The 57671-nt window shown below is 42.6% G+C and carries 59 protein-coding genes (2 of these 59 cut by a window edge); 15 read left to right on the top strand and 44 right to left on the bottom strand.

The features are described 5' to 3' along the window. The 4 genes from AC1DV1_RS04330 to AC1DV1_RS04315 all read left to right on the top strand — a co-directional run. Nucleotides 1-1263 carry the 3' portion of a bifunctional folylpolyglutamate synthase/dihydrofolate synthase gene (locus tag AC1DV1_RS04330; protein ID WP_477355793.1) on the top strand. It extends 147 nt beyond the left edge of the window, so only the last 1263 of its 1410 coding nucleotides appear in the window; its start codon lies off the left edge, out of view; it ends in the stop codon at nucleotides 1261-1263. 165 nt (nucleotides 1264-1428) lie between these two features. Then, nucleotides 1429-2415, top strand: coding sequence for an L-glyceraldehyde 3-phosphate reductase (gene mgrA / locus AC1DV1_RS04325; RefSeq protein WP_477355790.1), 987 nt, complete (start codon nucleotides 1429-1431; stop codon nucleotides 2413-2415). A gap of 113 nt (nucleotides 2416-2528) precedes the next feature. Next, nucleotides 2529-3500 carry a Gfo/Idh/MocA family protein gene (locus tag AC1DV1_RS04320; RefSeq protein ID WP_477355787.1) on the top strand — a complete coding sequence of 324 codons (972 nt, stop codon included), beginning with the start codon at nucleotides 2529-2531 and terminating at the stop codon, nucleotides 3498-3500. A gap of 70 nt (nucleotides 3501-3570) precedes the next feature. Continuing rightward, nucleotides 3571-4074 (top strand): hypothetical protein, encoded by a 504-nt coding sequence (locus AC1DV1_RS04315; RefSeq protein ID WP_477355784.1) that lies wholly within the window; start codon nucleotides 3571-3573, stop codon nucleotides 4072-4074. 28 nt (nucleotides 4075-4102) lie between these two features. On the opposite strand, the gene AC1DV1_RS04310 is transcribed toward AC1DV1_RS04315, so the two are convergent. Then, complete coding sequence (locus AC1DV1_RS04310) at nucleotides 4103-4279, bottom strand: DUF6496 domain-containing protein (RefSeq protein ID WP_477355781.1); 177 nt, start codon at nucleotides 4277-4279, stop codon at nucleotides 4103-4105. Between the two features lie 151 nt (nucleotides 4280-4430). On the opposite strand from AC1DV1_RS04310, the gene AC1DV1_RS04305 reads away from it, so the two are divergent. Then, nucleotides 4431-4790: a VOC family protein gene (locus tag AC1DV1_RS04305; RefSeq protein ID WP_477355778.1), complete on the top strand. Its 360-nt coding sequence runs from the start codon at nucleotides 4431-4433 to the stop codon at nucleotides 4788-4790. A 4-nt stretch (nucleotides 4791-4794) separates the two neighbouring features. Here AC1DV1_RS04305 and AC1DV1_RS04300 read toward each other — a convergent pair whose 3' ends face one another. The 10 genes from AC1DV1_RS04300 to AC1DV1_RS04255 form a co-directional block, all read right to left on the bottom strand. Next, nucleotides 4795-6312 (bottom strand): TlpA family protein disulfide reductase, encoded by a 1518-nt coding sequence (locus tag AC1DV1_RS04300; protein ID WP_477355775.1) that lies wholly within the window; start codon nucleotides 6310-6312, stop codon nucleotides 4795-4797. Nucleotides 6313-6368: 56 nt separating this feature from the next. Then, nucleotides 6369-6701 (bottom strand): MGMT family protein, encoded by a 333-nt coding sequence (locus AC1DV1_RS04295; protein ID WP_477355772.1) that lies wholly within the window; start codon nucleotides 6699-6701, stop codon nucleotides 6369-6371. 118 nt (nucleotides 6702-6819) lie between these two features. Further along, nucleotides 6820-7470 carry a tRNA (guanosine(46)-N7)-methyltransferase TrmB gene (gene trmB, locus AC1DV1_RS04290; RefSeq protein WP_477355769.1) on the bottom strand — a complete coding sequence of 217 codons (651 nt, stop codon included), beginning with the start codon at nucleotides 7468-7470 and terminating at the stop codon, nucleotides 6820-6822. A gap of 65 nt (nucleotides 7471-7535) precedes the next feature. Then, nucleotides 7536-7982 (bottom strand): hypothetical protein, encoded by a 447-nt coding sequence (locus AC1DV1_RS04285; protein ID WP_477355766.1) that lies wholly within the window; start codon nucleotides 7980-7982, stop codon nucleotides 7536-7538. Nucleotides 7983-7987: 5 nt separating this feature from the next. Continuing rightward, nucleotides 7988-8338 (bottom strand): phage holin family protein, encoded by a 351-nt coding sequence (locus AC1DV1_RS04280; protein WP_477355763.1) that lies wholly within the window; start codon nucleotides 8336-8338, stop codon nucleotides 7988-7990. A gap of 73 nt (nucleotides 8339-8411) precedes the next feature. Beyond that, nucleotides 8412-8678: a YtxH domain-containing protein gene (locus AC1DV1_RS04275; RefSeq protein WP_147052900.1), complete on the bottom strand. Its 267-nt coding sequence runs from the start codon at nucleotides 8676-8678 to the stop codon at nucleotides 8412-8414. Between the two features lie 152 nt (nucleotides 8679-8830). Next, nucleotides 8831-9874, bottom strand: a complete 1044-nt coding sequence (locus AC1DV1_RS04270) for an AI-2E family transporter (RefSeq protein ID WP_477355760.1) — start codon at nucleotides 9872-9874, stop codon at nucleotides 8831-8833. Between the two features lie 163 nt (nucleotides 9875-10037). After that, complete coding sequence (locus AC1DV1_RS04265; protein ID WP_477355757.1) at nucleotides 10038-10247, bottom strand: hypothetical protein; 210 nt, start codon at nucleotides 10245-10247, stop codon at nucleotides 10038-10040. A 4-nt stretch (nucleotides 10248-10251) separates the two neighbouring features. After that, nucleotides 10252-11682, bottom strand: a complete 1431-nt coding sequence (locus tag AC1DV1_RS04260; RefSeq protein WP_477355754.1) for a sigma-54-dependent transcriptional regulator — start codon at nucleotides 11680-11682, stop codon at nucleotides 10252-10254. Between the two features lie 179 nt (nucleotides 11683-11861). Beyond that, complete coding sequence (locus AC1DV1_RS04255; RefSeq protein ID WP_477355751.1) at nucleotides 11862-12464, bottom strand: hypothetical protein; 603 nt, start codon at nucleotides 12462-12464, stop codon at nucleotides 11862-11864. A 526-nt stretch (nucleotides 12465-12990) separates the two neighbouring features. Between AC1DV1_RS04255 and cmk the strand changes: the two genes are divergently transcribed. Continuing rightward, nucleotides 12991-13668 carry a (d)CMP kinase gene (gene cmk / locus AC1DV1_RS04250; RefSeq protein WP_477355748.1) on the top strand — a complete coding sequence of 226 codons (678 nt, stop codon included), beginning with the start codon at nucleotides 12991-12993 and terminating at the stop codon, nucleotides 13666-13668. A 64-nt stretch (nucleotides 13669-13732) separates the two neighbouring features. Here the strand turns inward: cmk and AC1DV1_RS04245 are convergent, their stop codons facing one another. Beyond that, nucleotides 13733-14188, bottom strand: coding sequence for a deoxycytidylate deaminase (locus tag AC1DV1_RS04245; protein ID WP_477355745.1), 456 nt, complete (start codon nucleotides 14186-14188; stop codon nucleotides 13733-13735). 89 nt (nucleotides 14189-14277) lie between these two features. After that, nucleotides 14278-15933 (bottom strand): MFS transporter, encoded by a 1656-nt coding sequence (locus AC1DV1_RS04240; RefSeq protein ID WP_477355742.1) that lies wholly within the window; start codon nucleotides 15931-15933, stop codon nucleotides 14278-14280. A 168-nt stretch (nucleotides 15934-16101) separates the two neighbouring features. Here AC1DV1_RS04240 and AC1DV1_RS04235 point away from each other — a divergent pair, with 168 nt between their 5' ends. Then, complete coding sequence (locus AC1DV1_RS04235; RefSeq protein ID WP_477355739.1) at nucleotides 16102-16755, top strand: LysE family translocator; 654 nt, start codon at nucleotides 16102-16104, stop codon at nucleotides 16753-16755. Nucleotides 16756-17196: 441 nt separating this feature from the next. Here AC1DV1_RS04235 and AC1DV1_RS04230 read toward each other — a convergent pair whose 3' ends face one another. From AC1DV1_RS04230 to ubiE, 29 genes are all read right to left on the bottom strand, one after another. Further along, nucleotides 17197-19104: an amidophosphoribosyltransferase gene (locus tag AC1DV1_RS04230; protein ID WP_477355736.1), complete on the bottom strand. Its 1908-nt coding sequence runs from the start codon at nucleotides 19102-19104 to the stop codon at nucleotides 17197-17199. A 146-nt stretch (nucleotides 19105-19250) separates the two neighbouring features. Next, nucleotides 19251-19616, bottom strand: a complete 366-nt coding sequence (locus AC1DV1_RS04225; RefSeq protein WP_477355733.1) for a hypothetical protein — start codon at nucleotides 19614-19616, stop codon at nucleotides 19251-19253. A gap of 154 nt (nucleotides 19617-19770) precedes the next feature. Next, complete coding sequence (locus AC1DV1_RS04220; RefSeq protein ID WP_477355731.1) at nucleotides 19771-21747, bottom strand: amidohydrolase family protein; 1977 nt, start codon at nucleotides 21745-21747, stop codon at nucleotides 19771-19773. A 207-nt stretch (nucleotides 21748-21954) separates the two neighbouring features. Then, nucleotides 21955-22578, bottom strand: coding sequence for an alpha-ketoglutarate-dependent dioxygenase AlkB family protein (locus tag AC1DV1_RS04215; RefSeq protein WP_477355728.1), 624 nt, complete (start codon nucleotides 22576-22578; stop codon nucleotides 21955-21957). A gap of 225 nt (nucleotides 22579-22803) precedes the next feature. Further along, nucleotides 22804-24111: an ammonium transporter gene (locus AC1DV1_RS04210; RefSeq protein WP_477355725.1), complete on the bottom strand. Its 1308-nt coding sequence runs from the start codon at nucleotides 24109-24111 to the stop codon at nucleotides 22804-22806. 103 nt (nucleotides 24112-24214) lie between these two features. Next, on the bottom strand, nucleotides 24215-25714 hold the full coding sequence (locus tag AC1DV1_RS04205; protein WP_477355722.1) for an NADH-quinone oxidoreductase subunit N: 1500 nt from the start codon (nucleotides 25712-25714) through the stop codon (nucleotides 24215-24217). A gap of 5 nt (nucleotides 25715-25719) precedes the next feature. Further along, entirely contained in the window at nucleotides 25720-27738 is a 2019-nt protein-coding gene (locus tag AC1DV1_RS04200) for a DUF4139 domain-containing protein (RefSeq protein WP_477355719.1), read from the bottom strand. A gap of 6 nt (nucleotides 27739-27744) precedes the next feature. Then, nucleotides 27745-29349 (bottom strand): complex I subunit 4 family protein, encoded by a 1605-nt coding sequence (locus AC1DV1_RS04195; RefSeq protein WP_477355716.1) that lies wholly within the window; start codon nucleotides 29347-29349, stop codon nucleotides 27745-27747. A 5-nt stretch (nucleotides 29350-29354) separates the two neighbouring features. Then, complete coding sequence (locus tag AC1DV1_RS04190; RefSeq protein WP_477355713.1) at nucleotides 29355-31466, bottom strand: NADH-quinone oxidoreductase subunit 5 family protein; 2112 nt, start codon at nucleotides 31464-31466, stop codon at nucleotides 29355-29357. Continuing rightward, nucleotides 31459-32244 carry a hypothetical protein gene (locus tag AC1DV1_RS04185; RefSeq protein WP_477355710.1) on the bottom strand — a complete coding sequence of 262 codons (786 nt, stop codon included), beginning with the start codon at nucleotides 32242-32244 and terminating at the stop codon, nucleotides 31459-31461. Before AC1DV1_RS04185 ends, AC1DV1_RS04190 begins: the two co-directional genes overlap by 8 nt. Beyond that, complete coding sequence (gene nuoK / locus AC1DV1_RS04180; RefSeq protein WP_477355707.1) at nucleotides 32244-32549, bottom strand: NADH-quinone oxidoreductase subunit NuoK; 306 nt, start codon at nucleotides 32547-32549, stop codon at nucleotides 32244-32246. Before nuoK ends, AC1DV1_RS04185 begins: the two co-directional genes overlap by 1 nt. Further along, nucleotides 32546-33094 (bottom strand): NADH-quinone oxidoreductase subunit J family protein, encoded by a 549-nt coding sequence (locus tag AC1DV1_RS04175; RefSeq protein WP_477355704.1) that lies wholly within the window; start codon nucleotides 33092-33094, stop codon nucleotides 32546-32548. Before AC1DV1_RS04175 ends, nuoK begins: the two co-directional genes overlap by 4 nt. After that, nucleotides 33091-33681, bottom strand: coding sequence for a 4Fe-4S binding protein (locus AC1DV1_RS04170; RefSeq protein WP_477355701.1), 591 nt, complete (start codon nucleotides 33679-33681; stop codon nucleotides 33091-33093). Before AC1DV1_RS04170 ends, AC1DV1_RS04175 begins: the two co-directional genes overlap by 4 nt. A gap of 114 nt (nucleotides 33682-33795) precedes the next feature. Next, nucleotides 33796-34866 carry a complex I subunit 1/NuoH family protein gene (locus AC1DV1_RS04165; RefSeq protein WP_477355698.1) on the bottom strand — a complete coding sequence of 357 codons (1071 nt, stop codon included), beginning with the start codon at nucleotides 34864-34866 and terminating at the stop codon, nucleotides 33796-33798. Between the two features lie 270 nt (nucleotides 34867-35136). Continuing rightward, the gene (gene murI / locus AC1DV1_RS04160; protein ID WP_477355695.1) at nucleotides 35137-35982 is read right to left on the bottom strand and encodes a glutamate racemase; all 846 of its coding nucleotides are present in this window, start codon (nucleotides 35980-35982) and stop codon (nucleotides 35137-35139) included. Nucleotides 35983-36047: 65 nt separating this feature from the next. Further along, complete coding sequence (locus AC1DV1_RS04155; RefSeq protein WP_477355692.1) at nucleotides 36048-36560, bottom strand: OmpH/Skp family outer membrane protein; 513 nt, start codon at nucleotides 36558-36560, stop codon at nucleotides 36048-36050. Nucleotides 36561-36615: 55 nt separating this feature from the next. Further along, a complete protein-coding gene (locus tag AC1DV1_RS04150) occupies nucleotides 36616-37146 on the bottom strand; it encodes an OmpH/Skp family outer membrane protein (RefSeq protein ID WP_477355689.1) in 531 nt (176 codons plus the stop codon). Nucleotides 37147-37161: 15 nt separating this feature from the next. Beyond that, nucleotides 37162-39714: an outer membrane protein assembly factor BamA gene (gene bamA, locus AC1DV1_RS04145; protein WP_477355686.1), complete on the bottom strand. Its 2553-nt coding sequence runs from the start codon at nucleotides 39712-39714 to the stop codon at nucleotides 37162-37164. Between the two features lie 63 nt (nucleotides 39715-39777). Next, the gene (locus AC1DV1_RS04140; protein ID WP_477355683.1) at nucleotides 39778-40518 is read right to left on the bottom strand and encodes an isoprenyl transferase; all 741 of its coding nucleotides are present in this window, start codon (nucleotides 40516-40518) and stop codon (nucleotides 39778-39780) included. Between the two features lie 399 nt (nucleotides 40519-40917). Next, nucleotides 40918-41439, bottom strand: a complete 522-nt coding sequence (locus tag AC1DV1_RS04135) for an ExbD/TolR family protein (protein ID WP_477355680.1) — start codon at nucleotides 41437-41439, stop codon at nucleotides 40918-40920. A 128-nt stretch (nucleotides 41440-41567) separates the two neighbouring features. Then, entirely contained in the window at nucleotides 41568-42356 is a 789-nt protein-coding gene (porG, locus tag AC1DV1_RS04130) for a type IX secretion system protein PorG (RefSeq protein WP_477355677.1), read from the bottom strand. Between the two features lie 9 nt (nucleotides 42357-42365). Next, nucleotides 42366-43253 carry an NAD kinase gene (locus AC1DV1_RS04125; protein ID WP_477355674.1) on the bottom strand — a complete coding sequence of 296 codons (888 nt, stop codon included), beginning with the start codon at nucleotides 43251-43253 and terminating at the stop codon, nucleotides 42366-42368. Between the two features lie 157 nt (nucleotides 43254-43410). After that, complete coding sequence (locus AC1DV1_RS04120) at nucleotides 43411-43791, bottom strand: four helix bundle protein (RefSeq protein ID WP_477355671.1); 381 nt, start codon at nucleotides 43789-43791, stop codon at nucleotides 43411-43413. Between the two features lie 84 nt (nucleotides 43792-43875). Then, nucleotides 43876-44538 carry a CBS domain-containing protein gene (locus AC1DV1_RS04115; RefSeq protein ID WP_477355668.1) on the bottom strand — a complete coding sequence of 221 codons (663 nt, stop codon included), beginning with the start codon at nucleotides 44536-44538 and terminating at the stop codon, nucleotides 43876-43878. A 2-nt stretch (nucleotides 44539-44540) separates the two neighbouring features. Beyond that, nucleotides 44541-45302, bottom strand: a complete 762-nt coding sequence (locus AC1DV1_RS04110) for an alpha/beta fold hydrolase (RefSeq protein ID WP_477355665.1) — start codon at nucleotides 45300-45302, stop codon at nucleotides 44541-44543. Nucleotides 45303-45462: 160 nt separating this feature from the next. Further along, the gene (locus AC1DV1_RS04105; RefSeq protein WP_477355662.1) at nucleotides 45463-45912 is read right to left on the bottom strand and encodes a GatB/YqeY domain-containing protein; all 450 of its coding nucleotides are present in this window, start codon (nucleotides 45910-45912) and stop codon (nucleotides 45463-45465) included. A gap of 195 nt (nucleotides 45913-46107) precedes the next feature. Then, the gene (locus AC1DV1_RS04100) at nucleotides 46108-46866 is read right to left on the bottom strand and encodes an SDR family oxidoreductase (RefSeq protein ID WP_477355659.1); all 759 of its coding nucleotides are present in this window, start codon (nucleotides 46864-46866) and stop codon (nucleotides 46108-46110) included. 199 nt (nucleotides 46867-47065) lie between these two features. After that, complete coding sequence (gene porT, locus AC1DV1_RS04095) at nucleotides 47066-47800, bottom strand: type IX secretion/gliding motility protein PorT/SprT (protein ID WP_477355656.1); 735 nt, start codon at nucleotides 47798-47800, stop codon at nucleotides 47066-47068. Continuing rightward, nucleotides 47797-48528, bottom strand: a complete 732-nt coding sequence (ubiE, locus tag AC1DV1_RS04090; RefSeq protein ID WP_477355653.1) for a bifunctional demethylmenaquinone methyltransferase/2-methoxy-6-polyprenyl-1,4-benzoquinol methylase UbiE — start codon at nucleotides 48526-48528, stop codon at nucleotides 47797-47799. Before ubiE ends, porT begins: the two co-directional genes overlap by 4 nt. 215 nt (nucleotides 48529-48743) lie before the next feature. Between ubiE and AC1DV1_RS04085 the strand changes: the two genes are divergently transcribed. Both AC1DV1_RS04085 and AC1DV1_RS04080 read left to right on the top strand, forming a co-directional pair. Beyond that, nucleotides 48744-50117, top strand: coding sequence for a Gfo/Idh/MocA family protein (locus tag AC1DV1_RS04085; protein ID WP_477355650.1), 1374 nt, complete (start codon nucleotides 48744-48746; stop codon nucleotides 50115-50117). A gap of 111 nt (nucleotides 50118-50228) precedes the next feature. Then, the gene (locus AC1DV1_RS04080) at nucleotides 50229-50966 is read left to right on the top strand and encodes a 3-keto-disaccharide hydrolase (protein WP_477355647.1); all 738 of its coding nucleotides are present in this window, start codon (nucleotides 50229-50231) and stop codon (nucleotides 50964-50966) included. 110 nt (nucleotides 50967-51076) lie between these two features. On the opposite strand, the gene AC1DV1_RS04075 is transcribed toward AC1DV1_RS04080, so the two are convergent. Next, nucleotides 51077-51562, bottom strand: a complete 486-nt coding sequence (locus AC1DV1_RS04075) for a VOC family protein (protein ID WP_477355644.1) — start codon at nucleotides 51560-51562, stop codon at nucleotides 51077-51079. 145 nt (nucleotides 51563-51707) lie between these two features. Between AC1DV1_RS04075 and yihA the strand changes: the two genes are divergently transcribed. From yihA to AC1DV1_RS04050, 5 genes are all read left to right on the top strand, one after another. Continuing rightward, entirely contained in the window at nucleotides 51708-52331 is a 624-nt protein-coding gene (gene yihA, locus AC1DV1_RS04070) for a ribosome biogenesis GTP-binding protein YihA/YsxC (RefSeq protein ID WP_477355641.1), read from the top strand. Nucleotides 52332-52430: 99 nt separating this feature from the next. Further along, nucleotides 52431-52844, top strand: a complete 414-nt coding sequence (locus AC1DV1_RS04065) for an endonuclease domain-containing protein (RefSeq protein ID WP_477355637.1) — start codon at nucleotides 52431-52433, stop codon at nucleotides 52842-52844. A 65-nt stretch (nucleotides 52845-52909) separates the two neighbouring features. Beyond that, a complete protein-coding gene (locus tag AC1DV1_RS04060; RefSeq protein WP_477355634.1) occupies nucleotides 52910-53773 on the top strand; it encodes a UbiA-like polyprenyltransferase in 864 nt (287 codons plus the stop codon). Next, on the top strand, nucleotides 53761-54366 hold the full coding sequence (locus AC1DV1_RS04055) for a Crp/Fnr family transcriptional regulator (protein ID WP_477355631.1): 606 nt from the start codon (nucleotides 53761-53763) through the stop codon (nucleotides 54364-54366). Before AC1DV1_RS04060 ends, AC1DV1_RS04055 begins: the two co-directional genes overlap by 13 nt. Before the next feature lie 188 nt (nucleotides 54367-54554). Then, nucleotides 54555-55490, top strand: coding sequence for an NAD-dependent epimerase/dehydratase family protein (locus AC1DV1_RS04050; protein ID WP_477355628.1), 936 nt, complete (start codon nucleotides 54555-54557; stop codon nucleotides 55488-55490). A gap of 80 nt (nucleotides 55491-55570) precedes the next feature. On the opposite strand, the gene AC1DV1_RS04045 is transcribed toward AC1DV1_RS04050, so the two are convergent. Further along, nucleotides 55571-56422, bottom strand: coding sequence for a glycosyltransferase (locus AC1DV1_RS04045; RefSeq protein WP_477355625.1), 852 nt, complete (start codon nucleotides 56420-56422; stop codon nucleotides 55571-55573). A 168-nt stretch (nucleotides 56423-56590) separates the two neighbouring features. Here AC1DV1_RS04045 and AC1DV1_RS04040 point away from each other — a divergent pair, with 168 nt between their 5' ends. Continuing rightward, a protein-coding gene (locus AC1DV1_RS04040; protein WP_477355621.1) for a M3 family oligoendopeptidase crosses the window boundary here: on the top strand, nucleotides 56591-57671 show its 5' portion. Its footprint extends 623 nt past the window's final position; the window shows 1081 of its 1704 coding nt (coding positions 1-1081); it begins with the start codon at nucleotides 56591-56593; its stop codon lies off the right edge, out of view.

The following is a 57671-nucleotide window of genomic DNA, read 5'->3' as shown; positions in this document are numbered from 1 at the left end:
CAGCATAAATTTAAAAGCGTGCATGTTGGCGGTACTAATGGCAAAGGTTCTACATCACATATGCTGGCGGCTGTATTGCAAACGGCAGGTTACAAAACGGGTTTATACACGTCTCCCCATCTTAAAGATTTCAGGGAACGCATCCGCATAAACGGGCAAATGATCAGTGAGCAAACGGTGATTGATTTTGTTGAAGATCACCTTAAAGATTTTGATGAGATTCGTCCCTCATTTTTTGAAATGACTGTTGGCCTTGCTTTTGATGTTTTCGCAAATGAGAAGGTAGACATAGCCATCATTGAAGTTGGCCTGGGTGGGCGGTTGGATTCTACTAATATCATCAACCCGCTGCTTTCCATTATCACCAACATCGGCTGGGACCACATGAATATCCTTGGTGATACTTTACAACTCATAGCCGGCGAAAAAGCGGGCATTATTAAACCCGGCGTCCCGGTTATTATTGGCGAAAACCAGCCGGAAACGGCGCAGGTATTTGTTGAAAAGGCGACAAAAGAACATACCACCCTTTTATTTGCATCAGACACGTGGGAAATTCTAAATTCAAAAGTCAAAAGTCAAAAAGAAGGTTTGCTTGAATTAATAGCGACCAGGCAACCACTCACCGCTCACTGGGGAATTCAAAAGTCAAAAGTCAAAAGTCAAAAAGAAAACCTGCTCGATTTAACGTTCACAAAAAACTCACAACTCACAACTCACAACTCACAACTCATCCAGCTCGATCTCACAGGCTCATATCAGCTCAAAAATGTAAAAACTGTATTAACGGCTATTGATGAGCTGCGTATTCAAGGTTTCAATATTAGTGATGATGACATCCGCACAGCCTTATCGCAGGTAAAAACCCTCACGGGTTTACATGGCCGCTGGGAAACATTAACAGAAAAACCCCTAACCATTTGTGATACCGGCCACAACCCCGATGGTATACAGGAGGTTTTAAAAAACATTACATCAGTTAATTACAAACACCTTCATTTTGTAATTGGCATGGTGAATGATAAGGATATCACCAAGGTTTTAAGTATGCTCCCTAAAGACGCTACCTATTATTTTTGCAAACCAGATATACCGAGAGGGTTGGAGGCTGAAAGTTTAAGGCTGAAGGCTGAAAGCATCGGTTTGCAGGGAACAACATACGCTTCGGTTAAACATGCCTTACAGGCAGCTCAAAACGCAGCTGGTGCCGACGACCTGGTTTTTGTGGGAGGCAGTACTTTCGTGGTGGCGGAGGTTGTCTGAATCAGAATTTGCAGAATTTTACGATTAGCAGAATTATAAGAGCCTATTCTGCTTATATTCTGACAATTCTTAAATCCTGTAAATTCAAATTCAGACAAAATATTCTGATTAAAATTCTATTTTTACTTCCGATACAATCCATCTCAATCCATACCTTTTATAAATATGACATACCTACCATCTGCAAACAGATATCAGAAAATGCAATACCGTCGTTGTGGCAACAGCGGCATTAAATTACCGGCCATTTCGCTGGGTTTGTGGCACAATTTCGGGCACGTTGATGTTACCGAAAACTACCGCAAAATTTTACACCTTGCTTTTGATAGCGGCATTACCCATTTTGATTTGGCCAACAACTATGGCCCGCCTCCGGGTTCGGCCGAAGAAAATTTTGGCCGCATTTTGAAAGAAGATTTCCGCGGCTATCGCGATGAGATGATCATCAGCAGCAAAGCCGGCTACACCATGTGGGATGGCCCTTATGGCGATTGGGGTTCAAAAAAATATTTGGTTGCCAGCCTTGACCAAAGCCTTAAACGTATGGACCTGGATTATGTAGATATATTTTACCACCACCGCCCGGATCCAGAAACACCGTTGGAAGAAACCATGGCGGCGCTTGATCTCATTGTTCGCCAGGGAAAAGCTTTATATGCAGGTATTTCCAACTATCCTGCCGATGTTGCCGCAAAAGCCATTAAAATATTAAAAGAGCTGGGTACGCCGTGCCTTATCCACCAGCCCAAATACTCCATGTTTGAGCGTTGGGTTGAAGGTGGCCTAATGGATGTACTGGGCAACGAAGGTGTGGGCTGTATCCCGTTTTCGCCGCTGGCGCAGGGTATGTTAACCAACAAATATTTACACGGCATCCCCGAAGATTCACGTGCTGCAAAATCAACCGGCTTTTTACAGGCTTCGCAATTAACTGAAGAACGCCTGAGCCAAATAAAAAGGCTTAACGATCTTGCACTGCAACGTGGGCAAACACTGGCACAAATGGCATTGGCATGGTTGCTGAAAGATAACCGCGTTACATCGGTACTAATTGGCGCAAGCCGCGCCGAACAACTGGCCGACTCATTAAAGGCGTTGGACAATATTGTTTTTTCGGCCGATGAACTGGCGCAGATTGAGGTGATATTGTAAGCCCCCTAACCCCCTGAAGGGGGAACAATAGTTAGATTATCAATTAATTAAAAAATACAAGTTTCTTAAAAGTCTCCCCTTTAGGGGAGATTTAGAGGGGCAAAGGGGGCTATATGATCAACTGGGGTATAATTGGTTGCGGTGATGTAACCGAACTTAAAAGCGGACCCGCTTTTAAAAAAGTGGCCGACAGCGATTTATTAGCCGTTATGCGGCGTGATGCAGCAAAGGCAGCCGACTATGCAAGCCGTCACCTGGTGGGCAAATGGTACAGCGATGCTGATAAAATGATGGCCGAAGCCGGTGTCAATGCTATTTATATTGCTACCCCGCCGTCGTCACACCTGGAGTATGCTTTATCTGCCCTGGAAAAAGGTTTTAATGTATATGTGGAGAAACCTGTTACCCGCAATGCCGATGAGGCCAGGGCCATGGCTGCGGCCGTAAAACAAAGCAATGTAAAACTCACTGTAGCGCATTACCGCAGGGCAGTGCCCATGTTTTTAATGGTGAAGGATTTGCTGGACAAACAAAAAATTGGCGAAGTGCGCACGGTGCAAATCAGGATGTGGCAAAGCCGTAAGCCAAAACTGATTGCCGAAAGCGAAACCAACTGGCGGGTATTGCCCGAATTTTCGGGCGGCGGTTATTTTCATGACCTGGCCCCGCACCAGCTGGACCTAATGCTATATTATTTTGGCGAACCTGAAAAATACCATGGCTTCTCGCTCAACCAATCTGCTTCAACACCGGCCGATGATCACGTTTGCGGCGAAATCCTGTTTAAAAACAAAGTGGTTGTTAATGGCTCCTGGTGTTTTAACGTAGCCGAAAGTTTGACGACCGATACCTGCGAAATCATCGGCACAAAAGGGAAAATAACTTTCCCGTTTTTTGGCAATTATGTGAATTGGAAAACAGATACCGAAGATGAAACTGTAACGTTTAAACATCCGCAACACATCCAGCAGCCAATGATTGAAAAAATTGTGGCTTACTTTAAAAACGAAGGCCCCAACCCCTGCTCAATTGACGAGGCTATTGTTTTAATGGACATTATGGATTCATTTACTAAAACTAAATGAGCAATAAATCCTTTATAAGGAAGTTTGAGCAAAAGTACCCTGCTCAATTTATTTAACACTGCTTTAAAATATGAAACAAATTCTGTCGCTAATTATAGTTATTACAGCTTTTACACTTACAGCAACTGCACAAAAATATGATGTGCCTATGCACTACGAACTACAAACCGATGCCGACTTTGATATGTACGAGCAACAGGTAATAAACACTGCCGACTGGCTGCAACAAACCGGCTGGAAAGATAAACGTGAAAAAAGGCAGGCAGCCCGTTTATTTATTTTAGCCTGGGTGCAAGGTAGTCACAGCGTGTCCTTGTCAATCAACAAAACCATAAATGATCTTAGCGATCTTAATCCCGAGCTGTTGTTTACCTACACTTCCCAATATGCCAAATTTGCGTTGCAGCATAAAACAGATTTTGACAAGAACACAGCCAACCTGGTGGCACTAAGGGCAGTATTATCCAAATACAGCATGGAAGAATCGCGCAAAAAGGATGAGGACGTTGAAAAACTGATAGAGATTAATAAAGAAGGCAACCTGGCCAGCTGGATAGCCACCGATTTTAAGTAGCTATTTAAAACAATTATAACAAGAAAGCTCAGCTTTTCTTTTCAGGCACCTTTGCGCCTTCTTTACGGGCTTCTGATAAACCAATAGCTACAGCCTGTTTCTTGCTGGTCACTTTTTTACCGCTGCCGCTTTTAAGTTTCCCCTCTTTCATTTCATGCATGGTTTTCTCAACTTTTTCACCTGCTTTTTCTGAATACTTTGCCATAATATTTACGTTTAGATAGATATTTTAACCAAAGCAAAATAAAGGCCAATTTTTGACGCGCAATTTGCTGTTTACAATTTTTAGCCGACTTTTGATTGTTATTAAAATTGTCGCGCTATGTTGAATAAATATCTTGTTTTCTAAATATCCGATGATCAACTTTAAACGTGCCGACCATTTCCAGATTGTTGTACCACCCGAACGCCTGGAAGAGGCAAGGATTTTTTATAACGATGTAATAGGTCTTGAGCCAATTGAACGGCCTAAGTTCCGATCGAAAGGCTATTGGTTTAACATCGCCAATATTCAGCTGCATTTAAGTACAGAGGAAGCCATGCCCCGCACATCGAGGCATAACGCGTTTGAAATAAGTGACATTGTCGCGGCACGCCGGCATTTGCAAAACCATGGGGTGGAGTTTATGGAAGAACCGGTGATTCCGGGCCGGGAACGTTTTTCATTTATCGACCCTTTTGGTAACAGGATAGAGTTATTGGAAATGTTGCAGTAACATATTACTGCGCCAGCGCATCTTCCAGTTGCTTAATTAAAACATCACGTTTCATTGGATAGCCGGCTTTTGATTGCTCATACGTGCCATCTTTTTTGATGACTACATAAGTTGGATATGCCCTACCTCCTACCTTAGTCATAATATCCTGCGAGAGGGAACTGTTAGCCAAAATGTGTGTTCCTTTCAAATCAAAGTATGCAATAAGGCTTTTCCATTCCTTTTCAAGCTTTGTATCAGAATTTGCTATATACACATAGCTTAGGCCCCTATCTTTAAAATGTTCTTTAATGGCAGCACTGTTTTTGCCAATCTCTTTCCTGCAGGGGCCGCACCATGTTCCCCACATATCCAACAATATGGTTTTGCCTTTATTAAGTGCCAGTACTTCATCAAATGTATTCAGCTTAGTTCCGTTATCCGTAACAAAAATCATTTCGGCTGTTAAACTTTGTTGCAGCCTTTTTACCATTGCATCAACCGAAGGGCCAAACCATTCTATGTACCTGCTATCGGGATATTGCTGTTTAAAGCGGTTAAAAATAGCAGCCACATTTTTAGGGTCGCTTTCATTCATTGCTTCATCAAACAGCACTCCATATAAGTATTCGGCTGCTTTGCCGCTGAACTGCTTATTAATTATTTTTTCTTTTAGCAGGTTTTGCTGATCCTCGTTAAACAACTTCTTTCCCGATGTAGTATCTGTATTATACCACTCCTTATAAAACGTCATCGGATTTTTATTGCTTTCGTTCCAAAGCCTCTCTTTTTCACGCATTAAAAATGTCCTGATCAAATAAGAATAAGTTTTGGAATTTATAGCATCACTATTGTTTAACTCAACCTGCTTAAACAAGCTATCACTTATCACTTTCCATTTTGAAAAATTACGATCATAAGCCTCACGAATCCTAAATTTATTTTCCTCTTTAAACTCGTAATATGCACTTATGGCGTAATATGCCAGGTTAGAGTTTGTGGCTTTTATAAAGGTGGCGGTAGGCTTATACTTTTCATAATATGCTGCAACGGCAGTTTGATAATTTTTTTCCTGTTGTTTGATAACGGCTATAATTCGGTTTGGGATTGTATCGCCATAAAAGCTTTGCATATCTGTGCTTAACATACCACCTAACAACGGCTGATTATTATTTGCTCCCTTACCTGTTACTACAAATTCGTTTCCTTTTTTGGCAAAATCGGCTTTAAACAAAATGTCATCACCTGGCGATACGAAAAAAGTAAACTTCAAAAAGTTACGGCTAACGGTATCCTTGTTGCAATAAAGTGTAATGAACTGGGGTTCAGACAAATCGAAGGTATAAGTCGCGGTGTATTCTTTACTTAAAGTGACCTCATCGCCCCCTTTTTTCAGGTAATCAAAAGTAAAGCCGTTGTGGTTTGCGATATAACAACTATGGCTGGTGGAATTAGCAACTGCGATATGCAAAACCGCATTTTGGGCAACTGAAGTTTTAAAGAATAACTGTGTTATTGCAAATGCGATAAGGAGTTTGTTCATAAGGCCGGATTTTAAATATTGACAACAATGTATATAACTTCAATATTCAAATAAAATTATAATGCCAGTTCAATATTGGGGTCCCAATACACCGTTTTAAAATCCTGCACCTGGTCGTCAGTTACTTTTACGCCTTCGCTTTCCAGCATCTCCTGCATGGTATTACCCCCGAAATGAAACTTGGCGGTAAGCAATCCCTGCCTGTTTACAACCCGGTGCGCCGGTACGGGCGGATTGGCCCTGCCTGCCGCCTGCATAGCATACCCAACCATGCGCGATGATCCCTTGGTACCCAAATAAGATGCTATAGCACCGTATGACGTTACCCTTCCTCTGGGTATCAGCCGGGCCACCTGGTATACTTTGTCAAAAAAATTAATATCGTCCATTTTAAAAGCTTAGAGCCGAATGCTTAAGGCTAAAAGCTTTAAGTCGCCTGGTGTTTTACTGCCACATTTTGAATTTCAAAGCTTTACGCCTTCCGCTTTAAGCTTTTAGCCTTCTGTGTTATTCAAACGAAAACTTAAGATAATTAATGTTCTTGTTATCCTTCAAATATTTTTTTTCGTAATAGGTTTTTATCGACAACACATCATCGGCATATGGCGAATGATAAAGATCCTCGGTACGGATGTGTAGTTTTAATTTCAGCTCTTCAATCTTCTCGGCTGTGTAGCCATGCAGACCATCGTTATCGGTTTTAAGGTTAACGCAGCCCGATGGTTTTAGTATCCTGATATATTTATCTAAAAAGCGTGGAGAGGTTAAGCGTTTTTTTTCGCGGCTTAGTTGCGGCTGCGGGTCGGGAAAGGTAATCCAGATTTCGTCTACTTCGCCATCGGCAAAATAATCCAGCAGATTTTCGATCTGAATGCGTAAGAAAGCAACATTGGGTACGCCATCTTCAATAGCCGTTTTTGCGCCACGCCAAATGCGGTTGCCTTTATAATCAATACCAATAAAATTTTTATCAGGAAAAAGCTGGGCCAGGTTTACTGTGTATTCACCTTTGCCGCAGGCCAACTCTAAAACTACCGGGTTGTCATTATTAAAAAAACCTTTGCTCCACTCCCCTTTAAAAGGTTTGCCTGCATCCAATTGTAATACATTGCTAAAGGTATCAATCTCTGCAAATCGCTTTAACTTATCTTTTCCCACTTTATAAAATAAAGTGCAAAAATAACTTTTTCTGTTAATTGAGCGGGGTGGCGTTTAAAATACCTTTAAACTACCGGGCCGGCAATTGGCTTTTTATAGGGCTCGGGCTTGTATTCGTCCTTGCTTTTCTTCTTGGTGAATTTTTCAAAAAGGCCTTTTACTGTACCCCAAACGCCCGAAACAGAATCTTCGTTAACATAGTTGGATGCCTTTTGCGATACCAACCCTACCAAAGTTTTAACCAAAAAATTGGAATTTTTAAACAGCGTTTTATTTAAGGTAAGCGGAATCACAAATCTGGATATAAGGTTTATAATATCCGGATGAAAAAGGCCTGGGTTGCGGACACCATCGCTATCAACTGAACGCGGAAACAACGACATAACAGATGAAAATATGGCAGAAGGGCTGCTTACCCTTGCCCGTAAAGCGGTGCTTTGCTGGCTCTCGAGCGCTTTAAGCCTGAATATTTCATCCTGTAAATCGTTTATACTTCTTATCTGATAGCTCATGATGTTTACCTTTTAAATATTTTTTGAATAAAAATATTGGCCAATGGTTTTTCTATGCGGCTTTTATTCAACTTAATAATGATAGCGATAATTAAATAAATAAGGGCAACGCATCCAAAGCCCATCCAGTTGGAATGCAGTACATCGGCCAGGTAAAACGCCAAGGTTAGGCTGGCAAATATAAAGAAGAGCACCATCCCTATTACCACAACAACATCGGTAATAACGCTTGCTAAAATGGAGGTGCCATTTTCAATAGCCTCATATTTTAAAAGCTTAAACCGTGTTTCGGCGTATTCCCTTAACTGATCAATAATTGGTGGTAGTGGTGGTGGAGTTTCTTTTTCGGCTTCCATAGGTGTTTGGTTTAATAATTTTATAATCCCGGATAATTCAATACGATGAATTATCCGGGTTGTTTAAATAAAATTATGCGTGTTCCAAATCGTCCTGGTACTCTTCTTCAGCACCACGAATTTTTGATTTAATATTCTCAACCACTTTGTCTTTTAAGCCAACCAGGTTATCAATCTCAGCAGCGGCAGTTTCCTTAATGGAGTCGCCAAGATTTTTTAATGATTCAGTAAGCTTGTCGCGAGTTTCCCCACCTTTATCGGGTGCAAATAAAATGCCTAAAGCCGCCCCTGCTGCCAAGCCCGCAAGCAATGCAACAACTACTTTTGTGTTATCATTCATTGTAATATAAATTTAAAGTTGAACATTTGATTGATTAATACTAATACCTTGCCAAATATCATCAATTGTATTATTTGTATGCTAATTGTGTGTAAATAGTTTTTTTGTCAGTTATTTTTTGGTTATGTGTTTACAAAACTGTTCAATGCCTGTCAGTTTTCTGTTGCTGTGTTAATCCGCTCGAGCCTGTCGGCAGCCATGCGGTTGGTTTCATATATTTCCAACAGTAACAAAAAGTAAGATAGCAAAACCGGACCAAAAACCAGGCCCAAAATCCCAAAAAGAGGCAGCCCAATAAACACGCCGATGATGGATATAATTGGGTGCGTATTGGCCACCCGCTTATTGATAATCATCCTTAAAAAATTGTCAACATTGCCTATAAATAACAAGCCATACGCCAGTAATGCAACACCTTGCCAGTTATGCCCCTGCGCAAACAACAAAATACTTGCAGGTATGCACAATGTAGGCGCCCCTACTACCGGCAAAAACGAAATAAATATGGCTATAACCCCCCAAAAAACCGGATCGGGAATGCCGAATATTAAAAATCCGTTGGCCAGCAAGGCACCCTGGGTAACAGCTATGATTCCTTGTCCTAAAACGTTAGAATAGGTAGAATCGCGTAGGGCAGCTGCAAATTTTAATGCATGTTGCTCTCTGAACGGTGCGTATTTTAACAAACCCGCTTCAAACTCGCGCATTTGCGTAAGCATAAAATACAAAATAAAATACAAAACCAGCAAGGTAAGAATAATGCTTGCCGCACTGCTTAATATAGATGGGAATAGGCTGGTGCCAAATGAGCCTAATTTTTGGAGCGTATCTTCGGCAAAATGGGGCTGATTAAGGTTAGCAGCAGCAAAAGCATCAATTTTTGTAGTCCACTGATCAATGGGCAGGTCTTTAATGTTAATGCTCGATATTTTCCCCACCACCATAATACTCAGGATGAGGAAAGGTATAACAATGATAATTAGCGATGTAAAAATAATGATAAGTGCCACCAGCGACTTTGGCCATTCGCGCTTCTCGGCCAGGTTAACATACAACGGCCTGAAAATAACATACAATACAATAGCGCCAAGTATACTGCTGAATAAGCCGCTGAGCGCGTAAAGCAAGAAACACCCCAGCACTATAATACTGGCCAGGATAATGTTATTGCGTTGTTTGTAGTTAAAAATTGACATGGGTGATAAGAATCAAGATATCAGATCCAAAAATCAAGAAAGAAAATCGTAAACTGTTGCCTTGATTCCTGACTCATGGTTCTTGATCCTATCCTTAAAATTGAGACAAAAAAAACGCTAAAAAGTTTCAGCGTTTTTAAAAAGTATTTTGGCCACAATTTCCTTATTCTGCATCGTTTAACAGCTCGTTTATTTTTTTCGCGCTTGTGTCAATCATTTCTATAAAAAATAATCCCTCGTCGTTTATATCCGGCAATTCGTACTTTAATTGTTCTAATGCCAGGTGCACGTTTGAAAGCTGGTTTCTTATATCATGCTTCAATTTGCGCAGTTGGTCATCTTCGCCGTCCTTTTCCTGTTCCTGCAAATCCATCGTATTACTTCAGGTTGATGGCTTTCATTTTATTATACAAGGTTTTCCTGTCAATCTTCAAAATCTCGGCTGCCCTGGTTTTGTTAAAATTCACTTCCCTTAAAACGCGAATAATTGTTTCATACTCAGCTTCAAGTGCGGCATTTTTTAAATCGTGCCGGTTTTCTTTAACATCGGGCAGCTCAAACGATGACAACGGCGCATAAGCAGATTGGTCAAAGGATGGGGTTTTGAAGTTCGATATCTCCAGCGGCAGGGCTTTCATGGTAATCTCGTTATCTTCGGCCAGCAATGCCGCCCGCCTGATTACGTTTTTAAGCTCTCGGATATTGCCCGGCCAGCGGTAATTCATAAAACAATCAATAACCTCGGGCGCAAACGCATCTACATTACGGCCCAGTTCGTTGTTGGCTATTCTTAAAAAATGTTCGGCCAGCAGCATAATATCACCACCCCGCTCGCGTAGTGGCGGCATATAAATGGTAAACTCATTAAAGCGGTGGTACAGGTCTTCCCTGAATTTGCCTTTGCTAATACCCTCCTGCAGGCTCTCATTGGTGGCTATAATAATACGTACATCAAGGTCAATTTCTTTGGTACTGCCAATCCTTTTAACCTTGCGCTCCTGAACGGTGCGCAGCAGGGCGGCCTGTATTTCGTATGATAGGTTACCAACCTCATCCAAAAACAAAGTACCGCCGTTGGCCATTTCAAAGTGGCCTATCTTGGTGTATAAAGCACCTGTAAAAGAACCTTTCTCGTGTCCAAAAAACTCACTGGCGGCCAGTTCTTTTGTTAACGAACCGCAATCCATGGCAATAAAAGGCTGGTTATGGCGCGGACTGTTCAGATGGATGCTTTTAGCAACCGATTCTTTACCTGTACCGCTCTCGCCTAAAATAATTACGCTATAGTTTGTTGGGGCTACCAGCTCAATCTGCCTCAGTAATTCTTTAGATGCTTTGCTGGTGCCGGCCACAAATTCACCGGCAAATACTTGCTTTTTAGTTTCTTTGCTTTTCGACTTATCGGCAACTACCGTTGCGGCACTTTCCGATTCTTCAACTAATGCGTAGTGGGTTTCAAAAGCTTTATTGATCGTATTTAAAATTTCGTCGGGGTATAATGGCTTGGTGATGTAATCATAAGCGCCCATTTTAATAAGTTCAACAGCCATTTTTATATCCGAGTAGCCGGTTATAATAATTACCCCGGTTTTTGGATACTGCGTCTTAATATTCCGAAGCATTTCGCGCCCATCGGTATCCTCCAGCCTGAAATCGCACAGTACCAGGTTATAATCGCCAACTTTAAGTGCTTCCATCCCGCCGGTACCGCTTGATGCGGTGCTTACATCAAAGCCGTTGCGAATTAAAAATTTAGATAGCAGTAAGGCTACATTAACTTCATCATCAATGATGAGGATTTTTTTCATATCGGTTACTACAGTGGTAAAATGTATTAAAGGCGTTAAATTACAAACAATGTAGCTATTTGTACGATTTTATTGAATTATAGTTGTCTCATTGGTTAAAAAAATATCCACAAAAAGCAAAAAGAGGCAACCATAACTGGCCGCCTCTTTCGTTTTTTCAGGTAAAAAAAGGATCGATATTAAAAACCGTAGGCTACACGTACACCTATAAAATTTACTTTGCTTGCATCAACACCGGTCGCAAATTTGGTAGTTGCTTCGTAACGTACACCGGCATCAATAAAGCTGCTTTTGCTTACCGGGAACTGAACACCAATTTGCGGAGCGTAAACAAACGCGGTTGATTTGTTGGCACCCAAATCAGATTTGTTTAACAAAAATGCGGCACCTGCTTCGCCCTGTACATAAAAGTTTTCGATAGGGAAGAATTTTAAACCGGCCTTAACTGGCAATAATTTAAAATCGGTAACATCGGCATTGGCAACACCACCAATATTCTTTTTGCCAAAAACATTGTTGTATCCTGCGTTAATAGTTACAAATAACTGTTGTTTGTAAACCGGAATATCTGCCTGTAACGATCCGCCTAAGTTCCATTTGTAATTATCTTTAAAGTTGCCTACAGGAATACCCGCATCAACGCCAATGCTGTAACGAATGCCACCCGGGGTGGTTGTTGTAGTAGAAGTTGTTGTGGTAGTAGTTGTTGTTTGAGCTGATGCGCCAAGACCTAAACCGGCAAAAGCTAAAATTAAAGCTGAAATTTTGAATGAATTTTTCATAACAATTGTTGTGTTTTGATTTTGTTTTGTTTTAAACACAAGGCAAATTAAAGCACCAAAACACATATCATTTTTCATCCCAAAGTCATGTGTATTTAACCGTTTGATTGACAATAATTTATTTTTTGACCAATAGGGTACAATAGTCAGACCACTGTAAAATAGCTTTTGAATTGCTTTTTCAATGTCAGAATTAACACTGGCTTAACAAGGGGTTTGGGGTTACAGAATGGTATTTTCTGCGTAAAAAGTACTTTCGAAGAAAAAACTTCGAAACCATGGCATCCATCTTTGCTTATAATGCGAAGGAAAAAAACATCGTTATTGTTTTCTTTTCCTGGTACTACCTCTGTAAGGGCTACGTGCTCCTATAACCCAATGTAATTGTTTGAAACTGGATTCCATCTACCTTACCGGCTTTTGAGGATTTTTAAGCGGGCGACTGGTTAAATTAAAGCCTTCTATAACTAAATCAAGGCATCCAACTACACAACAATCAACAAAAATCATTATTTTAGCAGCTCTTATGAACAACAATATCGTAGTAGCAATTGATGGTTATTCATCATGTGGTAAAAGTACTTTAGCAAAGGCTTTAGCAAAAAAACTTCATTTTATTTATGTAGATAGCGGCGCAATGTACCGGGCCGTGGCGTTGTACTTTCTGCGTAATAACATCGATTTGGCTAACCAGGAACAGATTTCCGATGCGCTGAACAACATCCATCTTAACTTTCACTCCAGGGATTACCAAACACACATTACCCTGAATGATGAAGAAGTATCTGACGAGATACGCCAGATGCATGTGGCCGAAAAAGTAAGTACCATTGCAGCAATACATGCAGTGCGTGTTGCCATGGTAAAACAGCAGCAGCGCATGGGCAAATCAAAAAACATTATTATGGATGGCCGCGATATTGGCACCGTTGTATTCCCGAATGCGCAGGTAAAGCTGTTTATGACTGCCGACCCAAAAATCCGTGCCGAGCGCAGGTATAAAGAGATGTTGCCTACAAACCCCGAAATAACTTTAGAAGAAATTTTTGATAACCTGGCCCACCGCGATTACCAGGATACCACCCGCAAGGAGAGTCCGTTGACGCGTGCTGAAGACGCTATTATTTTGGATAATACCGACCTGAGCCCAGACGAACAACTACTATTCGCGCTTAGCCATATTGAACCTTTCCTGGCCGATTAAAGCCAGGTTACTATTTATCGCAAATATTGTCGTTAACCCCGGCCTAAAAAAGTGGCCGGGCAATCTAATCTTCTATAAATCGTACGGTTGGTACACCAAAACGATTCAAAAAATCAACGCCTTCGTCGCTGCCGATGCCTTTATATTCGGCGTATGATTTATCAAAATAAACTTTGGTAATGCCGGCCGAATAGATAAGACGCGCACAGGCAATACAAGGCGAAAGCGTGGTATATAAGGTTGCTCCCTCCAGCTTTGCGCCGCTTTTTACGGCGTATAAAATCGCGTTTTCTTCGGCATGCAACGCTAATGAGCAGCTTCCTTTTGAATCGCGTGCGCAGCCCTGGGCCGGCCACTCCTCGTCGCAGTTATGCGTACCCGCAGGCGGGCCGTTGTAGCCGATGGATATAATACGCGTGTCCCGTGTTAAAACAGCACCTACGTGGGCTTTAACGCAGTGTGAACGTTTAGCCAGGTCGGTTGCCAGGTTCATGAATATCGAATCGAAACTTGGTTTCATAAATTAAATCATTGGGTCATTAATGCCATTGGGTCATTAAATCAGTGAAAATGACTTAATGACCCAATGGCTTATAACGGCATTAAAAATTAGTGGCCTGCAGCAACTTCAACATGGTCAAGGTCGATACCCTGGCTACGCAATTCGCGGCTTACTTTCCAGGCGAAATACGCAAGGTACGCGAAGCCTATTACAGGCACAATATATGAAAAGTGTATACCGCTCATACCTGGTACAACGTTACCTGCACCATCAGCAACTTTGCCCTGGAGCGGAGGGATGATAGAGCCCCCCAAAATCATCATGATCAGGAACGCGGAGCCCTGGCTTGTGTATTTTCCCAAACCCGTAATAGCCAAAGAGAATATGGAAGGCCACATAATGGAGCAGCACAGTCCACCACTAATGAAAGAAAACGTTGCAACTTTACCTGTGGTAAATAACCCAACCAACATAAATGCTACGCCTAATAAGCCCAATACAGATAGTGTACGTGTAGGTTTTTGTTGACCAATAAAGAACGCAACAATAAGAATTGCTACACATGCTGCATAACCATAAAGGTTACTTACGTTTACGCCGGTGGCAGCGTTAACTAATAATACTATACCAAACGCTATAAAAGGTATCAGAATGGTTAACACATATTTAACCGTTTTGGATAAGTTAAACGCGCCTATAGCACCGGCAAAACGACCGATCATCAAACTACCCCAATACAATGAAATATAAGGCGCTATATCCGATTCTTTGAACGAACCGAACTCAGGCGTTTTTAATAACGATCCCATATTGCTTTGAATAGTAACCTCGGTACCTACATAAGTAAATATAGCCAGCATACCCAGAATTAGTTGCGGGTACTGCATCGCGCCCCAACCTTCTTTGCTTTTTTTAGCGGCAAAAATAGTTCCCACCAGCGTTAATACAATAATAGCTAATGATGCGTATACAAAATACTGGCTTTTTATGTGATCTGAAGACAGCAACTTATTAAGATAGGCGCTCAACGGATCGGCTGCCAATATTAAACAGAACGCCAAAAACATAATTAAAAGCGGAGTATTGGCCTTAGGGCTTGGTTCAATTTTTTCATCGCTGGTAACCTTTGGTAAATTCGAAAACCAAAAGAAGATAGCTACGGCAATAAATAAACCGGCAAGCATGTAGTAAAGGTTATTTACGGAGGAGATTTGAACATCTTTTGCATCAATTTTAGCCGCTGCCGATCCAAATAAAATAATACCAACAACCACCGGGCCTAATAAACCACCAATATTATTAATACTGCCCGCAAAATTTAATCGGTTTGAGCCAGTTTCCGGTGGCCCAAGGGCAACAACGAAAGGGTTTGCAGCAGTTTGTTGTAATGAAAAGCCAACAGCTATAATAAAGAACACCGCTAATATTAAACCGAATGAACCTGATGCTATTGCAGGGACCATTCCCAAAGCGCCAACCGCCGATACAATCAATCCTAAAATAATACCATTTTTATAACCCATTTTATTCATAATATCAACCTTGCTGATAGATGAAGCAAAATAAAGTATTAATGAACCTATAAAATAACCGCCATAAAATGTAAAATCAATCAACTGTGATTCAAACTGGGTTAGATGAAAGTGTTCTTTACAAAAAGGTATGAATACACCGTTGGAGGCGGCTAAAAAGCCCCAAAAGAAAAATACAGTTATTAGCGTGTAAAGTGCCGAACTGTAACTTTTAGCATTGTTTTGTTCCATTTTAAAATTAGGTTATACAGAATAGATTTTGAATCGTTAAACATAATTGATTTTTTGTAAAACTGGTCATACTATTTTAAATTAAAATAAATCACAATTTTAAGTTTCGTTGTTTATGAGATAAAATTGCATATTCGCATTGTTCAAAAATGAACAAAGCCTAACTTAATGATAAAAGCCATTATTTCGGGAATTGGGTTTGGATTAGTGTTGACTGTTATTACTGGCCCGGTCTTTTTTGCGCTCATTAAAACCAGCATCGAAAAAGGTTTCCATGCAGGTGTAGCCCTTGCCCTCGGTGTTGTAACCAGCGATGTAGTATTTGTTGGTGCATTACTCTTCGGTTCGCAATATATAGATGTATCTGATCATGCTAAACTGATTGCAGGCGTTGTTGGCGCTGTAATATTGTTTACCCTTGGGCTGTACTATATGTTCAAAAAAGCCGAGGTAAACTACGATAACAAGGCAACAAATATCAACAAGGCAGGCTACTTTTTCAAAGGCTTTCTGATGTGCATCTTCAACCCCACGCTGTTATTCCACTGGACGGTTGTTATCGGCGCGGCCAGTACCACTTTCCTGGTGGGCACGCCCCATCGGTCATTCCATATAGCTGTTATGTTTTTAACTATCCTTGTTGTACAGTTTGGTATGGATACCATTAAAGCTTTTTATGCCGATAAGCTGCGCGACAAAATTTCGGTTAAACTCATTCACCGCCTTAACGAAGTGGCAGGTATAGCGTTAATAATCGCCTCATTGGTACTGATCGACAAACTGGTTACGCACTTCATCTTCGCGGCACCGGCAGGGTCATGAGGCCCCCCAGCCCCCTGAAGGGGGAGCTTTTTGATTGGTTAAGCGTTCTCGCGATTGCTTCGTGCCTTATAATGACATGATTGTAATGCGTTGACTATCAACGTTGATTTTTTACGTAGAGACGTAATATTTTGTGTCTCCCGCATGCAAATCAAACCTTGCGTCTCCGCCTGCCTGGCGGAGACGCAAAATATTGCTTCTCTACATTAAACCCAATTTACAATTATGTCATTACTGTTTTTTCAGGTTAGCCTGATGTTTACCCGCAATGACATAGCTTAATTTTGTCACTCCTCCTTCAGAATTCATCCCGAAATCCGACAATTCAGAATAACCTCGTTTTAATTTTTATGAAAACACTCAAAAAAGCACAAAAAAGGCGACAAGTATAAACTCATCGCCTCTATATAATTTCACTCCCCCTTCATGGGGCGGGGGGGCTTACATATAAGCCCTTTGGTTTTTACCTTCCATCCAGTTAACAAAGGCGCGGTTAACAACTTTGTTACCGCCTGGGGTTGGGTAATCGCCGCTGAAGTACCAGTCGCCGGTATGATCCGGGCAGGCAATATGCAGGTTATCTAAAGTTTGATAGATAACTTTCACCTCGCATTTGATCTCTTTAGGAGTGATGATCTGCGCTATACGGTCAGATACCTGCTGATCGGTAAATAACTCGTATATGGCTTTTACATGGTTTTGTACCTTCTCTTTAGGCAGCTTAATGCTGTCTTTACATTTCTGGTAAACATCTAAAATCACATCTTCCCTGTCCATTTCCTTTAACAGGCTAATGGCAGCCTCAAAAGCAACAAACTCACCCATACGCGACATATCTATACCATAGCAGTCAGGGTAACGGATTTGCGGCGCCGATGATACAACTACAACCTTGGTAGGGCCAAGCCTGTCCAGTATCTTCAGGATACTTTGTTTAAGCGTGGTACCACGAACGATCGAATCGTCTAATACTACCAGGGTATCGGTATCACGTTTTATTAAACCGTAGGTGGTATCGTAAACGTGGGCAACCATTTCGCTACGGTCAGCATCCTGGGTGATGAAGGTTCGCAGTTTAACATCCTTAATAGCTATTTTTTCAACGCGTGGTGCCAGTGCAAGTAATTCGGTAAGCTCTTCGTCGCTCACTTTATCCTCACGGTTCAGCAACCTGTCGCGCTGGTATTTTTTTACGTATTTGTGTACCCCCTCTACCATGCCATAAAAAGCAACCTCGGCAGTATTAGGGATGTATGAGAATACGGTATTTTTAATATCGTGATTAACGGCATCCAATATTTGCGGGCATAATAACCGGCCTAATTGTTTACGCTCACGGTAGATAGATGCATCGCTGCCGCGTGAAAAGTAGATCCGCTCGAAAGAGCAGGCTTTCTTCTCCTTGGGCTCGCTAAACATCGTCTCGCTTATTTTACCATTCTTTTTAACGATAAGGGCATGACCGGGCATAATTTCCCTGATCTCTTCCATAGGCACGTTAAATGCTGTTTGGATAGCAGGGCGTTCTGATGCAGCTACAACAATCTCGTCGTTATAGTAATAAAACGCCGGGCGTATGCCAACCGGGTCGCGCATTACAAAGGCGTCGCCATGGCCAAGTATGCCGGCAATGGTATAACCACCATCCCAGTTTTTGGCCGATTTTGTTAAAATTTTGGCAACATCCATATCGTTGGCTATCAGCTTGCTAATCTCCACGTTATCGTCTAATCCTTCGCGTTTGTACTGGTCAAACAAGCCTTGGTTTTCGGTATCAATAAAGTGGCCCATTTTCTCGAGCACTGTAATGGTATCGGCTTGTTCCTTCGGGTGTTGGCCCAGGTCGTAAAGTTGCTGCAAAAGCTCATCAACATTGGTCATGTTAAAGTTACCTGCAATAACCAGGTTCCTGGTTTGCCAGTTGTTTTGGCGCAGGAACGGATGGCAGCTTTCTATCGAGTTTTTACCATGGGTACCATAACGCAGGTGCCCTAATAAAACCTCGCCGGTAAAGCTTACATGTTCTTTGAGCCACTCGGCATCCAACATTTTTTCGGGGGTTTCTTTCTGAATCTCCGCGAATTTCTTCTGGATGTATTCAAAAATATCAGCAACGGCATTTGAGGCCATTGACCGGTGACGACTGATGTACCGCTTGCCCGGAGCAATATCTAATTTAATGGTAGCAACACCTGCGCCATCCTGGCCGCGGTTATGTTGTTTCTCCATTAAAAGGTAAAGCTTGTTCAGGCCGTACAGCGCAGTTCCGTACTTTTTCTGATAAAAAGATAGTGGCTTTAATAAGCGGATAAATGCCACACCGCATTCATGTTTAATCTGATCGCTCATGATTCGGAATGAGGCTGCAAAGGTATCATTTATAATGGACTCTTTATAAAATCATTTGTCATTAAATAGTAGTTTAAACATCCTTTTTAATGTGCAGGTTTTAGATTACAGATGTGCAGATGTTTTTGTCTGATTATTTGTCCGAATCACTCTTTTTCAGCAGGGTAAAATGATTGCGTAACCTCAATCAACCCTACAATGCGATCGTTAAATTCTTCCAGCTCTTCGGCAGGCACCCAAAGTTCGTTATGAATAGGGCCGCCAACGTTTTCAACATTATATTTTACAAGGAACGCGGCAGGCAAACTAAACTTAGTTACAAAGCCCGAACCTGATGCAGGCACATTCCAATCCCTTGCTATTTGTATGGCGTAAGCTTCATTCATTACCGGGTAAAAGATCGGTTGTTGCGCCAATCGTTTAGGGAACCGTTTAAAACCCGATTCCTCTATCAGCTTTAATTCCCTCGGCCCAACCGGCCGCCATAAAGTTGTAAGTTCTTCTTGTTGCACGATGTGAATTTAAAGAATTTGTCTGAATCTTTCTGAACCGGAATTCATCGAATTAAAGGATTAACAGAATGTGCCTAAATTCGAGCTATTCTTAAATTCCACAAATTCCGGTTCAGACAACATCTGCACATCTGAAATTTATAATCTGCACTCCCTACCTCGAAAAACCAGCCATCCGATGCAAAGCGACAGGATCATAAACCCTGCCTGCTTTAATTACGGTAGATACTTTACGGATATCGCTGATGTTTTTTAACGGATCTCCATCTACCAGTATAATATCTGCTTGTTTACCCACTTCAATTGTGCCTGTTTGTTTGTCAATGCCCATCGCCTGGGCCGGTGTAATGGTAGCTGTTTTTATAGCCTGGGCCGGTGTTAAACCCGCCGATACGTATAGTTCCAGCTCCCTATCCAGGCTAAAACCAGGGAATCCCATATCGGTACCGGCCACAATAATAACGCCTGCATCATATAGCTTTTTTACAGAAGTTGTCATGCTTTGCATCAGGGGCTTAAATTTCATGGCATTGGCCGGTTCCATCCCCATGTTTTTAAATAGCGTTTGCAATGGGGGTGGCAACGTATTGTATGCCGGCTCCAGGTTCGTGATACTATCTTTTACATTTCGAAAGGCAAGTTCAAAAACACCCAAAGTTGGGTCTATCACCACCTGATGGTCTTTAATGAATTTTATGGCCGCCACGCTTACCGAATCATTAAAATCGACAGACCTGTCTTTATTTCTTTTCAAAATGGCGTAAACATATTGCTCGTGGTTTACCATGTTCATGCCCGAGTCTACGCCCTGTTGCAGGGTCATCCCGTTGGGGATGTGGCCGGTTACCGTTAAGCCTAATTTATGGGCTTCGTCGCAAATAGCTTTTACTATAGCTGGTTTTACCGAGCTGTAAATTTTTATCTGCGCAAATCCATTTTCTTTATAACGATCAACCGCTTTTACGGCTTCTTCTTTGGTATCTGCCTGTATAACACCAAGCGCCATCGGCCCTTTACCATCAATAATACCCGCTTTCAGGATATTTGGGCCAACGCCCCTGCCACCATCTATGGCGCTTTTTATAGCGTTAATATATTCAAATTCGTTGCCACAATCCCTAACCGTTGTTACGCCGGCTGCCAGGTAGGCAGGTCCCCATTCTGCCTGTTCAAAATGCGCGTGCATATCCCACAAGCCGGGTAAAATAGTTTTACCATTTGCATTGATTACTTTGGCGCCGGCAGGTATTTTAACATTGCCCACCTTACCTATCACTTTAATAAGGCCATCTTCTATCAACACTACAGCATTGGACATGCTTGTGCCGGTGTCTACATCAACCAGGTTACCGCCTGTAATGGCTATCACCTTACTAACTGCACCTGTGGGCGCTGCAGCCTTAGCGAAAACCTCCATACCATAAACCGCCGCTTTGCTGATTAATTCGGTCAACAGGCTTTCATATTCTTCGCGCATGGATTCCAACTTATCGCCTTCAGCATCATTGGTGATGAGGCAAATGAGCTTACCACCGGCATCCGTCCATATCAGCTCATTGCCCCAAACAAGGCCGCTTACGGTATACCTGTCAAGCAGTAATGGCTTGCCGTTAAATGTTAATTGATCTGTACCGTCTTTTTTTATTTGTACCGAGCCAAAAGGCAGGGTTTTCATAGTTACCGGCTGCTTATTCTTTTTCCAATACTGAAGCATTGCCTGTTGTACCAATGTTGGCGAGTAACCGGCTACAGGGAAGCTGATTTGACCGCTTAAGTTGTAATTAGTAGTTTTATCATCAACTTTAGCAATTACCTTGTCGCCGGAAATAACCACAGAATCGTTAATCGTAGAAAACCTGGATGTACTGCCCTTGACAACGAGTTCAAGCGGATTGCCCACCGGATTTAATTTTAGTTTGGCCTTTAAAGGCACCGGTGAACCACGGTCGACAAACTTAAAATCGACGGCGTACTCAATATCATCTTTATACTTAGCAACCCGGTAAGTTTCCTTACCAATATGCTGCGCGAATTTGTGTAAAAAGAAGGTGCCGCTATCGGGCAAATCGGTTTGGGCTTTCACATTAAAAACCAGCGCTAAAAGCGGGGCAAACACAGTAATTTTTTTCATATGCAGGTAGATTCAGATAAACTAAGTTATCATTTAATCACGGGTGTTGCAATATTTCAGATGTGCAGATTTTTTTGTCTGAATCAAAATTTACAGAATTTTAGAATTTTCAAAATAACGTGGCATTCTGTTAATTTAATAATTCTGTAAACGGCGTAGCCTTCTTGAAAACCGTTAAAAAATAAATTAAACGTGAAAAATTTTGATTCAGACATACTTAATTTCCCGGAAAGTTATGTTGATCCGAGGTCCAGGCTGTTTGGCCGTTTTGGGTACCTGGTGCAGCCAATTATGTTGTGTTGCACCCTGCATAATAAGCAGGCTGCCATTATTCAAGGCGATAGAAACTTTAGCGCTCTTTTGTTGCTTGTGTTTAAACTGAAAAGTGCGGGTTGCACCAAACGACGCCGAGGCTATAACAGGGTTGCCGGCCAGTTCCTTTTCATCATCACTGTGCCAGCCCATGCTGTCGTCGCCATGACGGTAGTAATTAAGCAGGGCCGAATTAAATTGTTTGCCGCATTGCTGTTCGGCCGCTTCTTTTATCTGTCTTAACAATGGCGTAAAAGGGATAGGTGTATTTACTACGCCCGAGTAGGTGTATTCCTGGTCGCCATCGGCGTACCAGGAAGTAAGCCGTGGAAAGTTGACCATTTTACCATAGATTTTCATTTTATCCTGTTTCCAAAGGATAGAATGCTTTAACTGTTCAAAAATACCGAGCGTGCCCTCCTCTTCAAAAAAATTAGGGTACAGGTAAACCTCCCCATCAAATGGTAATATATTTTGATGAGCAGTTGTAAACATCCCTAATTGATTATCTGAAAACATATTTTTAAAATAGAGTCAAGAACTAAGAATCAAGAGTTAAGACAAAAACACGTATTGACAACACCTTATAGACAAGTGTATTGTCAATACGTTTAATAATATAATATTTTTATGACTACGCGGCAGTCATCGCACCCGTGTCTTGACTCCCTCGCCGCCACCAAAAAAAAAATCCGGCTTCTCAGCCGGACTTTCAGGTTTATTGATTTGGTTTGAAATTCAAGATTAAAGTTTTTCGCCGTGCTGGCTAATGTCCAGCCCCACAACTTCATCCTCGGCAGATACCCGGAGAGGAGAGATCATGTCTGTTATTTTAAGCAATAACAACGACCCGAAAAACGCGAACACCGATACTCCTACCAGTGCTAATAACTGTACCAAAAACAGGTGTGTTTCGCCAAAGAAAAGGCCGTTACCAGTAGTGTTTGCAGCATTTACGTGCTGATTGGCAAAAACACCGGTTAGCAGCATACCCACCATACCACCTACCCCATGGCAAGGGAATACATCAAGTGTATCATCAATGGTAGTGCGCGTACGCCACTCCACAACCAGGTTACTGATTACGGCCGATATAATACCGATAGCCAGCGAATGCGGAACAGTTACATAACCTGCAGCCGGCGTAATGGCCACAAGGCCTACTACCGCGCCTATACAGGTACCCATAGCCGATGGTTTGCGGCCACGCAGCATATCAAAAAATATCCAGGTAATACCACCTGCAGCCGAAGCTGTTGTACTGGTGGCCAAAGCGGTTACCGCCAAAGCATTTGCGCCAAAAGCCGAACCTGCATTAAAGCCAAACCAGCCAAACCATAAAAGCCCGGTGCCTATCATTACATAAGTAATACGGGCAGGCGAATGATTAGCCTCGTTACGGCGTTTTAAATATAAGGCAGAAGCCAGCGCCGCCCATCCGGCCGACATGTGTACCACCGTACCGCCGGCAAAGTCAAGCACACCCAGTTTGGCCAGTATGCCATCCGGGTGCCAGGTGCAATGCGCCAGTGGCGAGAATATGAAGATGGAGAACAGTACCAAAAAAATAATGTAGGAGTTAAAACGAATCCGCTCGGCAAAAGCACCGGTAATCAGTGCCGGGGTAATTATGGCGAATTTTAACTGGTACATGGCAAACAACAACAACGGGATAGTTGGCGCGGCTTTCCAGGTAGCATTACCCAGCATTCCTTTCATCATAAAAAAGGTGGCGGGGTTGCCAATAACGCCATGAAAACTTTCGCCAAAGGCCAGGCTAAAACCAAATATACCCCAAAGTACCGTGATGATAACCATACACACGATGCTTTGCAGCATGGTAGATATCACGTTTTTTTTGTTTACCATACCGCCGTAAAAGAAGGCAAGGCCCGGCGTCATAATCAAAACAAGCGCTGTCGACATCAGCATCCAGGCTATATCACCGGTATTAAAATGAGGATTGCCGGAGTTTTTGAACTCGACAGATGGAAACAAAAAAGTAAGCGTAAGAATTATAAGTATAATTAGAAAAGGAATATACCGCTTCATTTAATTTTTAGACTTGTTAAAAAACAGCCTAAATTAATACTTTTCTGTCGATAAAAAGAAGATTGTGTTAATTTTATATTAAATAGGTAATAAAAAATTACGTTTACAGGTATTTTAAAACGAAATCCGGAAAAACACCCAACAAAATCAGCACAAAACTTATAATTACAACCAAAATGAGCGAATTGTATGATTTTTTATATTCAATATCCTGATTTTCTGGTCTTTTCAGGAATAAATTAAGTGGAATTTTTATATAGTAAAATAAACTTACTACCGTTGTTAAAGCCCCTGTAGCCATCATCAGCAACAGCCAGATACTATGATTTTGCTGATAAAGCCCATATACCGCCGAAAACACAAACACCTTACCCGTAAAGCCGGCACTCACCGGCAAGCCTGTCAGCGATATCAGGATGATGGTAAAACACACCCCGGCAACCGGGTATTTTAAACCAAGGCCTTTATAAGCGTCAAGGTCCTGAGCATCCGCCACATTTGTAAAATAAGTTGCCAGCACCAATGCGCCAATATTGGCCACCGCATAAACTAACAGGTAATAAGTTAAAGCCGATATGCCTTGCTGGTTAAGTACCACCACGGCCATCAGCGCGAAACCAGTATGGCCAATGCTGGAGTAAGCCAGCATCCGTTTAACATTACTTTGCAATACTGCGGCAAAGTTTCCCGCTATCATGCTGATAATACCCGCTACTGATAGCACAATAACCAAATTGAACCCGGTATTGGCGCCAAGCAGTATAAAAGGCGGTAAAAAGTTAACCAATAAAGCAAAGGCCGCAATTTTAGGTAAGGTAGACAGGTATGCAGTAACCGGCGTTGGCGCTCCCTGGTACACATCGGGCACCCAGAAATGAACGGGGACAAATGACAGCTTAAACCCTATGCCCACCAACACCAGCACTATAGCAAAAGCCGAGCTAAGCTGATTGACCTTTAAAAGTTCCATAACGGTATTGTGCTGCAAAATATCCAGCGAACCGCTGAATGCATATATCAACGAAATACCATAAAGCATAATTGCCGACGATGCCGCGCCAAACAATACATATTTTAAGCCCGCCTCGGTACTGAAAGCGTTCTCGCTACGGTAAGCTACCATTAGGTACGATGCGATGGAAACCATCTCGATAGCCAGGTAAATAGATAACAGGTTTATAGCCATCACCATTAAATGCAGCCCGAATATAGAGGCCATGGTAATGGTATATAGATCAGATAATCCTTTCTGATGGCTTTTCAGCTTCTCGTCCCACGTAAAATATAACAGCAGGATAAAGGCCAGCAAATCGATGATGAGTTTAAACCATAGTCCGCTGCGGCTCAGGAGCAGCATTTGGCTAAACAGCAGGTGCGGGCCATCCAATATCAGCCCAAATTGATTTAAATCGGTAAAGGCTACCAATAACATGCCTGTAATGGCTACCATGCGGCAGTAACCAGCAGATGTTTTACCAAAAAGCAGGTCGGTTATCATCACAAACACAAACAGTAAACCCAGGTATGCTTCGGGCAAAAAATAGTGCAGGCTGGCAATTACCTGGGTTAGCTGTTCGGATATGTTGGTGAGCAGTTGGTGCATTTATATTATTGAACTATTACTGATTGATTTTTGGGGTACTTAACCTGGTACTTTAACTGCACCTTTTTATCATCCTGCGAATTTAACACGAAATTCCATGAAAGTTTGCCCGTATGCGCATCCAATTTTGCACCCGATGTTTCCTGCACATCTACCTGTATGTCGGAATTTTGCGAAACGGGCACCTGGTCTTCTACCAATAAGTTAACCGGCTGGCTTTTGCGGTTTTTAGCTTCAACAAGCCAGTTGCGGGTTTCCTTTTTGTTGGAGCCGAAGATCTGCCGCTCGGCCAGTTCCTTTTGCAGGGTGCGGGTAACTACAATATTTTTATCGTTGCCTAACGAAAGGTTAAGCGTATCTGTAGTGGCCTGGGTGTTAATTAATGATTTACCGATAAAAGTTCCTTCAAAAAACAAACTGGCTTCGCCGGATAGGAAATTGTATTTGTTCCAGTTGGTAAGCTGGGCGGTTAAAAACACATCGGTGCTTATTTTGGGGGCAACGTAATACTGATAGCTGGCTTCTAAATCAAACTGCCCAATCTCTACCATATATTGCTTACCATCTGTTGGTACCGTGTAAGGATTGGCAATGGCAAACTCTACGTTGGTTTGGTTTTCAATTTGCTTTACTTCGATTGGGGTAGTTGAATAGCCCAGGCTGGATATCCCTCTGATCTTTATTTTATCGACTGCTCCAGGTGTAATACTCACTCCGGAAACCCGCCCCTCAAGCGACTCTGATGTACTGCCATAACCTACAACAACAACCTCATTTAAAGCCTGGCTTGATGGTTTAAGCGCTACACTTATAACAGCCGCATTGGCCTGCCGCTCCATGGTTTCGTAACCAAGAAAACTATAAGTAAGTGTTGGGTTGCCGGCCGGTACCTGGATATTGTAATTGCCATCTTTATCGCTTACCGTACCTATCGATGTGCCTTTTATCCTAATGGATACGCCGGGCAAGGGCTGCCCATCATCCTGAGCAACAACCTTGCCCGTAACTTTGGTGATGCTGCTGGCAGCGCCTGAATAATACATCCCGAAATTTAAATAGTCCGGGGTAAGCTCGGGTTTACTGCCGCTTACGGTTGGGTTGCCTGTTGACAAGGTGATTTTAATATTTTTCCATTCCTCGCCGCTTTGCTGCGACACATTGGCTTTATAAGTTATGCTGATGGGGCTGTTTACATTTTTAGCCCTGATATCATAAACAGGATACCAGCTGGCGGTATGCACCACGTAGTTGATGGTAAATGTAGACTGCAGATCGGCTTTAGACGATACCGTAACCAGCACATTACTGGTGGTGCTGCGGCGGCCTTTAACAATATCGGCTATTTGCTTATCGTATTTTTGAAGTTCGAGGTTTAGCAAGGCCACCTGGTCGGCTACGGTTTGCTGTTTTTGCTTGATCTCGGTTAGGCGGGCCGTTTGAAAGTCAAGTGCCTGTTTAAGTTTTACAATATCGAGGCCATTTTTTTCGCCGCTACCTACCTGGTTTTTTGATAGCATATCGGCCTCTTCCTGGTAAATAGGGAGCAAGCCGTTTTGTAAGGATATTTTGTCCCTGATGAGTTTTTGCTGAGCCTGCAAATCGATAATTTGCTTTTGCTTCAACTCTTCGTTAAAAAAATCAAGCTCGTGCTTAACCGAAAGAATGGTAAAATTACCACCTGCGCTTACCTGCAAACTCTGCACGTCCATATCTGCCGATAGGTTGTTGAATACCAGGGTTGATGTACCGGCGCTTATATTTACCTGCGCGGTGCGGCTTACCTGTGCCCCGCTTAAAAACACGGTAACTTTTTGAACTTTCGAGGCGATTTTTTGCCCCTCATCTGCTCTGGCGGCAATAGCTATAAATAAAAAAATAGCGGTTGATAGTTTTTTTTTGAACATAACGTCTTCGGTTAAATGGATACTTGCTGTTAGTTTTCCCCCATTAGCCGCAAAGGCTACCGGGTAAACTAAAGATGCAGCGGTATGCATTTTTCCATAAAAGAATTTATGCTGATACACTATCAATTATTTGGTGTGTAAAAATTGTATAAAAGCCAATACCGAATCGTTGATCTTATCAAAAACTAATGATGGCATTATACCCAATGCCAGGGCGATGATGGCCAGTGGTGCAAGGGTAAGTTTCTCACGCAGGTTTAAATCTGTAAGCGCTGTTTTCCAAACGGCACCACCTTTTAATGATTCTTTACCGAAGAACATGCGTTGCAGTGTCCATAAAAAGTAGGCCGCGCCAAACAGTATGCCCAGGGTGCCGCAAATAGCCATCCAATAAGGCAGTAAACCATTTTCTGTATGCGATTTAAATACACCGGCTAATGTAAACGCCTCGGCCACAAATGCCGAAAAGCCCGGCAAGCCCAACGAAGCGAAAAACGCGATCATAACAAAGGCCGTATATTTTGGCATCAAGGTAGCCAGGCCACGGAAATGGTAAATATCCCTGTCATGCACCCGGTTGTAGATAACCCCTACCAGGAAGAATAGCATGGTTGATAAAAAGCCATGGCTCACCATTTGCATTACGGCTCCGCTTACGCCTTCGGCAGTTTGCGACGCGATGCCCAATAACACAAAACCCATGTGCGATACCGATGAATAAGCGATCATCCGTTTCAGATCTCGCTGGGCAAGCGCGTTGAATGCACCGTATAAAATGGAGATAACACCTAACAGGCCAAGCCAGAAGGCATGCGCTGTGGCTACTTCGGGGAAGATGCCGATACATATGCGGATAATGCCATAGCCGCCAATTTTTAACAGGATACCAGCCAGGATGATAGATACCGGCGTTGGTGCCTCTACGTGGGCATCGGGCAGCCAGGTGTGCAAGGGCACTACCGGCACTTTTATAGCGAAGGCGATAAACAATACCACAAAACCTACGGTACGCGCAGGCATGCCCAATATGGTTTGGTGGCCTGCCAGTGAAAATACCGAACCGACATTGAAGTTTGCCGGGTTCATCATCTGCACCATATTAAAAGTATGATTGCCGGTGGCGGGATCGGTAACCGAGAGGTATAAACCTACTATCACCAGTAACATAAATACCGAACCAAACAGGGTGTACAAAAAGAATTTGATGGAAGCATACTCGCGCCGTGCACCGCCCCACATCCCGATCAGGAAATACAACGGCAGTAGCATGAGCTCATAAAACATATAAAACAGGAAGAAATCCAGCGCGCAAAACACGCCGATAACGGCCATATCCAGCAATAAAAACAACAGAAAAAACCCTTTAAGGTTACTCTTGATTTCCCAGCAAGCCAAGGTAGCTATCACCAATACCAGCGATGTCATCACCAGCAGGGTTATCGATATGCCATCTATCCCCACAAAATAATCAATTTGCATTTTGCCCAGGCTACCCAGGTTAAGGCTTATCCAAGGCAGTTTTTGTACAAACTGAAACTGCTCTTCGTGGTTAATGCCGCCAAAGCCGGCGCCTGTTTTAAAGTTAAGGTACATCCATATGCTGATGCCCAATTGGATCAAGGTAGCCCCAAGCGTGATATATTTAAAACTGTTGCGCATGCTTGATGGCAGCAGCATAATGATAATGCCAAACAGTACAGGTATAAATATGAGTAAGGTTAATATATTCATCAGGTTTATATCAGTATTTTTAAAATAAACAGCAGCAGCACAATGGCCAGCATACTAAACAAATAATATTGCACTTTACCGCCCTGGAATTTACGTGCAAAATTGCCAATACTTTGTACAATGGCAGCCACCAGGTGCAAAAATCCGTCTACGATATATTTATCCGCCCAGGCGGCAAAACCGGCAACATATCTGCTCACAGCAGCAAGTAAATGGATAAATCCATCAATAATATTTTTATCAAACCAGTACATGAACTTACCCAGCCCTAATACGGGTTTTACAAATACACGTTTGTAAATTTTATCAAAATACCATTGGTTGTATGATAAGCGGTAAAAGAACCCGGTTTGCGGGAATGCAAAACTGCTTTGTTTTACATAGATGGTATAAGCAGCGTAAATGACCAGTAAGCTGAAAATATTTACCAGCGTCGGGATGGTAACGTGATAAATACTTTCGAACTTAGCCAGGCCGTGCAGTCTTAAACCGCTGGATAACCAGGCCTGCTCGTACCCAAAGGGGTTAAATGAAAACAGCGGGAAGAAGCAGCAAAGGGCCAGTAGAACCAAAGGCAATTTGTATTGCCAGCCGCCGTCGCCCATGTGTATTTTTAAACCGGGATATATTTGGGAAAGCCTGAATTGGCCAAAGAAAACCTTGAAGATCAGTCGCGCTACATAGAAAGCCGTAAGCCAGCTGGTCAGTAATGCCATGATTGGGATTATCTTGAACCACGCAGCTTTACCATCGATCCACTCAAAAGTCTGGATCAGGATACCGTCTTTTGACAGGTAGCCAGATGTAAGCGGCAAGCCGACTAATGCCAGTCCACCAATAAGCGCAACGATGAAGGTAAGCGGCAATTTTTTACGCAGGCCTCCCATTATCGAAATATCCTGCGGATCGATGTCCAGGTTATTATCATCCTTAACATGCTGCATTTCGTGGATCACGATACCGGCCACCAAAAACAGTAAACACTTAAAAAACGCATGGGTAGCCAAATGGAACAGCGACGATGAGTAAGCCCCTACCCCCATACCCAAAACCATAAAACCTAATTGCGATATGGTAGAATATGCCAGCACCCGTTTTAAATCATTTTGCGTAAGCGCGATGGTAGCCGCCATAAAAGCAGTAAAACAGCCGATGCAGGCGAGTACGGTAAGCTCTGTTTGGGTAAACATTGGATATACTCTGCCTAACAGGAAAACACCTGCCGCAACCATGGTAGCAGCGTGTATTAACGCCGAAACGGATGTCGGCCCTTCCATGGCATCCGGCAGCCAGGCATGTAACGGGAACTGTGCCGATTTAGCAGCGACTGCTAAAACGATACCTGCAACGGCAATGTATTGCCAGATGGCGGGCAGTGAGCCAGAAGCCCCTCCGGAGAACCATATTGATCCGTAAGACCTGGGCAGCAAATCAGCTTGGACAGCCCATTGCCCGTCCCTTATGGCAGAAATACTGAGCATCCCCTCATGCCCAAACAATGCATTAATATCAAAAGTGCTATACATGGCGAACAGGATAATAATAGCACTTAACAAACCAATATCACCTATCCTATTCATGATAAAAGCTTTTTTATTAGCCTGTACCGCTTTATCTTTTGTAAACCAGAAACCAATTAACAAGTAGGATGAAAAACCAACCAACTCCCAGAAGGCATAAAACAGCACCAGGTTATCCACAACTACCAATGCCAACATGCTGAAACAGAAGAAGCTGAGGTAGGTGAAGTAACGGCTGTACCTATCATCATGCTTCATGTAAGCGGTAGAGTAAATGTGTACCGGCAAAGCGATAACTGACACCAATAATAGCATCAAAGCCGATAAATTATTAAGTAGAATACCCGCGTAAACTTTACTATGCCCAATGGTAAACCAGACCTGCTTTACGTGGACCTGCGGATTATTCCACACCCCGGCAAATACTTTGGCGGCCAAAACACAGCTCAGCAAAATAGCCACCGTAGATACCCAACCCGCAACTTTACTTTTTACCGGCAGGCAAAAGTTTACCAAAGCAGCAAGCAGCGGCGATGCTACAGCTGCGAGGGTGCAGGCGATGAGGGTGGCGTCGGTATAGGATAGTTGATTAATCAATCTTTTTAGTTGTTATAAATAATACCGCTGGTTTCCAGCCGGCAGCGTTTTCTGTTCTCGGAGAGAAGTCAACTTTTACAATATCATCTGCAGATAATTTATAAAGAAGATTAATACCTTCATTTGTCGATTGCTTATAAAAATCGCCACTGGTTGTATTCATATATCCAACATTGCTATCATCAAAGTGATTAACCTGAAGGAATGCAGCGTATTCTTTTGAAAACTGGCTTAACTTTTTCTGATAGCTATCAATTGCAGCACGTTTAGTTAAAACCACAACTAATCGATTTTTAGGTGCTGCGTTAAATATTTCAGCGACTTTAACTTTACCAATGCTATCCCGACTAAGTATATCCCCGACCTGAACGCCATTTAGGTTCTTGTCAGAAATCGATCCATCCAGAACATACAGAATGCTGTCGCTGACGGGCGATTTCTGCTGAACTGACTTTTTGATCAGACCATGATTATAATGTTTAGTATAAATATTCAAAACACAATTATCTGCCCGGCTGCCATAAAACGCTAAAGCTGCTGTGGCTGTAAATACTTGAATTGACGCAATATCTTTAGGATCGATGTTTTTCATGTCCGCAGTATAAAGTTTGTCGTTTAATACTACCAATGTTTTGTAAAAATTACGTGCTGTGCTTGCACTGATTAATCTATCGACATTTTTTGTAGAATCAAAAGGCACGCTCTGGGCAGACGCTAATCCAGCTAAGAAACTTAATTGAAAAAAAAGCAAAATTATCATCACCAGCCTCTTCATCATCAATCCCTCAAATTATTAATCTTACCAGGATCAATGGTTTTATATTTCCTATACACGTTCAAAATAATAGCCAGTGCTACCGCCGTTGTAGCCGCGGCCAGTACAATGGCAAACAAGGCGAAAATTTGCCCGCTGTTGTTGGCAGCATCGTGTTTACCAAATGCTACCAGGTTTAATATGGCCGCGTTCAGGATCAATTCGATGCCGATCAATATCTGGATGGCGTTGCGTTTGGATACGATCATGTACAGGCCGATGCAAAACAGCATTACACTCACAATCAAAAAGTCGGTTAAGGTAATCATGCCTCGGCCTCCTTACGCGACAGGTGTGCCGCGCCAACTAACGTCATTAGCAATAAAACAGATATAGCCTCAAAGGGCAGCAGGTAGCGCGTCATTAAATTAACGCCTATATTATCAATCATCACCGCGTTTGGGGTAATGGTATTATTATTGGCGATAGAAGCTTTTACCCAGCTTAGGTTATTGGCATCAGCCTTTAACACCACATTGATCATCACGATAAAAAACAACGCAGCGAGTAGTATCGCCGGCAATTTGCCTATGCTGAAGAACTTGCCTTTTTGCTGCTGCAAAACATCCAGCGTTTCTTTGCCCGATAGCATAAAGGCAAACAGGATGAGCACCAGGATGCCGCCTACATAAATTACCACCTGCGTAACGGCCACAAAATCGGCCAGGGCCAAAACGTATAGGCCGGCCAGGGCAAATAGCGTAACAAAAAACACAAATATGCTGCGTACCAAATTGGTGGTCGATGCCGCGTACAAGGCCGAAGCCACCGCGATAAAACTCATAAAATAAAACAGCACGCGGACTAAGCTCATGCCTCGCCCTCCTTTTGTTTCATGGCAGCCAGTTTGGCCGCTTGTTTTTCGGCCTGTTGCTTATCAAACAAAGCACGCTTTTCGGCAGCGACCTCGGGTGACATGTCCGAGAACTCGTAAACCAGGTCACTTAGTTCAAAAACGGTTTTATCATACTGATTGGTCATCACAATGCATTCGGTTGGGCACACAATGGTACACAGGCCGCAGTACATGCATTTGGCCATATCAATATCAAACTTAGCTGCGTAAAGGCGTTTAGTGGTGCCGTCTGATGTTTGGCCTATGGCTTCCGTAGCTTTTATGGCCTCAATATCAATACAATCTACCGGGCATACCTTGGCGCATAAATCGCAAACAATGCAATCGTCCATCTCCACATCCAGTTGGTAGCGCCCAATTTCGGGCACCGGTAATTGCTGCTTCGGATACTGGATGGTATTGGTACCTTTTTCCAGCTGTTTAAAGTAGTTACTGTCACTTACGGTTGTAATCTTCCGCGCAGAATTATTGGCAAACAAGTGCTTCACGGTAAGACTTAAACCTTTCCATGCCGTTTTAAAACCGTTGATTAACTTAGTTAACAAATCCTAATATTGAAATTCTAAACTCTAAACCCTAAATTCTAAACTCTAAATCCTAATTGTTAAAATCCTAAATTCAATTTCTTAAATCCGAAATCGAACATCCGAATTCCGAAATCACATCAGCCACACTCTCCAAACACCCGATATCAGCACACATAAAAATGCCAGCGGGGTGAGTACTTTCCAGCAAAGGTTCATCAGTTGGTCTACCCGGAAACGGGGCAGTGTCCACCTGATCCACATTTGGATGGCTACCAGCCCTAACGTTTTTAGGCTTACCCATAAAATGCCCCACCACATACCGGTTGTCCATGTTGCCAAATGCACCGGGCCCATATTTGGTAACGGTGTATTCCAGGCTCCCAAAAACAGAATAACCCCTATCATGCTCACCAAAAACATCATAGAATACTCGGCCAAAAAAACCAGTGCGAAACGGATGCCCGTAAACTCGGTGTGGAAACCAGCCACCAGTTCTGATTCCGCTTCCGGGATATCAAAGGGGGCTCGGTTACTTTCGGCCAATGAGGCTATAAAATAAATTACAAACGCGATGATGAGATGCGGCGCACGGAATATGTTCCAGCTCAAAAGCCCACCAATTTTAGTAACATCCCAAAAACCGGCAAATTTTATTTTCTCGGCTGCTAACACCCCTTGTTGCATAGACACAGCCTGCAGATCGAGTGTTTGGGCTATCATTACAACAGATATAATGGCAAAGCCTGCGGGAATCTCATAAGAGATAATTTGCGCGGCCGAGCGCATGGCGCCTAATATAGAATACTTGTTATTTGATCCCCAGCCGGCCATCAGGATACCTAATGTTTCGATAGAGATAATGGCGAATATATAGTAGATGCCTAAATTTATTTTTGATGGAATAAGTCCCGGCCCCCAGGGCAGGGCGGCAAAACCCATGTATACCGCTATAAATATTACAGCTGGCGCCAGCATAAACAGCCATTTATCGGCAGCTGCCGGGATGATGAGCTCTTTTTGGATCATCTTCATAATATCGGCCAGGGTTTGCAGCGAGCCGAATTTTCCGGTTTCAGTAGGCCCAAGCCTGTCTTGTATAAATGCAGAGATCTTCCGCTCGGCATAAACACCAAACAACGCAAAAAAGGCCGAAAAACTGAACAACCCTATAGCAACAATAAAATATGTGATATAATAATTCAAGCGCTTTTTTGATGAAGCTGCAAACTTACTAAATGTTGAGTTATTTTAGACGACAAGTTTAGTATATTAAATTGATGAGTGGTTGGCTGGGTTGATTAGGTGAGTGGTTAATTATACCCTTAACCGTGATTGCGAGGCACGAAGCAATCTCTTTAGGACAATTATCAAACTTTGCATGTCGCCATTAGCATGTTGGGGATTGCTTCGTACCTCGCAATGATGTATCTTTTTTAGTATTTCGGCCCACCGACCACTCACTTAATCAACCACTCACTTACATATAACCAAATCATTAGCCGAAATAAAGGTCGATTTCACCGGCTGCGAGAAAAACAGCGAGGCGTGATGATCAAAGTCGGCAGTATCATCTGTGGTGGTATAAAATTGATTGGTGCCGTTTTTGCTGAGCCTGTTCTCCATTTCGGGGTGGCGATGCAGGTAGTCAACCAGGCTTTTAGCTACAATATCACCCTGGCCTATCACTTTAACGTGGGCGGGCAACTGCGCTTCAATTTTATCCTGGATAATAGGATAGTGGGTACAGGCTAATAAGATAGTATCGATAGCCGGCGATTGCGCCATTACTTCATCAAGGTACAACTTCACAAAATAATCGGCGCCGGGCTGGTCATACTCGCCATTCTCTATCAGCGGCACCCAAAGCGGGCAGGCCTGCTGGTAAACTTTCACATCCGGGAAAAAATTTTGTATCTCGATAAGATATGAGCCCGACTGTACCGTTCCCTTGGTGCCCAGCACCCCTATATGTTTACTTTTGGTGTAGTTGCCAACAATTTCGGCAGTAGGCCTTATAACGCCTAATACGCGTTTTGTAGGGTCGGCGTTTTTTAAATCCTGCTGCTGTATGGTACGCAATGCTTTTGCCGATGCGGTATTGCAGGCCAGCACAACCAGCGGGCAACCCTGCGCAAACATCCATTGCACGCACTCCCAGGTATATTCATGAATGGTTTTAAATGAGCGGTTACCATAAGGCGCACGGGCGTTATCGCCCAGGTAAAGATAATCGTAACCCGGCAGCCGGCTGATGATTGATTTAAAAACCGTAAGGCCTCCAAAGCCCGAATCAAAAATACCTATAGGTTGATTGTGCATATACAAACATAAAAAAAGCGCTCCGTACTACGGGGCGCTTTTTTATAAATGACTAAAGGTTGATATTATTTTAAACCTAATTTTAATTTTACAGCGGCCATCAAATCGTCGGCATCTGGCGATACCAACAGGCTAACCTGTGATGAATCCAATACATAAGCGTAACCTTTTTCTTTGGCAACAGCTTGTACTGCGGCAGTAGCTTTATCAAAAAGTGGTTTGCCTAATTCGTTCTTTTTAGCTTCAACTTTTTGCTGAGCGTCTGTTTGATAATCAGACATACGTTTTTGCATATCCTGTAACTCAGCACCTTTTTGGCTACGAACGGCATCTGTCATAGTAGCCTGGGTTTTCTGAAAGTCGGTACCTTTTGTAGTGTACTCATTGTTCATGTTGGTAAGTACATCGATAAAGGTTTTTTGGTAAGCCTGAATCTGGGCCGAAACGGTTTTAGTTTCGGGCATAGCATCAATAACCGCATTAAAATTAATATGGCCAATTTTGGTCTGCGCATTGGCAAAGTTGCCGGCAAATATCATTCCTACTGCAACTAAAGCAACTTTAAATAGTTTTTTCATTTTTTTCTTGTCCTGTTTTAATAATAGTTTTGTTCTGTTTATTTTACTTTTAAATTTATTTGGCTAATACGCCGGGCTTAAGCCCTAATTTGGTTATCACCTCTGCACTTTTATCAAACCTTGGGTTTGCGTACAGCATAATTACCTCACTGTTTTTGTCAAAAATAATATCTAAATCATTGCTTTCGGCAACAGCCTGTACAGCTTTAGATACTCTATCCTGAATTGGTTTAACCAATGAGGTACTTTTTTGTGAAAGCTCGCCATCAGGTCCAAATTTTTGACGTTGAAAATCTTTGGCTGATTTTTCCTTATCTACAATTTCGGCCTCGCGACGTTTTTTCATATCGGCTGTCATCAGCACCTGGTCGGCCTGGTAGGCTTTATATAAACGGTCAATTTCCTGGAAACGGCCATCAACCTCTTTTTGCCATTGATCAGACAAAGCGGCCAATTGTTTTTGCGATGACGCGTATTCGGGCATATGTTTCAATATATAATCCGAATCTACATATGCAACACGTTGTGCATAAGCCCCGGCAAATGCAGTTAACGTTAAAAAGGCTACTAAAATTATCTTTTTCATATATCGCGGTGCAAATTAATTAAATCCGCCGGATAAACTCTGAGAAATTGTAAAATGGAACTGCCCTCTGTTTGCATCAGGCGCGCCCGGTATTTTATCAAATCCATAGCCATAATCTAATCCAAGCAAGCCAAATATAGGTAAAAATATTCTTGCGCCCACACCTACAGAGCGACGTACGTTAAACGGATTGAATTGGCTAAAATTGTTCCAAACGTTTCCACCCTCGGCAAATGCTAACAAAAATATAGTTGCCGACTGGCTGGCGATAACTGGGTGGCGCAGCTCCATAGTGTACTTATTATAGATAGTGCTACCAGTGTTAGTGTTCTGATTTTCGTTTGAACCTTCCGGTACAATCGAGAAGTTTTGGTAACCCCTTAAGCCGATGATCTCGCTACCCTGTAAAAACTGGTAGCTCTGCATACCATCGCCACCTAATTTGAAGCGCTCAAACGGCGATGGGCCTACTTCTTTGTTGTACATACCCAGGAAGCCAAACCTTACCTGGCTCATCAGCACAAATTTACCCACAATTTTGTTGAACCATTGTGCGTCGTATTTGAATTTATAGTACTCTACAAAGTGGTAACGCTCCTGCGGGGTAGCTACTTTATAGTTCACGTTGTTGAACATGGAATACGGAGGCGTAGCCTGTACCGTAAATTTGATGTTTGAACCCTGTGTAGGGAATATAGGCGCATCAATAGAGTTACGTGTTAACTCCTGTGTTAACTTGATGTTGAACGATGTACCGTTGCTAAACAGGTAACCGGTATAGTTATCCAGGTTATAGTGGTCGAAGTTTAATGAGTAGTTAAGCTGGAAATAGTTATCAGGCCATTTTAAGCGTTTACCCAAAGTAATACCAACACCGTTAATACGCAGGTTGTTGTAGTAAGGGCTTGTTTTTGCGTAGTACTGCCCGGTTGAACTACCTTGTGTATACGCCGATAAAGCAAAGTAAATTGGTTTTTTACCACCCAACCACGGCTCACTGAATGTGAACGAGAAGTTTTGATAAGTACGACCGCTTGACTGACCGCGTAAGCTTAGTTTTTGTCCATCGCCTTTGGGCAGTGGTTTGTAAGCCTTAAGGTTGAAAATATTACGTAACGAGAAGTTGTTGAATGTAAGCCCCAGTGTACCCACCAGCTGCCCGCCGCCAAAACCGCCCGAAAGTTCGATCTGGTCTGAAGGTTTTTCAACTACGTTGTAAACAATATCTACGGTACCATCCTGCGGATTGATGTTGGTTGGCTTAGGCTCTGTCTTCTGCTCGTCAAAGTTACCCAGCTGGCCAATTTCACGCGCACTACGGATCAATAACTCTTTGTTGAATTTTTGGCCTGGCTTGGTTTGGATTTCGCGCAACACAACCTTATCGTTGGTTACATCATTACCTTTAAGGCTTACACGGTTAATGGTGTACTGCGGGCCTTCGTAGATACGAATATCCAGATCAACAGTATCATTATAAACCCTTGTTTGTACCGGGTCGGCGTTGAAGGTTAAATAACCGTCATTTAAATACAGCGATGATACGTCATCGTTACTTGGCGTTGGACCGCTTAAGCGTTTGTTTAACTCATCTTCGCTAAATACATCGCCTTTTTTAACGTGCAGTATGCGCTCCAATATATCGGCAGAGTATTTGGCGTTACCGCTCCAGGTTACTTTACCAAAGTAGTATTTAGGGCCTTCGTAAACTTTTATTTTTACATTAACCGTTTGATCGTCGTGCTTCCAAACAGAATCGCTCACCAGTTCGGCATCACGATAACCTTTGGCCTGCATTTTTTCGATAAGGTTCAACTTATCTTCTTCGTACTTATCCTGTTTAAATTTCTTCGATCCGAAAACGTTATACCAGTGCTTTCTGCGGGTTTTGCTTAAATAACCGCGCAAATCGCTTTGCGAAAAGGCTTTGTTCCCTTCAAAAATAACGTCGTTTATCTTAACTTTTGTTTTCTTATCAATTTTAACATCCAATATCACGCTGTTAGCATCTCCCGGATCTTTACGCTGGGTCATGATAACGGTACAGTTTAAAAAACCTTTTTCGTTAAAATGCTTTTTGATGATGGCCGATGTGGTGCTCAGTAAATTTTCATTTACTATTTTACCCGTTTTATCGGTTAGCTTTTTCTGGATATCTTCTATTTCGCCTTTGCGGATACCTGTAATATGCAGGCGCGACAAACGTGGGCGCTCTACAACAACAATCTCCAGGTAAACGGTATCCATGTTAATTTTGGTAATATTTAACTGTACATCGTCAAATAAACCCTGCTCGTATAACTTCTTAATTACTTCGGCATTGCGCTCGCCTGGCAGGTTAATACGGTCGCCTTTGGTTAATTTAGACAGTAATATCAGGTTGTCTTTATCAAGATATTTTACGCCACTTACACTAATACCACCAATAATATAATCGCGCGGATTGAGGTAACTTAAACTATCGGCCGGTATCTGTTTGGTGAGCTGTGGCCTTGGCGCATTTGAAACCTGGGCCAGTACCGCAGTACCAAAAACAGTGAAAAGAATAGCAAAAAGAAATTTATACATTCGAATATTTTAGTGGGCTAAAATTAATTTATACAGTTGTTAAAATTTGTTAAAAGAAAAAATTTAGTTAACCTGCTCACTGGTCTTACCAAAACGGCGTTCGCGTTTTTGATAATCGAGTATAGCTTCGTACAAATCTTCCTTCCTGAAATCGGGCCATAGCTTGGTTGTAAAATACAATTCGGCATAGGCTATTTGCCATAATAAATAGTTGCTTATTCTATACTCGCCGCCGGTACGTATCAATAGTTCGGGGTCGGGCATATCGTTGGTAAATAAGTTGCGTTCAAAAACAGCTTCGTTAATATCTTCAATCTCCAGCTCGCCGCTTTTTACCTGTGCTGCTATATTTTTTGCAGCGTGTAAAATTTCGCGCCTCGAGCCGTAGCTTAAAGCCAGTGTAAGAATCACTCCGGTATTATCCTTTGTGGTTTCCATGGCGTTGTTAAGTTCTTTTAAACATTTGGCGGGCAGCAAATCCAGGTCGCCAATGGCATTAAGCTTAATGTTGTTTTTCATAAAGCCGGCTATCTCTTTATGGATGGTGCTTACCATTAACTCCATAATAGCCATTACCTCAAACTTAGGGCGGTTCCAGTTTTCTGACGAGAAGGTATATAGTGTGATATATTTTACACCCAGTTTATCGCATCCCTCCACTACATCCCTTACAGATATTACACCATTGTGATGACCAAATACGCGTAATTTGCCTTTTTCTTTGGCCCAGCGCCCATTGCCATCCATAATGATAGCTACGTGCTTAGGTAGTTTCAACAAATCAATCTGATCCAAATATTCCATATTGCTCATTATCAAAAGCCGGTGTTATGGCTATAAAAAAGACATGCTTGTTTTAAATGTCGTCAATGCTATGTCTAATAAATATTTGTTTTTTTAGACTAATCCGCTTTATAAATCAGCCGCCAACAGCCATAGTTAAATGCCACGTTGCCGGTTTTTTCAGGGTACAAAGGTAAAACTTACTTTGTATTTTTTTAGTATGCAGCAATAAAAGAAAATGTTATTGTAAATAATGCTGATAAATGTCATAAAAAACACATGAATGGCACTTTATGCACCTGTTTATTTTAATTTATAAATCAACAAAACGCAAAAAAGGGCATCAACAACCGGTAAAATGGTTGTGATGCCCGTCAAAAGGATATGTGTAAGGTTAGGTGGAATTACTTGAATATCATTTTAATAAATGCCTTTTTGCTTTAAGGCGTCTATATCGGGTGTGGCAATATCAACGATAGAATATCTGTCTGTTTTGGTGATGGTAAGTTCGTCCAGCGTACTCACCAAACTGCTGTAAACAGAATGGTTGCTGGGTTTAACTAAAACAATCATGTCTTTACCATATTTATCATGGATCATTTTATTGGTTTCGATAAGCGCCTTTCGCAAACCATCGTGCCCAAAGCCTGCCACTGTGGGCGCTATTGCAGGATTCTTAAGTTCGCCCAGGTAATACATAACCTGGTTGTTTTTACCAAGACAGATAGTAAGGCTCCGGCTGGCAGGTATGGGCCGCTCCTGGCTGTCCACTGGCATAGCCAAATCCATCGCTCTTGGCTTGGCCAGTGTAGTTGTCATGATAAAAAAGGTGATGAGCAGGAAAGCAAGGTCGACCATTGCGGTAAGGTCAATCCTGAGGTTTTGTTTTTTGCGCCCGTGGGCTGCACCAGATTTTTGGGGAGAAGCAGTTAATTCGGCCATGACATTATAGATTAAGGTTAAATTTCAAAACCAGTATTAAATACTGATTTTAATATCAAAACGAACTATAAAATCATTTATTGCATAAAAAACAAAATTTAATTTGTCAAATACTGTTAAATTGAAATTTAATTTTGAAAATAACAGCGCTTGGTAACAAAAGTATAGGAGATGGTAAGCCCAACTATAAAATAGCTGTCGCGTGGCTTAAGGTCGCCGCGCTGGGTGCCGACCGAGCCTATGTAGATGCCGGTTTTTTCGCCCGACCGATCAGATAATGCGCGGGCAACACCGGTTAATTTGCTTTTATCGGCATACGTACCGCTTACATCGTCAAGATAATCGGTAAAGGCGTATCGGTAGCCCATATCTGCCGCCAGGCTAAACTTGCCGCCGATATTGTACTTTACACCTACCCCATACGGAATTACCATGGTATTATCGCCGTACTGGGTTTTCTGGCCCTCGGTTTTCAATTGCCTGAGTGATCCTGTACTACCGTTATAAGTAGTACGCGGGTCATATGTAGAAACACCTATACCTGCGTATATAAAAGGCGTAAATTTATTAGGGCCGGCATCGGGTATATATTTCAGGAAATTAAATTCGCCAATAACGGCAAGCTCCATTACACCATCGGTAAAGCTCAGGTTACGGTCACGAAATTGCTGGCTGGAGGATGTACTGTCGGCCGCGCCAAATTTAGCGTAACTGAAATTTAGCTTTGCCGAAAAGTAACCGTCAAAATTGCGTTTAATATATAAGCCGGCAGAGGCTCCGCTTATTTTAACCGGATTATTGGGATTTAAATCGCCAATATACCCTGCCCCGCCAATAGCGCCGCCTACCTCCCAGGTTTGGGCCTGTACATGATACGAAAATATGAAGAGGAGTGCGAAAAGTACAAATTTGGGCATCAAGCAAAATTAATAATTACGGGCATCCAATCCCCATAATAGTTTGTTTCTTAACGTGGTTAAGTAACTTTCATTATTTAACCTGATTAAATTTAGCTGGAAGTTTGCTTTTTGTACCAGGAATTTCATGGTTTCGTCCATAACAGCCATCCGCGAATCGCATGATACCAGGTATTTGGAACTGCGGGTTTCCACCTCGAAACATAGCTTACTGTTATCGGGTAATATAATTGGCCGTACATTCAGGTTATGCGGCGATACCGGGGTAACTACAATACTGTTTGATTGCGGGAATATGATTGGCCCGCCGCAGCTTAACGAATAAGCGGTTGAACCTGTCGATGTTGATATAATCAATCCATCGCCCCAGTAGGAGTTTAAAAACTCATCGTTTAAAAATACGTGGGTGATAATCATGGCCGCATCATCGCGCTTGTGAATAGTTACATCGTTAAGCGCGAAGTTATCATTGCCAAATACGTTTGTTTTTGAATCGATGCTGAGCAGTTCGCGGCAATCCAGCGTAAACTCCCTGTTTACCACGGCATGTATAGCCGCGTTGATATCGCTTTTGTTTACGCTGGCCAAAAAGCCCAGCCTGCCAAAATTGATACCGATAACGGGGATGCCCGAGTCGCGGATAACGGTTACCATATCCAGCAAGGTGCCGTCGCCGCCAAGCGTTATAAAAATATCTATAAAACCCTTTAACGAGTCGGTAGCTTGCAGCACATGGTATTTTACCCCGTTTATTTTATCCTGCAGGTAATCATGAAGCTGATAGTGCACATAAATATCCACATTGTGCAGCGCCAGGTTATCAAATACCTGCTGTATATAAGGTATAACCGAAGGTTCATTAAATGGCCTGCCGTAAACTGCTATTCGTTGGTTCATTAGTTCATTGGTTCATTAGTTCATTGGTAAAAAGTTCATAGTTTAAAGTTCATTAGTTCACTGGTTCATTAGTTCATTGGTCTTTTGCGGCGGGAATAGTGACTCATTGGGCTGTTTTTATAAATACCGGCTTTTTAATGTGCTAATGATATAAACTTTAATCTACTTTGATCTTTGCGTTTTTACCGATGAATTTTAAATATGCATTTAGTTTGAGGTGGATGATTTGAAGTTTTTCTAATAGTGCATTAAACTGTTCTTCGTTTATCAGGTTCCTGTTTTTTGATTTTATTAGCCATCCTTTTGTTTCTAAAATCGAGCCGCGGCTAAAAAAACAAAAATTTCTATTTTCTTTAAAGTGATATCTGCCATACCCTTCAGCAATATTAGCCCCGATAGAATCAGCAGATCGTACTATCTGCTTGCCCACGATATCCTTCGCGAAATGATCCCAAGCGCTGACTATTACCCATATTTCGTCGCCAAAACTTTCTGCCAACTGATATACCTCTAAATCTTCAAGACTATAATAACTCATATTGACAATAACTCATATTGATCTATCTGATCAGCCGGCAAAGCTATCGAACTTTCCACAAATGAACCAGTGAACCAATGAGTATCAAAGATTCAAATAATTCATGAGCGAATCGTACCGGTCGCGGGCGTTATCGTTGTTGTCGGTATGGTTAAAGGTTGCTTTAATATCATACTCATAACGGAGGAATGTGGCTACAATGGTTGATATATCCTGCTTGTTTATTTTTAACGTTACTTCCATCCGGGTTGAATCGGGGAAGGTTTGTACGTATGAACTTAGCACCTGGGCATTATCCGATTCGACAATTTGCGACATGTGTGCCAGGGAATTATTTTTATTATTGATCTCGAGCACGATAATACCACCTGGCTGAGATACAGCCGTAATTTTGGCAAAGTACTCCGTAATGGCGTTTATAGATATCATGCCGAGGTAATTATGCTTGGTATCAAGCACGGGCACTATGGTAAGCTGGCGTTCATAAAACAGGCGGATAACATCATAAATATGCTGATCCTCCAACACGTAAGGGTTTACCAGCGACAATGCCAATGCGCCTACAGGCACCTGCATATCGCTTTCGTTAACCATGTCATCCTCGGCTATCAGTCCCAGAAACTGTTCTTCATTTACAATTGGCAAATGGCGCACACGAAACTCCACCATACGGTCATAAACCTTCTGTATCGGGTCAGAAGTGTGTACCGGTGGTATCGCGTTAGCTATCAACTCAATTGCAACCATGTTTATTCTTTTATTTTTTCTAAAAACGCACCCAGCAACACGTTAAACTCATCGGGCCGCTCCATCATAGGAGCGTGGCCACATTTATCAAGCCAGTGCAATTCGGCATTGGGTAATAATTCGTTAAACTCCACTGCTACCTCGGGCGGGGTTATTTTATCATCACGGCCCCATATTAAACAAACCGGAAGCTGCATTTTATGAAGATCTTTTTTCATATTATGCCTGATAGCCGATTTTGCCATGGCCAGCAGCCTTATAACACTATGCCTGTCGTTTACTAACTTGTATACGTCATTAACCAGTTCATCTGTTGCAACAGCAGGGTCATAAAAAGTATATTGTACTTTTTCTCTTACAAAATCAATACTCTCGCGCCGCGGGAACGAACCCCCAAAAGCGTTTTCATATAAACCCGAGCTGCCGGTTAGTACCATCGCTTTTATATTTTCTGGATGGGCCAAAACATATACTAAAGCCACATGCCCGCCAAGCGAATTACCGAGCACTGTAATATTGCTCAGTTTTTTAAACTTGATAAATTTATGCACAAATTTGGACAAGCTTTTAACACCTGTAGTAATAAGCGGCATATCATAAATAGGCAATATAGGTATTAATACGCGGTATTTTGATTTAAATTGATTAACCACGCCATCCCAATTGCTCAATGAACCCATTAAACCGTGCAGTAGTAACAGCACCTCGCCTTCGCCCTCATCGATGTAACTAAAACCGTGTTCCTCTTTAAGCACGAAATCCATATAAATAATTAGTATTAATTTTCAATTAACTATACCAAAACCCGTTTTAGTATATAAAATGTGTTAATCCGCTGTAAAATTAGTTTACCGCGAACGAGTTGCAACAATTATAGCAATAATTTATCAATGTAGATGTTAACGTTATATTGATAAATTATTGCTATCCTAACAATTGGCGTACAACTTCTGATATAGTTTTACCATCGGCCTTGCCCGCAAGCTCCTTATTGGCCATGCCCATAACGCGGCCTAAGTCTTTTGTTGATGTGGCGCCTATACGGCCTATCAATTCCTCTAAGTAGCCTTCAATTTCAAACCGGGTCATTTGTTGTGGCAAATAAGGCTCAATTACCCGCATTTCTTCCATCTCAATCTCGTACAAATCTTCGCGGTTTTGCTTACGGTAAATATCGGCCGACTCTTTACGCTGTTTAATCAGTTTTTGCAGCACTTTAATTTCAGCCTCTTCGGTAAGTTCCTCGGCGGCTCCTTTTTCAGTTTTGGCTAATAACAAGGCCGATTTTATAGCCCGAAGCCCTCTTAAACGATCTGGCTGTTTGGCCAGCATGGCCAGTTTTATATCCTGGTCTATTTGTGTGATTAGTGACATTATTTAATTAGTGAATTATTGAGTTAGTGAATTATTGATTTTTGATGTGCAGCCTGGTTAGATGTGCAGATTAAAAACTTAGATGCGGAGATGATTAAGTCGCTGACCGTAAACTGAACATTTTCAAATCTTCAAATTTTCAAATCAATCAATCAATCAATCATCTGCACATCTAAAATCTGCATATCTGCACATCTACTTCCTAAATATATTCCCGGCCGTGGCTTGTGCTGTTGGCATAATTACCAGGTCGTTGATGTTTACGTGGGGCGGGCGCGATGCTACAAACCAAATGGTTTCGGCAATATCCTGTGCTACCAGGGGTTCAAACCCATCATATACTTTTTTGGCCCTTTCCTTATCGCCTTTAAAGCGCACTTCCGAAAACTCGGTTTCTACGGCACCGGGATGCACGGCCGTAACCCTGATGCCGTGCGGCAGTAAATCAATACGCATACCTTTATTTAAGGCATCAACAGCATGTTTGGTAGCACAGTACACGTTTCCATTCAAATAAACCTCTTTGCCTGCTATCGAGCCCAGGTTAATGATATGGCCTTTACCATTTTCAATCATCCAGTTTGATACAATGCGGCTTACATATAATAAACCTTTAACATTGGTATCAATCATGGTTTCCCAGTCATCAATATTGCCGTTTTGTATCGGGTCCAGCCCCTGGCTTAGCCCGGCGTTGTTAATCAGTACATCAACATTTTTCCATTGGGCGGGTATACCGTCAAGGTTTTCCTGCACCTGGGCACGGTCGCTCACATCAAATGATGCTATGGCTATCTCCGTATCATATTTTTTGTTTAGATGGCCGGCCAGCTTCTCCAGCCTTTCCAGCCTGCGGCCGGTAAGTACCAGGTTATATCCTTCGCGGGCAAATACGTGCGCGCATGCTTCGCCTATGCCCGATGTTGCGCCTGTGATTAATGCAATTTTACTCATAATAGAAGTATAACTATGGCTGCGAAATTATGTTTTTTAGTTTGGATTATTGTCGTGTGTGGGTAATAAGCCTCACCCAGCCCCTACCCGACGAGGAGGGCTTAAAAAAAGCACGAAAGTCTCCCCTTCCGGGGGAGATTATTCATGCTTAATTTTTCTTGTAGGAGTTCATGAGGGCTACGCCGTTTAGAGGGGCTTATTACTCAAAAAACAAACTAAACATCACCGTATGCAACGACAACTTACTGATAGGTGCCGAAAACGGGTGATTCTCGGGCACCAGGATGTTGCCAAACGAATTGGATACTTTTATTTGTGGCGACAGCTTAAAAAACTCGAAATAGATGTCACATCCCAGGCCGGCTTCGTAGGAGCTAAATCCGCCAGCGTTTTTTACCATCTTATCTAAAGGATCAAGATTGGTTTCATCCTTTTTGGTGCCGATGGCCTTGGTGTATTTTACTCCCCCCAAAATATAAGCGCGAAAATCGCCCAACCTGTCGGATTTTAGCTTGAAAGAAAGGGGGATTTCTACCGAGGTGGTCTGAATTTGTTTTACTTGGTTTTGGTCGGGATTAGCGTAAGTATAACTCAGGTTCCGGTCGGCAAAAACCAGCGAAGGGGTTACGCGTACTTCAAAATGTTCGGTTAAGGTGTAGCGGGTTAAAAAACCAATGGCAAAGCCGGGCTGGCTTTTTGAGCCTATGCTGTTTACCGAGTCGGTGATGTTTTTGTTGGTAGCGGCATCAAAAAAGGGCTTGCGCCAGTCGGGCTTTTTTACTATCCGCAGGTCGCTGCTTACATAACTAAAGCTAAAACCAAAGCTCAGGTCTTGCTGATCGGCCCCTCCGCCCCATGCCGGTACGTATTGTGCCAGCGAAATTTTGCTGCAAAATAAAAGGCATAAAAGTAAGAGGTACCGGTTTTTGATCATTTAACGCCTGTGTATATTGAACAAATTCCAAACGCCAACGGCCTGTGTTTGGTATTTTTAAAGCCAACTTTATCCATTAAAGCCACAAAATTTTTGCCATCAGGGAAGGCCGCAACAGACTCAGGCAGGTAGCTATAAGCGCGGGAATCTTTGCTGAATAACTTGCCAATACCCGGCGTTATATAATTAAAGTAAAAATTGTACAATTGCTTTACAGGGAATGCCTTTGGTTTTGAAAACTCCAATACCACTGCTTTGCCACCTGGTTTTAAAACCCGTTGAATATCGGCCAGGCCAACTTCCAGGTTCTCGAAATTACGTACGCCGTAAGCTACCGTAACTGCGTCAAACCCGTTATCAGCAAAAGGCAGTTTCTCCGAATCGCCAAGTTTCACCGAAAACTTATCGCTCAACCCGCGTTTAGCTATTTTTTGGTCGGCAATGTCCAGCATTCCGCGCGAGATATCCACACCAATAATTCTTTCGGGTTTCAGGATCTTTAAGGCCTCAAAGGCAAAATCGCCTGTGCCGGTAGCCACATCGAGGATCAGTTTGGGTTGATCTTTTTTTAATTCGTTGATAGCCTTTTTACGCCAGATGATATCGATGCCCAAAGACATGAAATGATTCAAAAAATCGTAGGTTTTTGATATATTATTGAACATATCGGCCACCTGTTCTTTCTTGGTGGTCTGCTCATTATTGTACGGAGTTATGGTTTTGCTCATTTTTATAATGTGCGCAAAGATAGCGATTGTATGTTGATTGATTTTATCTGGTTGGATTAAGTTGACAGCCTTGTGTAAATGTTAAGTCAATTCACTAATTTTAAAAACCAATTTAACGCCAAAACAAATGCGGCAAGACTATCCTATTGATAGGATAACAATTTTTACCGGCTCATTTTTAATTAAATTATACATCAATTGAATGTCCCTTATCTATGAAAGAAAAACAAGAATCCTCGCGCCGAAGTTTTATTAAAAAATTAACCACAACCACTGCCGCCGTTGCTGTTGGCAATAGCCTGTTTGCATCGCAAAGTACCGTTAAACCTTTCGCCATATTAAAAAGGCAATTGGGCTATGAATATAACGACCAGATCAACATAGCCCTGATAGGCGCCGGTGGTATGGGTAACAGCGATACCGACACAGCACTAAAAATCCCTGGTGTAAAACTGGTGGCCGTTTGCGATTTGTACGATGGCCGCCTTAAAGATGCCAAAACCAAGTACGGCGCCGACATTTTTACCACCCGGGTTTATAAAGAGATCCTGAACCGTAAAGATATTGATGCCGTTATTATTGCCACACCCGATCATTGGCACCAGCAAATATCTGTTGATGCCATGCATGCCGGCAAACATGTGTACTGCGAAAAACCCATGGTACACGCCATTACCGAAGGCCCTGCCGTAATAAAAGCCCAGCAGGACACCGGTAAAATTTTCCAGGTAGGCAGCCAGGGCGTATCATCATTAGGTAACGAGAAAGCGCATGAGCTGTTAAAAAGCGGCGCTATTGGCCAGCTGAATTATGCCGAGGGGTTTTGGGCGCGCCGCGAACCGCTGGAGGTTTGGCAATACCCCATCCCGGCAGATGCATCGCCCCAAACGCTGGATTGGGAAACCTATATCAGCAACACCAAAAAACGCCCCTTTGACGAAAAAAGGTTTTTCCGCTGGAGAAATTATACCGATTACGGCACCGGTATGGCCGGCGATTTATTTGTGCACCTATTTTCGAGCCTGCACTTTATAACCGACTCGATGGGCCCGAATAAAATTTATGCATCGGGCGGGCTGCGTTTCTGGAACGATGGCCGCGAAGTACCCGATGTATTGCTGGGCACTTTTGATTACGGCAAAACCCAGGCGCATCCGGCATTCAACCTTTCGTTGCGCTGCAATTTTGTGGATGGCACCAGCGGCACCACCTATTTAAAACTGGTTGGCAGCGAAGGCTCGATGGATATTACCTGGGACAAGGTAACCCTTAAACGCAACAAAACTTTTGCCAGCGACGATCCCTTTTATTTAGATAAGTTAAAGAAAGCCGGTGTTGGCTATGCCGAACGTAAAAAAATGCTGCCACCCGAAGAAATTACCTACGATGCCGACAAGGGCTACATCGGTGGCCCATATGATCATATGAACAATTTTTTCAATGCCATCCGCAATAATGGCAAGGTAACCGAAGATGCTGTATTTGGTTATCGCGCTGCCGCACCTGCCCTGTTATGTAACGATAGCTATTATAACAATAGCCCCATGTTTTGGGATCCGGAGAAAATGCAGGTAGCAAAAAAGAGTTAAGAGTCAAGAATCAAGAGTTAAGACAAAAAATTCCCGTAACCTAAGGGTCTCTCGGTAGAGGACCCTGAGGATTCAGGATCATGATAAGTAGTTTACCGATCTATTAAACTTATGAAACAACATTTTAAAAAACTGGGCTTGGTAATGACTGCCGCGGCTTTGGTTTGTGTGCAAACATCGGCGGTTAGCGTAAAAGTACCGCCGCACGTAAAAAAAGCAACTGTTAAAAAAGGCCCATGGGTAAACCTTTTTGATGGTAAAACTTTAAATGGCTGGCACAGCTTCAACAAAAAGGGTGAAGTTAAAAACTGGACTATTGTTGATGGTGCCCTGGTTTGCCTTGGCGCGGCCGAAGGCGATACCGGCGGCGATATTGTAACCAATAAAGCTTATACCAACTTTGAGCTGGAGTGGGAATGGAAAATTGATAAGGGCAGCAACAGCGGCGTACTATACCATGTAATTGAAGACCCGAAATACCATGCTACCTATAACACCGGTCCCGAATACCAGATCATCGACGATGAAGGCTGGCCCGACAAATTGGAAGAATGGCAAAAAACGGGCTGCGATTATGCCATGTATCTGCCCAACACCCTTAAAAAACTGGAGCAGGTTGGTAAATGGAACATCAGCAAAATAGTGTTCAACAATGGCCATGTAGAGCACTGGCTAAACGGATCGAAAATAATTGCTTTTGAAGCCTGGACCGACGAATGGAACAAGAAAAAAGCCGAAGGTAAATGGAAAGATTATCCCGACTACGGTACCGCCAAAACCGGCTTAATTGCCCTGCAGGACCACGGGCATAAAGCCTACTTCCGGAACATCAGGATAAAGGAGCTTTAACACGATTTAAGGATTTTGCAGGATTGACAGGATTTTTTTGATTGAACCTGGATTAAGCTGATTTACAAGATTATAGAGTATTTTGTAGACCACTTAATCCTGCACAATCCTTAAATCGTGTTCAGTAAACCTTCAATATCCAGCTGGCGGGTAAACATGGTCAGTTCGCCTTTTTCATCCAGCGGCCATTGTTCTCTGGGGCGGTCCCAGTAAAGCTCAACGCCATTCTGGTCGGGATCATTCAGGTAGATGGCTTCGGATACGCCATGGTCAGATGCGCCGGTGATGGGGTATTTGGCATCAATCAGCCGCTGCAAAATTGCAGCAAGATCTTTGCGTTCGGGGTAAAGTATAGCTGTATGGTACAAGCCAGGCGCATATTCAGGCGCCGGTGAAGCACCTTTACTATGCCAGGTATTTAAACCGATGTGGTGATGATAGCCGCCGGCAGATATAAAAGCCGCCTGATCGCCGTACAGCATCATTTTATCAAAGCCCAGCAAACAGCAATAAAAATCAAGGGATTTTTGCAGATCGCTTACCTTTAAGTGCACGTGACCAATGCGGGTTTGGGCAGGAATTTTATAATCGTTCATTATATTACATGTTTAAACATCAAATTTAAGTATTATTGCGCTTACATTTGTTTACCCATTGTAAAACAACGCGAAGCAAAGCAAGCATGTACCTGTACGGGTTAGCGGGCGTATGCTTGCAGTTAAAAATAATTACCTTTGCAGCATGATTGTTAAAACGGCCGAATTTATTTGCAGCAATACCCAAATTTCGAAGCTACCGCCACCCATTAAGGCCGAGTACGCTTTTATAGGGCGCTCAAACGTAGGCAAATCTTCGCTGATCAATATGCTCACGCAAAAAAAAGGATTAGCCAAAACATCGCAAACACCGGGTAAAACCCAGCTGATAAATCATTTTTTCATTAACGACAGCTGGTATATTGTTGATTTACCCGGCTACGGATACGCCCGCGCATCCAAAACAAACAAAGCCAACTGGAATAAATTTATTCATAACTACCTTGATAAGCGCGAAAGCCTGCAATGCGTTATGGTATTGATAGATAGCCGCCTGGAGCCGCAAAAAATAGATATCGAATTTTGTAACTGGCTGGGCGAAAAAGGCTTGTCGTTTGTGCTGGTTTTCACCAAGGCCGACAAACAATCGAGCGTTAAAACCGATCAGAACATAGCCAAATTTAAAAAAGCCATGCTGGAAACTTTTGAAGAAGCCCCGCAATACTTCATCACCTCGGCCGAATTACAATTGGGCCGGGACGAGATTTTGGGGTTCATAGATAATATTAATAAGAGTTTTGTGGTGCCACATTTTGAACCGAGGGATTAAAAAGTCCTGTTCTTTTTGATCCCCTCTCGAGAGGGGCGCGAAAGAAAGTGCGGCTGCAGGGGTGTGTTGTACGCCATTAAAGCAAAGCGATACGTATTTATGCCACGCAAAATAATACCATACAACCCAAACCTAAAAGACTTAGCCCGCAAGCTAAGAAACGATAGCTCCTTGGGCGAAGTATTACTTTGGAATGAAATAAAAGGAAAAGGATTTGGTTTTGATTTTCATAGGCAAAAACCGTTGTTAAATTATATTGTAGACTTTTATTGCAGTGAGTTAAATTTGGTGATTGAAGTTGACGGGCATTATCATAATCACGAAGAAAAAGTGGAGGCCGATATTTTACGGGACCAGGAGCTTGCAGAACATGATTTAACAGTAATTCGTTTTACTGAACAGGAAGTAAGAAAAGATATTGCTAATGTTTTAAGAACAATTGAGAGCTATGTTGCAGAACACACCCCTCCCCCCTCTCAAGAGGGGAATCGCACGGGGCCAGCACTTTTTTGATCTGCTTTGATTTGTAAACGCAGTGTACATCGAAAATAACCCCATAAAAAGGGATACAAAATAACATGAAAAAATACCTTTCATTAGTAACATTCACCCACACCATTTTCGCCATGCCGTTTGCATTTATCGGCTTTTTTTTGGCGGTAACCACTACGCAGCACACATTCGACTGGCGTAAGCTGTTGCTTATGGTGCTGTGCATGATCTTCGCCCGTAATTCGGCCATGGCTTTTAACCGCTATTTGGATAGGGATATTGATGCCCAAAACCCGCGCACCAAGCAGCGGGATATACCGGCGGGCCGTATCAGCGCGGCTTCGGCGTTAACCTTTACATTGATCAATTGCGGCTTGTTTATAGCAGCCACATTTTTTATTGATCCGTCGAATCACCTGTGCTTTTACTTATCGCCGATAGCCTTGGTTGTAGTTATGGGCTATAGCGCAACTAAACGCTTTACGGCACTTTGCCACTTGGTTTTAGGTCTGGGATTGTCTTTAGCTCCAATCGGCGCATACTTAGTAGTTGCTGGCGAATTTGCGTTAACACCCATATTCTTCTCACTATCGGTTTTATGCTGGGTTAGTGGCTTTGATATTATTTATGCGTTGCAGGATGAGGATTTCGACCGCAGCCAAAACCTGCATTCTATCCCGGCCTATTTGGGTAAGGTAAACGCATTAAGGTTATCAACATTTTTGCATGTGTTATCGGCTTTATTTATCATGATGCCGGTATTTTTTACTCATGTAGGTATTTTATACTATGTTGGGATAGCTTTTTTCTGCGCTATGTTAATTTACCAGCACCTGTTGGTAAAACCAAACGATTTGAGTCGGGTAAACTTTGCTTTTATGACCACCAACGGCATTGCCAGCGTTGTATTTGCGGTGTTATTTCTGTTAGATAGAATATGGACGCGCTAACCGCTATCGGCAAATTCCGTGAACATGTGGAAACATATGTAAAGCTGAACGATGCCGAATGGCTTGTATTAGCGCCGCTTTTGGAGGTAATCAATCTTAAAAAAAAGAAAAATTTTGCGGAGCCAGGTAAAACTTGCGATAAAATTGGGCTGGTAGTGCAAGGGGCGGTCCGCTATTTCCATGTAAAGGATGGGGAAGAAATTACCGGTTACTTTAGCTTCGAGAGTGAGTTACTAAGCTCATATAAGAGTTTTTTAACCGGTACCCCGGCTTCAAACTATATCCAGGCACTGGAAGACACGCAAATAGTTGCCCTTAGCTATAAAGCGATGCAGCAAATTTATACCCACGAACTCATTGGTTATAAAATGGAGCGTTTTGGCAGATTAGTAGCCGAGCATTACCTCATTTGCTATGAAGATAGGGTAGCATCCTTCATTACTCAAACACCCGAAGAACGCTACAACAACCTGCTTGAAACCGGTGGCGAAGTAATGCAGCGCATCCCGCAACATTACATAGCCAACTTTTTAGGCATCACACCCGTTTCGCTTTCGCGGATCAGGCGGAGGATCATGAAGATAAGCGCCTGATGAGCTCAAAGCGGAAGGCTTAAGGCCAAAAGCTAAGCTCCGCAATTCAACTAAAATGTCTAAGTCATCTGCACATCTGAAATCTGCACATCAAATCCTGTATAATCCTTAAATCGTGTTTTTCTTATCTTTTGTTAACGTTTTGACATTCAAAGCTAACCTACCTTTGGATAAACAAAAACGAAAAAATGATGCACACCATATTAGGAGCCGGCGGCACAGTAGCAAATGCCCTTAGCCGCGAATTGATTAACGCCAACCAAACCGTTCGTTTGGTTAGCCGTAAACCGGTAAACATTACAGGTACAAATGTAACCTGGCAAAAAGCAGATCTGCTAAACTATGATGAGGTTTTGGCAGCTGTCCAGGGATCGGCAGTTATTTACATGGCGGCAGGCATTGTTTATGATGCCGCCATCTGGCAGGCGCAATGGCCTGTTATTATGCAAAATGTCATCAACGTTACGAAAGCCACTGGGGCCCGATTAATATTTTTTGACAACATATACATGTATGGCCTGGTTAATGGGCCCATGACAGAGGATACTCCCTACAACCCCGGTAGCAAAAAAGGACAGGTACGCGCAGGCATTGCCAATATGCTGATGGACGAGGTTAAGGCCGGTACTATCCGTGCTTCCATTGCACGAGCGCCCGATTTTTACGGCACCGATTCATTAAACAGTTTTGTGGATATGATGGTAATAACCAAGTACGCCGCTAAGCAAACCGCCCAGTGGATTGGCGATCCAAACAAAAAACACAACTTTATTTACATCCCCGATGCCTGTAAAGCGATGTTTCTGCTTGGCCAAAACCCCGATAGTGATAACCAGGTATGGCACCTGCCCACCCCGTCGGCTATAACCGGCAAAGAGTTTATGGCTATTGCCGCCCGGGCGTACGGCGTAAAACCTAAATTCTTTATTTTACGCAGGTACATGCTGTGGCTGATAGGCCTGTTCCAAAAAGTGGTTATGGGCACTGTTGAGATGTACTACCAATACGATCATGATTATATTTTTGACAGCAGCAAATTTGAAAAGGCTTTTAATTTTAAACCTACAAGCTATGAGGAAGGGCTAAAAGAATTGTCGAAAACACTGTATAAACCAAAGGCTTAACCAGTAAAAAATAATGAAGGCCCGAAAATGCTAAAGCGATAACTTTCGGGCCTTGTTATCAATAACTGCCTTGACCAAACTTACTTAACTTTTAATAACGAACGTAATTTACGGGCAATAACATTCCTGATATAATAAAACGCCCTAAGTTTTCTATCAGCGGGCCTATAAACATCCCACCAAAGCAGGTAGGCGCGGTCTACAATTCGCGGGCTGCGGATGTTAAGCAATTTACCATCGTGAAACCAGGGCTTATCATATCCCCAATAGTGGATAATGGCAATATCCGTATCCAGCCGGCTATTGTTATAACTAAATTTAAAATGATCTAATTTGGCATAAAGCTCTATTTCATAAACAGGCACGTTGTATTTATGATGCAGATGCAGGTGCTTATCATTGGGCCAGTTGTTGTAAAATGAGTGCAAAAAGCCCTGGTCGCTCCCATCATCTGATGGGGTGGTATCAATTAGTGCATACATCTGTTCAGCAAGTGCTCTATCTGGTACTACAACCAAAAAACCTGCGTTTAGCGCGTCCCAATGGCTATTCACGGGGTTTAATGCGCCGGCCACAACTGCCGACATATGCTGGCAATCAAAAAGTTCCTCTATGTTGCAACAAACCAGCATATCGGCATCTATATAAACCACTTTATCAAACTCGTCCTGTTCAAAAATCCGCAGCTTGGTATACATGTGCCTAAAATTACGCTCGTCATTTCCCAGTTCGTTGGGATTTTTTATTCGCTCTACGTATTTGTGTTTAATATTCCGGCTATCGAGGGCGGCTAAAGATTTGGGCGAGACCAGGTCCGTTGTCAATACTAACAGGCCGTAAGTGTAATTATATTTTTTAATCGAATTGTTTAAAGCAAGCACGCCGGGCAAAAAGCCGTCGGTACCCAAAAATGTGATAAAAGAGTAGTTCATTTTTTGCACCGTCAAAACTGTTTTTACAATTTTAACTAACCAAATGTAATTAAAAGTTGGCAAATGGATATTGACATGCCAACGACATCTTTCCGGCTTACAGAATTTGCTAACTTTCCCACTAAATCTGCATATTTGCATAGCTGCATATTTGCACATCTAAAAATTATGATCCACAAAAAAACAAGAAAATATATCCCGGCTACACTTGATATTAAATGGGAAACGCTTGAACCTTTTTATAAAGAATTGTTAGACCGTTCCATCAACTCGGCCCACGAACTGGAAAAATGGCTGCATGACAGGAGCGAATTGGAAGCTGCTTTAGAGGAAGACTCGGCCTGGCGCTATATTCGCATGACCTGCGATACCACCAGCGAAGAGCTGTTGCAAAGCTTCCAGTACTTCGCTACCGAAATTTCGCCCAAAATTGCGCCTTACGATAACGGACTGAATAAAAAACTGGTTGCAAGTCCTTACATCGACCAGTTGGACGGCGAAAAGTATTTTGTGTTTTTGCGGGCGATCAAAAAAAGCTTAGAACTTTTCCGCGAAGAGAATATCCCGGTACAAACCGAGATACAGGTGGAGCAGCAAAAATACCAGTCGATAACCGGCGCTATGTCGGTCCATATTGATGATAAGGAATATACCCTTGAGCAGGCATCGGTGTTTTTAAAAGGCACAAATCGGGCTAAGCGCCAGGAAGTTTGGGAAAAGATAACCGGTCGCCGTTTACAGGAAAAAGACACACTGGATACCCTTTTTGACCACCTGCGTAAACTTCGTCATAAAGTGGCGCTGAATGCAGGCTTCGAAAACTTCAGGGATTACATGTTCCAGGCATTGGGCCGTTTTGACTACACGCCGCAGGATTGCTATGCGTTCCATGAGGCAATCGAAAAGGAGATTGTTCCTATCCTGCGCGAACAAGCCGAAAAACGCCAGAAAGCGCTTAATTTACCTGCTTTAAAACCATGGGATATGGATGTAGATGTATCGGGTAAGCCGGCACTGAAACCGTTTCAAAACGGTAATGACCTCATCGAAAAATCAATCCAGTGTTTTAGTAACATCAACCGATACCTGGGCGAGCGTTTAGAGATCATGAAGGATAACAACCTGTTTGATGTGGAAAGCCGCAAAGGCAAAGCACCGGGCGGTTACAACTACCCGCTATCTGAAACCGGCGCACCTTTCATTTTCATGAATTCGGCCAACACCTTTCGCGATTTAACCACCATGGTAC

The organism is Mucilaginibacter sp. P4_D1, from assembly GCF_056401935.1.
This window is presented reverse-complemented; position numbering and strand designations above follow the sequence as displayed.

Bases quoted from the DNA above. Each gene is read 5' to 3' on its own strand.
- AC1DV1_RS04320 (WP_477355787.1), top strand. From the start codon at position 2,529: ATGATCAACTGGGGTATAATTGGTTGCGGTGATGTAACCGAACTTAAA.
- AC1DV1_RS04300 (WP_477355775.1), bottom strand. From the start codon at position 6,312: ATGAACAAACTCCTTATCGCATTTGCAATAACACAGTTATTCTTTAAA.
- AC1DV1_RS04210 (WP_477355725.1), bottom strand. From the start codon at position 24,111: ATGAAGCGGTATATTCCTTTTCTAATTATACTTATAATTCTTACGCTT.
- porG (WP_477355677.1), bottom strand. From the start codon at position 42,356: ATGCCCAAATTTGTACTTTTCGCACTCCTCTTCATATTTTCGTATCAT.
- yihA (WP_477355641.1), top strand. From the start codon at position 51,708: ATGATTGTTAAAACGGCCGAATTTATTTGCAGCAATACCCAAATTTCG.
- AC1DV1_RS04100 (WP_477355659.1), bottom strand. From the start codon at position 46,866: ATGAGTAAAATTGCATTAATCACAGGCGCAACATCGGGCATAGGCGAA.
- AC1DV1_RS04140 (WP_477355683.1), bottom strand. From the start codon at position 40,518: ATGGAATATTTGGATCAGATTGATTTGTTGAAACTACCTAAGCACGTA.
- AC1DV1_RS04315 (WP_477355784.1), top strand. From the start codon at position 3,571: ATGAAACAAATTCTGTCGCTAATTATAGTTATTACAGCTTTTACACTT.
- AC1DV1_RS04205 (WP_477355722.1), bottom strand. From the start codon at position 25,714: ATGCACCAACTGCTCACCAACATATCCGAACAGCTAACCCAGGTAATT.
- AC1DV1_RS04295 (WP_477355772.1), bottom strand. From the start codon at position 6,701: ATGGACGATATTAATTTTTTTGACAAAGTATACCAGGTGGCCCGGCTG.
- AC1DV1_RS04230 (WP_477355736.1), bottom strand. From the start codon at position 19,104: ATGAGCGATCAGATTAAACATGAATGCGGTGTGGCATTTATCCGCTTA.
- ubiE (WP_477355653.1), bottom strand. From the start codon at position 48,528: ATGAGCAAAACCATAACTCCGTACAATAATGAGCAGACCACCAAGAAA.
- AC1DV1_RS04125 (WP_477355674.1), bottom strand. From the start codon at position 43,253: ATGAACCAACGAATAGCAGTTTACGGCAGGCCATTTAATGAACCTTCG.
- AC1DV1_RS04045 (WP_477355625.1), bottom strand. From the start codon at position 56,422: ATGAACTACTCTTTTATCACATTTTTGGGTACCGACGGCTTTTTGCCC.
- AC1DV1_RS04065 (WP_477355637.1), top strand. From the start codon at position 52,431: ATGCCACGCAAAATAATACCATACAACCCAAACCTAAAAGACTTAGCC.
- AC1DV1_RS04270 (WP_477355760.1), bottom strand. From the start codon at position 9,874: ATGTCAATTTTTAACTACAAACAACGCAATAACATTATCCTGGCCAGT.
- AC1DV1_RS04185 (WP_477355710.1), bottom strand. From the start codon at position 32,244: ATGATGAAGAGGCTGGTGATGATAATTTTGCTTTTTTTTCAATTAAGT.
- AC1DV1_RS04060 (WP_477355634.1), top strand. From the start codon at position 52,910: ATGAAAAAATACCTTTCATTAGTAACATTCACCCACACCATTTTCGCC.
- AC1DV1_RS04260 (WP_477355754.1), bottom strand. From the start codon at position 11,682: ATGAAAAAAATCCTCATCATTGATGATGAAGTTAATGTAGCCTTACTG.
- AC1DV1_RS04280 (WP_477355763.1), bottom strand. From the start codon at position 8,338: ATGGAAGCCGAAAAAGAAACTCCACCACCACTACCACCAATTATTGAT.
- AC1DV1_RS04245 (WP_477355745.1), bottom strand. From the start codon at position 14,188: ATGAAACCAAGTTTCGATTCGATATTCATGAACCTGGCAACCGACCTG.
- porT (WP_477355656.1), bottom strand. From the start codon at position 47,800: ATGATCAAAAACCGGTACCTCTTACTTTTATGCCTTTTATTTTGCAGC.
- AC1DV1_RS04220 (WP_477355731.1), bottom strand. From the start codon at position 21,747: ATGAAAAAAATTACTGTGTTTGCCCCGCTTTTAGCGCTGGTTTTTAAT.
- AC1DV1_RS04055 (WP_477355631.1), top strand. From the start codon at position 53,761: ATGGACGCGCTAACCGCTATCGGCAAATTCCGTGAACATGTGGAAACA.
- AC1DV1_RS04265 (WP_477355757.1), bottom strand. From the start codon at position 10,247: ATGGATTTGCAGGAACAGGAAAAGGACGGCGAAGATGACCAACTGCGC.
- AC1DV1_RS04215 (WP_477355728.1), bottom strand. From the start codon at position 22,578: ATGTTTTCAGATAATCAATTAGGGATGTTTACAACTGCTCATCAAAAT.
- AC1DV1_RS04240 (WP_477355742.1), bottom strand. From the start codon at position 15,933: ATGGAACAAAACAATGCTAAAAGTTACAGTTCGGCACTTTACACGCTA.
- AC1DV1_RS04075 (WP_477355644.1), bottom strand. From the start codon at position 51,562: ATGAACGATTATAAAATTCCTGCCCAAACCCGCATTGGTCACGTGCAC.
- AC1DV1_RS04310 (WP_477355781.1), bottom strand. From the start codon at position 4,279: ATGGCAAAGTATTCAGAAAAAGCAGGTGAAAAAGTTGAGAAAACCATG.
- AC1DV1_RS04305 (WP_477355778.1), top strand. From the start codon at position 4,431: ATGATCAACTTTAAACGTGCCGACCATTTCCAGATTGTTGTACCACCC.
- AC1DV1_RS04155 (WP_477355692.1), bottom strand. From the start codon at position 36,560: ATGAAAAAACTATTTAAAGTTGCTTTAGTTGCAGTAGGAATGATATTT.
- AC1DV1_RS04110 (WP_477355665.1), bottom strand. From the start codon at position 45,302: ATGGATTTCGTGCTTAAAGAGGAACACGGTTTTAGTTACATCGATGAG.
- AC1DV1_RS04235 (WP_477355739.1), top strand. From the start codon at position 16,102: ATGATAAAAGCCATTATTTCGGGAATTGGGTTTGGATTAGTGTTGACT.
- AC1DV1_RS04120 (WP_477355671.1), bottom strand. From the start codon at position 43,791: ATGAGTTATTATAGTCTTGAAGATTTAGAGGTATATCAGTTGGCAGAA.
- bamA (WP_477355686.1), bottom strand. From the start codon at position 39,714: ATGTATAAATTTCTTTTTGCTATTCTTTTCACTGTTTTTGGTACTGCG.
- AC1DV1_RS04285 (WP_477355766.1), bottom strand. From the start codon at position 7,982: ATGAGCTATCAGATAAGAAGTATAAACGATTTACAGGATGAAATATTC.
- AC1DV1_RS04080 (WP_477355647.1), top strand. From the start codon at position 50,229: ATGAAACAACATTTTAAAAAACTGGGCTTGGTAATGACTGCCGCGGCT.
- AC1DV1_RS04135 (WP_477355680.1), bottom strand. From the start codon at position 41,439: ATGGCCGAATTAACTGCTTCTCCCCAAAAATCTGGTGCAGCCCACGGG.
- murI (WP_477355695.1), bottom strand. From the start codon at position 35,982: ATGCACAATCAACCTATAGGTATTTTTGATTCGGGCTTTGGAGGCCTT.
- AC1DV1_RS04275 (WP_147052900.1), bottom strand. From the start codon at position 8,678: ATGAATGATAACACAAAAGTAGTTGTTGCATTGCTTGCGGGCTTGGCA.
- AC1DV1_RS04195 (WP_477355716.1), bottom strand. From the start codon at position 29,349: ATGAATATATTAACCTTACTCATATTTATACCTGTACTGTTTGGCATT.
- AC1DV1_RS04115 (WP_477355668.1), bottom strand. From the start codon at position 44,538: ATGGTTGCAATTGAGTTGATAGCTAACGCGATACCACCGGTACACACT.
- nuoK (WP_477355707.1), bottom strand. From the start codon at position 32,549: ATGATTACCTTAACCGACTTTTTGATTGTGAGTGTAATGCTGTTTTGC.
- AC1DV1_RS04150 (WP_477355689.1), bottom strand. From the start codon at position 37,146: ATGAAAAAGATAATTTTAGTAGCCTTTTTAACGTTAACTGCATTTGCC.
- cmk (WP_477355748.1), top strand. From the start codon at position 12,991: ATGAACAACAATATCGTAGTAGCAATTGATGGTTATTCATCATGTGGT.
- mgrA (WP_477355790.1), top strand. From the start codon at position 1,429: ATGACATACCTACCATCTGCAAACAGATATCAGAAAATGCAATACCGT.
- AC1DV1_RS04050 (WP_477355628.1), top strand. From the start codon at position 54,555: ATGATGCACACCATATTAGGAGCCGGCGGCACAGTAGCAAATGCCCTT.
- AC1DV1_RS04105 (WP_477355662.1), bottom strand. From the start codon at position 45,912: ATGTCACTAATCACACAAATAGACCAGGATATAAAACTGGCCATGCTG.
- AC1DV1_RS04085 (WP_477355650.1), top strand. From the start codon at position 48,744: ATGAAAGAAAAACAAGAATCCTCGCGCCGAAGTTTTATTAAAAAATTA.
- AC1DV1_RS04255 (WP_477355751.1), bottom strand. From the start codon at position 12,464: ATGAAAAATTCATTCAAAATTTCAGCTTTAATTTTAGCTTTTGCCGGT.
- AC1DV1_RS04175 (WP_477355704.1), bottom strand. From the start codon at position 33,094: ATGAGCTTAGTCCGCGTGCTGTTTTATTTTATGAGTTTTATCGCGGTG.